Origin of the sequence: Pseudanabaena yagii GIHE-NHR1, from assembly GCF_012863495.1 — a bacterium.
Taxonomy (GTDB): domain Bacteria; phylum Cyanobacteriota; class Cyanobacteriia; order Pseudanabaenales; family Pseudanabaenaceae; genus Pseudanabaena; species Pseudanabaena yagii.
In genome coordinates this window covers 55977-110000 of record NZ_JAAVJL010000004.1, presented here as the reverse complement: position 1 = coordinate 110000, position 54024 = coordinate 55977, and the positions used below count along the sequence as shown (strand labels likewise).

At 42.8% G+C, this 54024-nt stretch carries 43 protein-coding genes, 2 tRNA genes, 2 rRNA genes and 1 pseudogene (1 of these 48 cut by a window edge); 25 read left to right on the top strand and 23 right to left on the bottom strand.

Annotation, left to right across the window (positions count from 1 at the left end; translation table 11 throughout):
• From HC246_RS22930 to HC246_RS22920, 3 genes are all read left to right on the top strand, one after another.
• A 23S ribosomal RNA gene (locus tag HC246_RS22930) occupies positions 1–142 on the top strand; it begins 2680 nt to the left of the window's first position.
• Positions 143–241: 99 nt separating this feature from the next.
• Positions 242–358: ribosomal RNA gene (gene rrf, locus HC246_RS22925) — 5S ribosomal RNA — on the top strand.
• A gap of 153 nt (positions 359–511) precedes the next feature.
• Entirely contained in the window at positions 512–952 is a 441-nt protein-coding gene (locus HC246_RS22920) for a BLUF domain-containing protein (RefSeq protein WP_169365740.1), read from the top strand.
• 13 nt (positions 953–965) lie between these two features.
• Here the strand turns inward: HC246_RS22920 and HC246_RS22915 are convergent, their stop codons facing one another.
• From HC246_RS22915 to purC, 12 genes are all read right to left on the bottom strand, one after another.
• Entirely contained in the window at positions 966–2174 is a 1209-nt protein-coding gene (locus tag HC246_RS22915) for a pentapeptide repeat-containing protein (RefSeq protein WP_169365739.1), read from the bottom strand.
• 42 nt (positions 2175–2216) lie between these two features.
• Positions 2217–2927 (bottom strand): helix-hairpin-helix domain-containing protein, encoded by a 711-nt coding sequence (locus HC246_RS22910; protein ID WP_169365738.1) that lies wholly within the window; start codon positions 2925–2927, stop codon positions 2217–2219.
• A gap of 48 nt (positions 2928–2975) precedes the next feature.
• A complete protein-coding gene (locus tag HC246_RS22905; RefSeq protein WP_169365737.1) occupies positions 2976–3311 on the bottom strand; it encodes an NINE protein in 336 nt (111 codons plus the stop codon).
• 81 nt (positions 3312–3392) lie between these two features.
• Positions 3393–3620 carry a hypothetical protein gene (locus HC246_RS22900; RefSeq protein WP_169365736.1) on the bottom strand — a complete coding sequence of 76 codons (228 nt, stop codon included), beginning with the start codon at positions 3618–3620 and terminating at the stop codon, positions 3393–3395.
• A gap of 273 nt (positions 3621–3893) precedes the next feature.
• Positions 3894–3965, bottom strand: a tRNA-Asn gene (locus HC246_RS22895).
• 304 nt (positions 3966–4269) lie between these two features.
• The gene (locus tag HC246_RS22890) at positions 4270–5538 is read right to left on the bottom strand and encodes a tetratricopeptide repeat protein (RefSeq protein ID WP_169365735.1); all 1269 of its coding nucleotides are present in this window, start codon (positions 5536–5538) and stop codon (positions 4270–4272) included.
• A gap of 142 nt (positions 5539–5680) precedes the next feature.
• Positions 5681–6010, bottom strand: coding sequence for a Mo-dependent nitrogenase C-terminal domain-containing protein (locus tag HC246_RS22885; protein ID WP_169365734.1), 330 nt, complete (start codon positions 6008–6010; stop codon positions 5681–5683).
• A 369-nt stretch (positions 6011–6379) separates the two neighbouring features.
• A complete protein-coding gene (gene lpxA / locus HC246_RS22880; protein WP_211167931.1) occupies positions 6380–7201 on the bottom strand; it encodes an acyl-ACP--UDP-N-acetylglucosamine O-acyltransferase in 822 nt (273 codons plus the stop codon).
• Positions 7202–7310: 109 nt separating this feature from the next.
• On the bottom strand, positions 7311–7817 hold the full coding sequence (fabZ, locus tag HC246_RS22875) for a 3-hydroxyacyl-ACP dehydratase FabZ (protein WP_169365733.1): 507 nt from the start codon (positions 7815–7817) through the stop codon (positions 7311–7313).
• Positions 7818–7870: 53 nt separating this feature from the next.
• On the bottom strand, positions 7871–8710 hold the full coding sequence (gene lpxC, locus HC246_RS22870; RefSeq protein WP_169365732.1) for a UDP-3-O-acyl-N-acetylglucosamine deacetylase: 840 nt from the start codon (positions 8708–8710) through the stop codon (positions 7871–7873).
• Positions 8711–8712: 2 nt separating this feature from the next.
• A complete protein-coding gene (locus HC246_RS22865) occupies positions 8713–10728 on the bottom strand; it encodes a BamA/TamA family outer membrane protein (RefSeq protein ID WP_169365731.1) in 2016 nt (671 codons plus the stop codon).
• Positions 10729–10900: 172 nt separating this feature from the next.
• Positions 10901–11620, bottom strand: a complete 720-nt coding sequence (purC, locus tag HC246_RS22860; RefSeq protein ID WP_169365730.1) for a phosphoribosylaminoimidazolesuccinocarboxamide synthase — start codon at positions 11618–11620, stop codon at positions 10901–10903.
• A gap of 321 nt (positions 11621–11941) precedes the next feature.
• On the opposite strand from purC, the gene HC246_RS22855 reads away from it, so the two are divergent.
• Both HC246_RS22855 and hisI read left to right on the top strand, forming a co-directional pair.
• On the top strand, positions 11942–13846 hold the full coding sequence (locus HC246_RS22855; RefSeq protein WP_169365729.1) for a WD40 repeat domain-containing protein: 1905 nt from the start codon (positions 11942–11944) through the stop codon (positions 13844–13846).
• Positions 13847–14058: 212 nt separating this feature from the next.
• Positions 14059–14397, top strand: coding sequence for a phosphoribosyl-AMP cyclohydrolase (hisI, locus tag HC246_RS22850; RefSeq protein ID WP_169365728.1), 339 nt, complete (start codon positions 14059–14061; stop codon positions 14395–14397).
• 48 nt (positions 14398–14445) lie between these two features.
• On the opposite strand, the gene HC246_RS22845 is transcribed toward hisI, so the two are convergent.
• The 6 genes from HC246_RS22845 to HC246_RS22820 form a co-directional block, all read right to left on the bottom strand.
• Entirely contained in the window at positions 14446–17088 is a 2643-nt protein-coding gene (locus tag HC246_RS22845) for a response regulator (RefSeq protein ID WP_169365727.1), read from the bottom strand.
• Positions 17088–18728, bottom strand: a complete 1641-nt coding sequence (locus HC246_RS22840; protein WP_169365726.1) for a methyl-accepting chemotaxis protein — start codon at positions 18726–18728, stop codon at positions 17088–17090. The genes HC246_RS22845 and HC246_RS22840 overlap by 1 nt, the downstream gene beginning before the upstream one ends.
• A gap of 393 nt (positions 18729–19121) precedes the next feature.
• Complete coding sequence (locus HC246_RS22835) at positions 19122–25208, bottom strand: methyl-accepting chemotaxis protein (RefSeq protein WP_169365725.1); 6087 nt, start codon at positions 25206–25208, stop codon at positions 19122–19124.
• Positions 25209–25247: 39 nt separating this feature from the next.
• The gene (locus HC246_RS22830; RefSeq protein WP_169365724.1) at positions 25248–25865 is read right to left on the bottom strand and encodes a chemotaxis protein CheW; all 618 of its coding nucleotides are present in this window, start codon (positions 25863–25865) and stop codon (positions 25248–25250) included.
• Between the two features lie 12 nt (positions 25866–25877).
• The gene (locus tag HC246_RS22825; RefSeq protein WP_169365723.1) at positions 25878–26252 is read right to left on the bottom strand and encodes a response regulator; all 375 of its coding nucleotides are present in this window, start codon (positions 26250–26252) and stop codon (positions 25878–25880) included.
• Between the two features lie 164 nt (positions 26253–26416).
• The gene (locus HC246_RS22820) at positions 26417–27634 is read right to left on the bottom strand and encodes a response regulator (RefSeq protein WP_225903098.1); all 1218 of its coding nucleotides are present in this window, start codon (positions 27632–27634) and stop codon (positions 26417–26419) included.
• A 171-nt stretch (positions 27635–27805) separates the two neighbouring features.
• Between HC246_RS22820 and HC246_RS22815 the strand changes: the two genes are divergently transcribed.
• Together HC246_RS22815 and HC246_RS22810 are read left to right on the top strand one after the other, a co-directional pair.
• Positions 27806–28672: an alpha/beta fold hydrolase gene (locus HC246_RS22815; RefSeq protein ID WP_169365721.1), complete on the top strand. Its 867-nt coding sequence runs from the start codon at positions 27806–27808 to the stop codon at positions 28670–28672.
• 108 nt (positions 28673–28780) lie between these two features.
• Positions 28781–31081 carry an NACHT domain-containing protein gene (locus tag HC246_RS22810; RefSeq protein ID WP_169365720.1) on the top strand — a complete coding sequence of 767 codons (2301 nt, stop codon included), beginning with the start codon at positions 28781–28783 and terminating at the stop codon, positions 31079–31081.
• A gap of 82 nt (positions 31082–31163) precedes the next feature.
• On the opposite strand, the gene HC246_RS22805 is transcribed toward HC246_RS22810, so the two are convergent.
• The 3 genes from HC246_RS22805 to HC246_RS22795 all read right to left on the bottom strand — a co-directional run bounded on the left by HC246_RS22805 (position 31164) and on the right by HC246_RS22795 (position 34771).
• On the bottom strand, positions 31164–31442 hold the full coding sequence (locus HC246_RS22805) for an HU family DNA-binding protein (RefSeq protein WP_169365719.1): 279 nt from the start codon (positions 31440–31442) through the stop codon (positions 31164–31166).
• A 312-nt stretch (positions 31443–31754) separates the two neighbouring features.
• Positions 31755–34016, bottom strand: coding sequence for a transglycosylase domain-containing protein (locus HC246_RS22800; protein ID WP_169365718.1), 2262 nt, complete (start codon positions 34014–34016; stop codon positions 31755–31757).
• Positions 34017–34312: 296 nt separating this feature from the next.
• Entirely contained in the window at positions 34313–34771 is a 459-nt protein-coding gene (locus HC246_RS22795; protein ID WP_169365717.1) for a hypothetical protein, read from the bottom strand.
• 332 nt (positions 34772–35103) lie between these two features.
• On the opposite strand from HC246_RS22795, the gene HC246_RS22790 reads away from it, so the two are divergent.
• The 5 genes from HC246_RS22790 to HC246_RS22770 all read left to right on the top strand — a co-directional run bounded on the left by HC246_RS22790 (position 35104) and on the right by HC246_RS22770 (position 39025).
• A complete protein-coding gene (locus HC246_RS22790; RefSeq protein ID WP_169365716.1) occupies positions 35104–36063 on the top strand; it encodes a type IV pilin-like G/H family protein in 960 nt (319 codons plus the stop codon).
• A gap of 66 nt (positions 36064–36129) precedes the next feature.
• On the top strand, positions 36130–37065 hold the full coding sequence (locus HC246_RS22785) for an NAD-dependent epimerase/dehydratase family protein (RefSeq protein ID WP_169365715.1): 936 nt from the start codon (positions 36130–36132) through the stop codon (positions 37063–37065).
• A 13-nt stretch (positions 37066–37078) separates the two neighbouring features.
• A complete protein-coding gene (locus HC246_RS22780; RefSeq protein WP_169365714.1) occupies positions 37079–37867 on the top strand; it encodes a peroxiredoxin-like family protein in 789 nt (262 codons plus the stop codon).
• Between the two features lie 102 nt (positions 37868–37969).
• Positions 37970–38689, top strand: coding sequence for a phytochelatin synthase family protein (locus HC246_RS22775; protein WP_169365713.1), 720 nt, complete (start codon positions 37970–37972; stop codon positions 38687–38689).
• Between the two features lie 36 nt (positions 38690–38725).
• Positions 38726–39025, top strand: coding sequence for a hypothetical protein (locus HC246_RS22770; protein WP_169365712.1), 300 nt, complete (start codon positions 38726–38728; stop codon positions 39023–39025).
• Between the two features lie 34 nt (positions 39026–39059).
• Here HC246_RS22770 and HC246_RS22765 read toward each other — a convergent pair whose 3' ends face one another.
• Complete coding sequence (locus HC246_RS22765) at positions 39060–40478, bottom strand: energy transducer TonB (protein WP_169365711.1); 1419 nt, start codon at positions 40476–40478, stop codon at positions 39060–39062.
• 346 nt (positions 40479–40824) lie between these two features.
• Here HC246_RS22765 and HC246_RS22760 point away from each other — a divergent pair, with 346 nt between their 5' ends.
• From HC246_RS22760 to HC246_RS22740, 5 genes are all read left to right on the top strand, one after another.
• Positions 40825–41499, top strand: coding sequence for a MotA/TolQ/ExbB proton channel family protein (locus HC246_RS22760; RefSeq protein ID WP_169365710.1), 675 nt, complete (start codon positions 40825–40827; stop codon positions 41497–41499).
• Complete coding sequence (locus HC246_RS22755; protein WP_169365709.1) at positions 41486–41884, top strand: ExbD/TolR family protein; 399 nt, start codon at positions 41486–41488, stop codon at positions 41882–41884. The genes HC246_RS22760 and HC246_RS22755 overlap by 14 nt, the downstream gene beginning before the upstream one ends.
• A 170-nt stretch (positions 41885–42054) precedes the next feature.
• The gene (locus tag HC246_RS22750) at positions 42055–44181 is read left to right on the top strand and encodes a TonB-dependent receptor plug domain-containing protein (protein WP_211167930.1); all 2127 of its coding nucleotides are present in this window, start codon (positions 42055–42057) and stop codon (positions 44179–44181) included.
• A gap of 313 nt (positions 44182–44494) precedes the next feature.
• The gene (locus tag HC246_RS22745; RefSeq protein WP_169365708.1) at positions 44495–46453 is read left to right on the top strand and encodes an ABC1 kinase family protein; all 1959 of its coding nucleotides are present in this window, start codon (positions 44495–44497) and stop codon (positions 46451–46453) included.
• A gap of 208 nt (positions 46454–46661) precedes the next feature.
• Positions 46662–46735: transfer RNA gene (locus HC246_RS22740), tRNA-Arg, on the top strand.
• 54 nt (positions 46736–46789) lie between these two features.
• Here the strand turns inward: HC246_RS22740 and HC246_RS22735 are convergent.
• Entirely contained in the window at positions 46790–47551 is a 762-nt protein-coding gene (locus HC246_RS22735) for an IS1 family transposase (RefSeq protein WP_169365707.1), read from the bottom strand.
• 63 nt (positions 47552–47614) lie between these two features.
• Here HC246_RS22735 and HC246_RS22730 point away from each other — a divergent pair.
• The 8 genes and pseudogenes from HC246_RS22730 to HC246_RS22695 form a co-directional block, all read left to right on the top strand.
• Positions 47615–48190, top strand: a pseudogene (locus HC246_RS22730) (transposase); the annotation flags it as partial.
• Between the two features lie 208 nt (positions 48191–48398).
• Entirely contained in the window at positions 48399–48713 is a 315-nt protein-coding gene (locus HC246_RS22725) for an urease subunit gamma (RefSeq protein ID WP_103668218.1), read from the top strand.
• 7 nt (positions 48714–48720) lie between these two features.
• Positions 48721–49143 (top strand): urease subunit beta, encoded by a 423-nt coding sequence (locus HC246_RS22720; RefSeq protein ID WP_169365706.1) that lies wholly within the window; start codon positions 48721–48723, stop codon positions 49141–49143.
• Positions 49133–50839, top strand: coding sequence for an urease subunit alpha (gene ureC, locus HC246_RS22715; protein ID WP_169365705.1), 1707 nt, complete (start codon positions 49133–49135; stop codon positions 50837–50839). The genes HC246_RS22720 and ureC overlap by 11 nt, the downstream gene beginning before the upstream one ends.
• A gap of 2 nt (positions 50840–50841) precedes the next feature.
• A complete protein-coding gene (ureG, locus tag HC246_RS22710) occupies positions 50842–51471 on the top strand; it encodes an urease accessory protein UreG (protein ID WP_103668215.1) in 630 nt (209 codons plus the stop codon).
• 58 nt (positions 51472–51529) lie between these two features.
• Positions 51530–52411 (top strand): urease accessory protein UreD, encoded by an 882-nt coding sequence (locus HC246_RS22705; protein ID WP_169365704.1) that lies wholly within the window; start codon positions 51530–51532, stop codon positions 52409–52411.
• Positions 52408–52920 carry an urease accessory protein UreE gene (locus tag HC246_RS22700; protein ID WP_169365703.1) on the top strand — a complete coding sequence of 171 codons (513 nt, stop codon included), beginning with the start codon at positions 52408–52410 and terminating at the stop codon, positions 52918–52920. Before HC246_RS22705 ends, HC246_RS22700 begins: the two co-directional genes overlap by 4 nt.
• 19 nt (positions 52921–52939) lie before the next feature.
• Complete coding sequence (locus tag HC246_RS22695) at positions 52940–53626, top strand: urease accessory protein UreF (protein WP_169365702.1); 687 nt, start codon at positions 52940–52942, stop codon at positions 53624–53626.
• Positions 53627–54024: the final 398 nt, after the last annotated feature.

Below are 54024 nucleotides of genomic sequence, written 5' to 3'. Positions count from 1 at the left end.
AGTGGGAAGCCCACCTCAAGATGAGTATTCTCATGGGAAAACCCAGTAAGGTCACAGGAAGATTACCTGTTTGATAGGTTTCAGGTGGAAGCGTAGTAATATGTGTAGCCGAGAAATACTAATAGACCGAGGGCTTGTCCTCACCATTTCCTCTACTTCTTGTATTTACTAACTAATTTTGTTACTTGATTACTGTGCAGCTTTCAAGGTTCTTACTTATCAGGTAGACCTTACAGGTTTGCTTGGTGTCTATGGTGCGGTGGAACCACTCTGACCCATCCCGAACTCAGGTGTGAAACGCTGTCACGGTGAAGATACTTTAGGGGTAGCCCTACGGGAAAATAGCTCGATGCCAAGCTCTTTATTTAAATACAACAGGAAGAGAGAGACATTAGCTTCGCTACAGTCTCTCTCTTCCTGTTGTATGAGCGCCATAATGATCGCTTCCTTTCTATAACTTGCTATCTTTTGTCTTATACTGAAGGCTTAATATAACTTTCGGTAGTTACCTATGGCTCTCTATCGCTTAATTTATGTCAGTCAGGCGATCTCAGGATTAGAGTATCCTGACTTAGTTGATATTTTGGAAAAGTCAGAGCGCAACAATAAAAGTGTGGGAATTACGGGGATGCTGAGTTTTGGGGATTCGATGTTTTTGCAAGTCTTAGAAGGTAGTCGGCGAGTGGTAAGCCAGACCTATAACCGTATTTTGCTAGATAAGCGCCATGTCAATGCTGAATTAATTGAATTCTCGGAAATTGAGCATCGTTATTTTGATGTATGGTCGATGAAGGTAGTGCAACTTGATAGTCAGCCTCAAATTCGCAGTATTATTTTGAAATATTCCAGTTCAGAGACTTTTTCGCCAGTTTCTATGACTGGAAAACAAAGCTTAAATTTTTTGCGTGAGCTTACAGAACTTTATCAAAGAGGCAAGATTCTTGCTCAATAAATTTTTCTTACTTTTACTCATGTACTCCAAGCCATTTTTGCAGCATTTCTGGAGATATAGCTACAAAATTGTTATTTGCTAAGAAGTTGGATAATTCACGATTTTGAACTGCGATTGCTTCTAATAGACGTTCTCTAAAGGCTGGGTTAATTTTCGTTTGATATGTTAGTTCTAACTTGAGAAGAGTTTGACGCTCGCTCTCTGAGGCATCCACATAGCGATCTGAATATTGCTCGGATAATTGCTCAAACATTTGATTAAGCTCTTCAACAAGAAGATATTGTTGGAGGATATCTGAGCCACGTTCTTCCAACTCTGTAATCGTTTTGTCTCTGCTGATTAATTTGACGAAATCACCTTTAGCAAACTTCGTTTGAGGATTAAAGGGGCGGCGATCGCTATATCTTCTGAGAATGTAATCGGGCAAACTTCGGAGAATATGCTTTAAATAGATAGAATCACAACTAACATCATCAAATCTTGTATCAAGATTAATTAGCCATTCTTCAATACAGGTATCAGTGAAATCTGCGCTGCTAAAGTTAGTATCTAGAGCTTTAACACGAAATAAATCTGCACCATTGAGATTTGCGCTAGATAAATTTGCTTGACTGAGATCAACGGCAAAGAGTTTAGCTTTGCTAAGATTTGCTCCAGTCAGATTTGCCTCAGTCAGGTTTGCAAAATCAAGATTCGCCTCACTAAGATTTGCCTCAGTCAGATTTGCTCTGTTGAGATTGGTTTGATTGGCAAATAGAGAAGGAATCGGGTTGCCCAATAAGAGAGATTGGATATTCTTAGCTTTGACAAATTCGGGGATGCCGAGACTAAGGTTGGCTTTGTGCAAATCAGCATGGCTGAGATCTACATCGATGAGATTAGCTTCACAAAGTAGTGCTTCTGTTAGAATTGCTCGTTGGAGAGTGGCACCTTGGAGATCGGCTCCACTGAGCAAGGCTGCACTCAGATTCGCATCGTTGAGATTTATGCCACTCAGATTTGCACCAAATAAGGTGGCTTCGCGAAGATTTGCTTCACTCAAATTCGCTTCACTGAGATTTGCACCACTTAGGTTTGCTTTGCTGAGATTCGCTTGACTCAGATCTGCTTTTTCAAAGTTAGCTCCAGCCGCACTAAGTCTCTGCCCATTCTCGCCATGACTATCTAGCCATAATTTATGCTTTGCTAAGCTTTCTTTCAGAGACATTTTGAAAATCGGCATATAAACCTCTCTGAGCAATTGGGTAGGTCTTAAAAGTAATGCTTAGGTGAGATGACGATAGGCGCTAAAGGGAATGCCAGTTCGTTTTTTGATATCCATGATTGATTTGAATTCGCCACGACGTTGACGTTCTTCAGCGATCGCTTTTGCTGCATTTGCTTCTATGCCTAAGCCAATCAGATCATCGGCGGACATGGAATTGATTCGCTTCCATGAATAGCCTGACTCTTGGCGATAGTCATAGCTAAATACGATCATTGGCTCGATTTTTTTGAGCGTAGCGTTGGGGATTTCTATAATGTCATGAAGTTCTTCAATGCTGGTGAAAATATGCCCCTCATTGCGTAGGGATTCAATATCATTGGCGTAGACAATTGGCAATCCTAAAGTATTTACCAATTCGTTCTTGGAGCAGGTATTAATGTCAACTTTGGGGCGATTTGCCGCGATCGCAGCAAAGAGTTTCGGATCTTCAGGTAATGCTAAATCCTTGGGGTAGATTTTAGCTAGATAATCTCGCTTTAGTGCAAACGCTGTGGCGATTTGGGCAATCCAGAGAATTGTTGTCAAGTTAGAGAGAATTGGTATTGAGGAGATCACAATTGCTCCAGCAACAAAGCCAGCACCAACACCAATCCAAATATTTGAGCCAGACTTTACGCCAGCATAGGCGATCGCACCACCACCTAATACTGGTACACAAGACCACCAAACCCATTGTGGTGTTTGATCAAACCATGCAGGTTGAGACATAATTTCTTCTCAAGATTCTTGCTAAATATTATTCTTGCACCATTCTGGTTAAATATTTTTGAGTAGCTTTTTCCGCTTTTCCTCATATTCTTCGGCTGTAATCACGCCATCATCATAGAGTCTTTTCAGATCGCTAAGTGCTGCGGTAGAGTCTCGAACTGATGCAGTAGCTTGAGGTGTACCACCATTAAATTTACGGTCAAATTCAGCGTCAGACATCACCAGTAACATGATGAACTCAATAAATGCGGCGAATGATGGAATCCCTGTCCAACAAAACAGAAGATAAGCGATTCCCCAGCCACTTTGACCAAGGTAAAACTTATGTGCTCCAGCCCATCCTAAAAAGAAACACCAAAGAATTGCACCAGTTCGAGTTTTCATAACCATTTCCCTTGTTGATTGTTTTAATTGTGACGATGCTCAATAAAATTACAGTTTGCTAGGCTACATGATTTCAAATCATTATGCAGAATGCTTCTCTTTGGGAATACTTGTGAGTTTCTTGCTCAATAAATATACCAAGAGTACCCCTAATTTGGCTTCAAGTAAGGTCACATAAATTTGCAAGTAAACATTGCTCTCAAGATTTCCATTAAGAGCAAATACAGCCCCCCCCACGATCGCGTAGGGCAGAAATTTGAGTTTTTTGGCGATCGGATTTGCTGCCAAAATTTGAAGCCCAGATATCATGGTTATTTTCTCCTGCAAGATATACCTCTAAAAAATAATGCCCTAAGTTTATCTCCCAAAATTAATGGTAGTGCTAAATAGGTAGAGATAAGTATCGCTTTGTACTGCCTAAAATTTATTAGGTCTTGTTTTGAATTTTTTGGAATCTAGGTTCACTTTATAGTGTTTACCAAGCTCTTTACATCATTTGCTTGAAAATCTCTACATCAGAGAATTGATATTGCATATGCAATAAAACGAGAGTAAGCAGTGCTTACTCTCGTTTTAGTTAAACTCCCCAGGCGGGATTCGAACCTGCGACCGATCGGTTAACAGCCGATTGCTCTACCGCTGAGCTACTGAGGAATGTAGCGTTTTTGCTGAGTCATTTGCTTCAGCGTTAATAACTATAGCGTATAAGGGTGGTAATTGTGCAACCCCTTTTTGAATTTTTTTGCAAAATCTTGAATTTTTTTATCCAAAAAGCTGCCAAACCTTTATTGTGTGAGCTTCTCAAGGATTAAAAAATTATTAGGTTTCTAATTAAATAGTTTATGGAAGTGCATCCCGAAGGTATACGCCTCCATAAACTATTTAGGATTGTCATAGATGACAGTAGTTAGAGCACAGCACGTTGTGCTGAATTACAACCCAGATAAATTGTTTAGTTTTAATTGAACCAAACCACAAAGTTAAAGAGATTGCTACCAAAGGCATTGAGCATCTCGTTCCATACGCGCATATCGGTTACTGTTCCCTTCTCAAGATAGGGAGTTGCCGCAGTACCTTGAACCCATGACACTAGATCAAAAGCGCGAGGCTCAGTAAAAATTCTTGCAAAATCAAGAGTTAGTTTGGAATCCCGCCAAAATGGGAGATTCTTTTTGCCTTCTACAACTAAGGCTGATTCATCAAGGGATTTAGACCAAGATTTGATCATGTCATCGGTAATGCGAACATCAGGAATAACAGATTTTTGTTTAGGATTAGGAAGCCATTCACGATCATTATCGGTTTCGGCAAGGATTGATTTCCATGACTCACGGCTGAGTCTAAGTAATGATTTCATATGATTGAGAATCGTCGTCATCCTCTGTGGTTCTACTAGTGGAAACTTAGCCAGATGAATTGCAGAAATCAAATCAAAAAATTCAAAGTCATTACTATAATCTTCAGGAGATTTGCGGCGACTAGTTAGCAAAAACTTGTGTGGAGTATCCACATTTTGGAAGAATAGGTGAGCGCAGGCAGCAAATAACTCACGGCTATCATAGGCACGCAAAAACTCAGCGATCGCACCTAAAACATGGGTGTAGCCCTGTAACCATAGCGCATCACCAAGGTCAAAGGCGATTAAAAATTGCTGTGCTTGTTGCTCAGTTACTCTTGCCCCTGTGACGGCATTAAAAACTTGCCACAGCATTTCATCTTCATCAGCCTTACCATCGCCATCAAAATCTAAACGAATTAACCCTAATCGCAGAGCTAACTTTAGGTTTTGATCCTGAATTGGCTCAAGGGTACTCCGAACCTTAGAGAGGTCATCAATCCATGTTTGAAATACCTGCTGTAATCCGTCATAGGTAATTGTTTGTGGTTTGGGATTTGGGGGGATGGGTAGACGCACAAATGGAATTGAACCCAAGGGAAATTGATTCATGCCATAGCCATAGAGCGATTGCATCAGCCTTTCTGTACCACGCATTAATTGGATTACGCCTAATCCAAAACGGATTTTGTCATCCTTAGGATTAGCTTGCAAATAGGCACTAAAAACTTTTTCTCCTTCTCCCAGTTTCCCCGTGGTCAGGTAAGGATCGGGCAATGGCGCGATCGCGATCGCGTTACTGGGTTGTAAGGCGATCGCGGTAATGATGATTAAACCAGTGACCATAACAGCGATTAGCGATCTCCATGCCCACTGTACTTTTCTGAACATATCCAACCTTTAAAAGAACAAAAAATACATGATTAAAGCTCAGCTTACATCATGTATTTTTTAGGAGTTGTAATATGTAAGATTTATTTTGTAAACCGATACAAATCAAAAGGGTAAAAGGGTTGCCAGCCCCACCTTTTGATTAACAATATGCGCTAATGTCTTCACCGCAGCGATCGGCTAAAAAGCAAAGAGCGCGGAATCGCAGATAGACCAACTCTTCATAAAGGGGATTGAGTTTACAGAGGGGAGGAATATGTATCAAAGTATGTCCAAAAAATTTAACGGTTCGCTCAAATGGACATTGTGCAGGGATAAGTTTGGCAATGAGATGGGCTGTCTTTGATTTCTGAATTTCAAAGCTATCCAGCTTTTTGCGTAAGGGTTTGAGTAGATCGAAGGTTGATTGAGATTGAGAACTTCCGAGATATGGGTTTTCCCCGCCAAATCCAGTGCTATTAATACTTGACATATTCACCAAATGCTCTCTCAGGTCAGAGTATGTAGACTTAAAGCATCTACGTTACTAATCTTAACATAACTGCTTTAAATAGAGTGTCAAAAAATACATTATTCATCCTTATGTATTAGTTTACAAATAACTTAAGAATGATAGTAATTTTTCTATATTCTTCATAGATTAAAAGATACCCACTTGTATGTATTGGCGATCACTGAATCAAAAAAAAGAGATGCTCTGCATCTCTTTTTTTTGATTCAGTGATGCAAGAGAGCTCTTTTGCATCGCTAAGTAGCTAGACGTAATTAGAAAAATGCAAGCAAAGACTGTGGCGCAAGCACAGCTTGCGCCACAGTCTTTGCACCCAGATACCTTATAAACTTAAACTCGACTAGGGATTGGACCACGCCGCGAAGATAGAGTTGTGGAATCTTGCAGGAATTGGCGCAAATGTTGCACATGGGAATTATCCTCGGCTAAGGTCGCTAGTTTTTCGAGAGCTTCAACGAGGGTGAGGTCTTGATGATAGAGCAATCGAAATGCACTCTTAAGCAACTGCTGAGTTTCTGCGTCTAGACCTGCGCGATCGATGCCTACACGATTGAGGGTGCGTACACGCGATGGATTGCCCTCCACCAAAGTATAGGGAGGAACATCACGCTCAATCCGACTCATACCACCTACCATGGCGAGACGACCAATGCGGACAAATTGATGCACGCCTAAAACACCACTAATTCGGGCATGGGATTCGATATGGACATGTCCTGCTAAAGCGACAGCATTAGCGATAATAACGCGATCCTCGATTTCGCAGTTATGCCCCACATGAACATATGCCATCAGCAAATTGCCATTACCAATAGCGGTAACTTCGTCAGCTTCATTAGCACGATTAATCGTTACATATTCACGAATACGGTTATCGTTACCGATTTTGACAAGACTATCGGCTCCCAAATATTTCAAATCTTGAGAGTCTAGTCCGATCGCTGCCCCAGGGTAAATTTGGTTGCGATCGCCAATTTCAGTACGTCCTTCGACAATGGCATGATGTCCAATGACAGTATGAGCGCCAATTTTCACCTGCTCACCGATGACGGCATAAGCTCCAACTTTGACGGTCGGATGGAGTTGGGCATCAGGATGCACTATGGCTGTCGGGTGAATAAATTCAGACACAGGCGCATGAGACACAGGCATAAAAAGTTTGGCTCGCTTGATACTAAGATAGATCGCTTGGTTTGCGATCGCTTGGATCGCCAGATAACAAAATGATGATTTTATCAGGGCGCTTAGCACCCTATAAAATTTAGAGTTCAACTAGGGAAAACATCAATTCACCTTCACAGGCGAGCTGACCATCGACTTCGGCACGTGCCTGCATCTTACCAAAGCGTTTGCGTGCAACGAGCAGTTCGGTGGTAATTGTTAGGCGATCGCCGGGGACAACGGGGCGACGAAAGCGGACTTTATCAATACCTGCAAATAGCGATAGTTGATTCTCCATCCCTGGTAAATGCCTCAAAACAATGCCGCCTACCTGTGCCATTGCTTCTACGATTAATACCCCAGGCATAATCGGACGATTAGGAAAATGTCCTTGAAAGAAGGGTTCGTTAAAGGTGACATTTTTAATACCTGTGGCGGATTTGTTAGGAACAAAATCAATAATGCGATCAACTAACAGAAATGGATAGCGGTGTGGTAGCAATTTCTGAATATCTTCGATCATCAAAATTTGACTAGGTGCGCTATCGTCACTATCAGCGTTAGGTTCAGAGGTTACTATCGTAGTTTCTTCGGTCACAGTTGACATATTTAAGTATGAAGTTGGCAGTATGTTGGGGCAGGGCAGTAGTAGCTATGGATCTATGTTGCAGAGACTTGCTGCTTAGCGATCGCTAGCGCAAATTCAGCATGAAGGTTATGACTCGCTTTGTAGGCAAGAATATGCGCCCTAGGTAAAAATCCTAGCAAGCTTATGTCACCAATGAGATCTAAAAGTTTATGCCGACAGGGTTCATTCTCAAAACGCAGGGGCGGATTGAGCCAGCGATCACTATCACAAACGATCGCATTGTCCAGACTACCACCCTTGATGAGTCCTGCGGCTCGCGCTTGGTCAATAAAGGCAGCTAGCGTAAAAGTTCGGGCAGGAGCAATTTCCGTCGCAAATTTTTCGCTAAATTCGGTGATCGTTGGGGCCCAGCTAAACCATTGCTCACCAATTGCCTTGCTCGGATACTCAACCCCATAGGTAAAGCGTAAGGTATCCGCAGGAATTGCTGTCACAAAGCTGTCACCCTTGGCAACTGTGACGGTTTCAGCTAGAGGGACTAGGCGATCGCCTTCGACCTGTGTTTCAATGCCAACTTGGGCGATCGCCTCTACCCAAGGTAAAGCGGAGCCGTCCAGAATAGGTAACTCTGCGCTAGACATTTCAATACAGGCATTGTGCACACCCATCCCAAATAATGCCGAAAGTAAATGCTCAACCGTGCGAACACCTGTACCATTGTGCCGTAACTCCGTCGATAGCTGCGAGGCTTTTACAACGGAGGTATCCGCAGGAATCTTGGCTCCACCATAGATAAAATAGCGACCTGCATCAATGGGGGCAGGCTTCACGGTGACAGAAACCTGCTCACCACTATGCAGACCAACCCCCGATAACGAAAATGGGGCAGCGATCGTCTGTTGATAAAGCATGGCTAGAATTTTTCTCCTAGACCAAAGCTAAATTGGGTTCCCCCATTAGAAGATAAGCCGTAGTCTACGCGAATTGCACCAAGAGGTGATTGTACCCGCACCCCAATACCATAACCAGCACCGCTACCAGGTTTATTTCTTGCACCTGCTGGGTTTCCTGGGACGGCGGAAGCAGAGCCTAAGTCAGTTCCATAGTCAAAGAACAGTACCCCACCGACGATATTAAAGACGGGGAAGCGATATTCTGCGGAAAAGATGCCGAAGCTGCGACCACTACCAATTTTGCCTTCATCCCAGCCGCGGACGGAGTTACTACCACCAAGCTGGAAGGCTTCATAGGGGGGCAATGTCCCAATTACAGTTCCTGCTTGAATGTTAAAGGCCAGAGCCTGTGTACCTTCAGAGAAATTCAACAGCTTGACTGGGAAAAAGTAACTGTAGCTAGCTCTAACCCGATTTAAGAAAATTGAGCCTAAGCCCACAGGAATTGACTGCTCTGTAGCAATCCGAAATACTGAGCCAGAGGAAGGCTTAATCGGATTATCCCGTTGATCGTTAGCATAAGCAAATTGCAGCAAGAGTAAGTCATCTTGTCCTGTACCACTAGTTGTTAGCGGATTGCCTAAGGAGTCGGTAGTAGCGATCGCATTATTGCTATCGGTAATGCTGACCCGTTCATAGCGTAAACCTAAGGAAGCTGTAGTTCCTGCACCTAGAGGACGGGAGAAGCTAAAACCAGTACCAAGGCGGTTGATCCGAGGCGTATCATTATTTGCGCCAATACCGACAGGACTATCGAAAACATAGCTAAATAGGCGGCGGTTAAAGATGTTTGCCGTAAATGAAGTCCGATTTGGATCGCCTGCTAGCCAAGGATCGGTGAAGTTCAGGTCAAATAACAATTCCCGTTCACCGACTTGCACGTCTAAACCAAGCTTTTGGTTATTACCGCCAAGGTTTTGCTGCTGGAAACTGACCGTACCAAATAGACCTGTCGATGAACTAATACCTGCACCTGCGGCGATCGAGCCTGTATTGCGTTCTTTGACATTGACAGTCACGATAACCTTGCGTGGATCAGTCCCTGGGGCAAGCCCAATATTGAGATCTTCAAACAGTCCGAGGGCAAATACCTTTTGGAGGTCACTCTGAACGGTGTTTTTATTAAAAATCTCACCTTCTTTAATCGTTAGCTCACGGGTAATGATGAAATCACGGGTATTGCCAGGTACAGGTTTACCGTCTTTATCTACGGTTTTACCATCCTCATTGATAAAGGCAACCTTGATATCTTCGATCACCCCTTCGGATACGACGAGATTAATATTGCCTTCAGGAGTTGCCTTGATATCAACGACCTGCGCTAGGACATAGCCTTTGTCTTGATAATACTTTTCGAGTTCCTTGACACCTGTTTGAACATCCTTGAGGTTTGTGACCTTACCAATCTGTGAACCAAAGATGCGATCAATTACGCCTGCTTCTAATACCTTTGTCCCTTCAGTATTAACGGATTTGAGCACAGGATTTGGCAATACAAAGAAGGTGACACGTACACCGATATCCGTATCTTCTGGCTCAGCTTGCACATTTGAGAAGAAACCTGTGGCAAATATGGCATTGATGTCTGACTGGAGTTGCGACTTAGTAACAGTACGACCAGGTTTTGTCGCGATCGCATCATAAACTCTTTGCTGAAGTTCAGGAGGCAAAGGAGCCTGACCTTCTGGGGTCTTAATTGCCACTTCTCCGACTAATACTTGTACCTCAGCCGCAGGTGCTGGGGCAGGAGTGTTAGATGGCAAGGTAAAGGTGGGAGAGCTTGGAGTCTCAGTCGGTTTAGGTGTAGCGGGAGTTGTAGGCTGCGGAGATGGGGTAGGTGTAGCGGGAGCAGTGGGCTGCGGGGTCGGTGCTTGAGCAATCTCTTGCTTTGCAGGGGCAGCCTTTGCCAGCAGGGGATTAGCGAGTAATGTGCTGGATGCGGCAATGGCTGTGAATACGAGCAAGTTTATACGCATAGAGTCTTCCAAACACCTACAGAATTTTTAACAGGAAACTATTGACAGACAAATACAAACAGAAAGTTTCTGGAGTTAGTAATAAATTACTATAACTTCCAATATCCCTATATTGCTAGAACTAGGAATAATTGATTATCTCGATGGGAGCATGGTTTTAAATCAGTGCCGTCTAAACGGCTAATACCCGCTTGAGCACTTCTTGATAAGCTTCTGCAACGTTACCGAGATCTTGACGAAAGCGATCTTTATCCAAAATGCGGGCGGTAGGATCAGCGATCGCCTTGTCCCAAAGCCGACAGGTATCGGGACTAATTTCATCGGCTAGGAGCATTTTGCCACTGGAGTTAACCCCAATTTCAACTTTGAAATCAACGAGGATCAGATTACATTGGTCAAAAAATGCTTGGAGGTGTTGATTGATACTGAGAGCAAGTTGCTTGAGTTCTTCTACTTGTTCAGGAGTGGCGAGATCTAGCATTGCAACGTGGGCATCTGTAATTAGGGGATCACCAAGTTCATCATTTTTATAGAAAAATTCGACTAGGGGTTGCTTTAGAGGCTGACCTTGCTCTAGACCAAGTCGTTTACAAATACTACCTGCGGCAATATTGCGTACCACCACTTCGATGGGCAAAATCTTAACGGCAGCAACCTGCATTTCGTTGGGTGAGATCTGTTGAATGAAATGAGTGGCAATGCCTTTAGTCTCCAAATACTGAAAAATATGAGAAGCGATCGCGCAGTTCATTTCTCCTTTATTCGCGATCGTCCCTTTTTTTAGAGCATTGAAGGCAGTTGCATCATCTTTATAACGTGACAGTAAAATATCAGGATCATCTGTCGTAAATAAAATTTTGGCTTTGCCTTCGTAGAGCTTAGTTCCACTCATGAATATATTGCGATAAGTAGTTGCTTAAGTATTCTATAGCAATGTCAGCTACCCAGAAAGTAGAGCGATTGCGCCAAAGCGTTTGATGTGGCTTTTGCTTGTAGTTTAAATGGAGTAGCAATATTGAAATTGAATGAGTTGGCAATAGGGGAGATGGCAATTACAGCCTGTTGAAGCTTGAAGTATTGCAGAGAAAATTTTGAAAGTGCGGCTTTGCTGTACTTTCAAAATTTTCTTTGGTTTTTAATAGAGTTTTCATTGTTTACTATTAAAGATAGCTATATTTCTTCCTTATAGTTTTAGCTCAGCACTGAGGTTTCTATGACGCTGCCATCGGAATTAGCGGAGATTTTGACAAAGATATTACATGATGCAGCAAAGATATTAGATAGAAGCCTCAAGGAGCTTGTTAATGCACAACAATCCTTAAGCCTAAATAATGAGATTTTTTTAATTCCCAAAGATATCGTAACTGATCCACGTTATTTAAAAGTAACTGAGAGGAGCAGTCCTAAGTTTAGCAAAATCATGCTGGAGTTATTGGGTGAATGGCAAGCCTCATATATAGCTGAGAGGAATGATGAGATAAAGTCAATTTTAGATAATAGGATGCCGTCTAATTTTAGCCGTAAGATTAGCGATCGCATCCTAATGGAGAACTATCAAAAACATCGCCTATTAGTTTTATTTTCACCTCTTAAAATTAGTTCGAGTTGTGTTGACTCTTTGAGGGAAAACCTTGAGATTGAACTAATTGAAGATTTAAAGATGTTCCTAGATGTTAACTATCATCTTGAAAGTGATGAATGTCCAATTGAATTTTATAGCGATTATTTCTATAACCCTATTAACAGTAATGACATCCAACAATTACAATCAATTCTAAATTGTTTGCCTACTCTGCTTTTACATACTAGTATTAGCGATTACAAAGCTTATTTTCATCTTGATTTTTGGCTTCCCTATAGTAGCTATATTCTTAACTTCACATTGCCTGTATGGTATTGGGAAGATGCTTTAGGAATTTTAGAGTCTGCCAACAAGAAGGGAAGAGAAGCTCTGCGGATTATTCGACAAATCGTTATCTTTATTCAAGAGCTTTTAACTACTTTTATTTCTGATTGGTATTATCTACACTTAAATTCTAATTATTCACCAAAATTATTACAATCAGAGAAAATATTTAATTTGCGTTATTTTGACCTCAGTTTAATTGCTCCATACCTTGATATTATTAAATCAACGCAACAACAGCAAAATCTCAAACAAGATAATCTTCTTAAAATATTTTCTAATCAACATAAAAATGATAATAAGAAATTATTGCAGAAGATTAAAGAATGGTCTTTAAGTACTGTTCTTACTAGCCATTCTGGTTGTGTATATGATCTTGCTTTTAATAGTGATCGCAGTATTTTAATGAGTGGTGGCAGTGATAGTGTCGTCCGCCTTTGGCATCCAAGTACGGGTAAACCTAGCCTCAATTTAAAAGGGCATATGGGTGATATTTTTGCTGTGGCGGTGAGTAATAATGATCGATATTTTGCTAGTAGTGGTAGTGACTGTAAAGTTCTAGTTTGGAGTCTGGATAAACTACAAGAACCTATTGCTTTTAATGAACATTCTGCATATGTTAGTTCTCTTGCTTTTTGCCCTGACAATCGGTTTTTAGCAAGTGGTAGCTACGATAAATCAATCCGTATTTGGGATTTATGGTCAAATAAAACATTTCGTGTTTTCAGTGAGCATTCATCCTATGTAACTGCTCTTGCCTTTGATCAAAAAGGTGATTTCCTCGCTAGTGGTAGTTATGATTGCACAATTCGGATATGGAAACTTTGGACAACTAAATCGCATATCACGCTTTCAGGTCATAGTGATTACGTCACCTGCGTTGCTTTCCATCCAAATAATAATTTGCTGGCTAGTGGAAGTCGCGACAGTACTATTAAGCTATGGCGACCCGATACAGGTGCAATGATTTCAACGCTCAAAGGACATACATCGGGGATTAACTCTCTTACCTTTAGCCCGAATGGAGAAATTTTAGTGAGTGGAAGTAGCGATCGCACAATTAGAATATGGAATGTAAAAACAGCCGAGGAAATAGGTATTCTGGCTGTGGGAGTGCACCCGATTCTCTGTGTGCATTTCTCTAAAGATGGTAAGCAGTTAGCCGCAGGAAGTTGCTGGACTGACAATATCAAGATTTGGAACTGTCACTAAGCAAGCGGTTTTCAAGCAAACAAACTACAAGAAATTTTTGGAAAGTGTTGCAAAGCAACACTTTCCAAAAATTTCTTGGTTTGGGTTTACGCGTAAAGAGTTGTAGTTTTTTCTGGGGCTGTAGTTCTATGCTAATGTGAAAATTGCCATGCTTGAAATTCTGTAAGAGCAGAATCGCATTGAAATAATTTTGTTGATAACTTTGCTAATATATGTCTGACAATTGGATTGATAGTCTTAAATATGATGAGAAGGGATTAATTCCCGCGATCGCTCAGGATTACCAAGATGGTGCGATTTTGATGATGGCATGGATGAATCGGCAAGCGTTGGAACTAACGATCAATACAGGTGAAGTGCATTATTGGAGCCGATCTCGTCAGGAATTATGGCATAAAGGCGCGACTTCAGGACATATCCAAAAGTTAAAAAAACTTTACTATGATTGCGATCGCGATGTAATTCTCGTCAAAATTGAGCAAGTTGGTGATATTGCCTGCCACACAGGTGCAAGAAGTTGTTTCTTTACTGAAGTTCCACTTTCTATTTAAGTGAGTAAAAGGAATGAAGTGGCGCACGCAGTGCGCCACTTCATTCCTTTAATTGACTAATAGTGCGCTGACCTTATTAACTAGTTCAGAAGTTGAGAAACCTTTAGTGAGATAGTCAGTTGCACCAAGGCGGCTAGTTTCCTTAGACCATTCCTCAGCGAGTCGAGAGGAAATCACTAGGATTGGCATCTCAAATCCTGACTGACGACAACGATCAATCAGGGTAAATCCATCCATATGTGGCATTTCAATATCCGTAATCAATAAAGCAGGCTGATTATGGCGTTGTAGCCATTGCCAAGCTTCCATCCCATCATCACAGGTGGCAATTTCATAACCCTGTGGTGAGAGACTACTTTCGATTCTGCGACGCATCAGTGCAGCATCATCAACCACTAAAATTTGGCGATCGCTAGATGGTTCGAGGAAAGATGAGTTATCTAGTGAACTTGTAGTAATGAGATTAGGACGTTCTGAGCAGAGGTTATCGACAAATGATATGGCATTAATTACAGGAATCAATTTACCATCAGGCATCAGACTCATCCCAATTAAGCCGATGGGAGCGAGGAGTGGTGAGGGTAGGGGATTAACCAATAAATCGCTCTGACCAATTAATGTGTCAGCAATTAGCCATACGCCGCGATCGCGTTGTCCTTCTAATAGCCTCGTGCGGACAGCGATCGCTGTAGGCAAAATTGGTCTGGCTTCAGATGCTCCTTGCCAATATTGATAGAGATCGATTGCGGGGACAATGCTCTGATCTTCTTGCACTTCGAGAATATAATCTGAGCGTTCAGTTTTACGCCATAGTAGTCCCTCGACTAAAGCCGTTGTATAAATCTCAGACGTGGGGACAGCAAAGGTGCGATCGACTGCTTGCAAAATCATGCAACGAACAAATAAATGAGGTACAGGCAACTGAATTGTAAAAGTTGTACCTTTGCCCAGATTGCTCTCTAGACTGAGCTTGCCATTCATTAGGGCGACTTGACTGGCGACCACATCCATTCCCACCCCGCGACCTGAAATATTACTTACTGTTTTTGTGGAAGTGAAACCCGACTGACATAGGACACTGAGTAGTCGCTCAGGGGTACTGGTATCGGTGAGGGGTAATCGCTTGGACTGAGCAATTTGACTAATGCGATCGCGATCTATGCCTCTACCATCATCCCGAATACTAAGCTCAAACATACTGCCCCGCCGTTCCAATACTAGCTCGATTTTTCCCTGTATCGATTTGCCAGATTTTTCACGTTGCTCTGTATCTTCAAGCCCGTGATCATAGGCATTCCGCAATAAATGGAGCAATACAGGTTCCAAATTCCGAAGTGTGCCTGCATCCAGTTCTATTTGTTCGCCAATGATAGTCATTTCCACTGGCTTACCTACACGGGTGATCAGATCTCGCAAAATCCCCCTTGCTCTTAGGGCTAGGGTTTCAAAGGGAACAAGACGGCTTTCTTCAATAGTTTGCTGGAGATTGCGTAAACTGCGATCGAGGTTTTGGATACTTTCCGATGTACGTCTTGCTGATTCACCTGTTTCGGAACCTAGTTCAATTAGACGTAAACTAATTTCCAGCAAACGGTTAATCGCTGTGTAGCCCTGACGATAGCGCTCTACCTTCAATCCATCCTGCTCACCTGAATTATCTAGCAAGGCATAGTCATCTTGGACTTCACGCAACTGCGTAATGTACTGCACACTATTCTGAGCAAGGGAAACTAGGGGTAGAAGATTTGCATAAACGGATTGATAAAACCCCTGTGTGGCGCGAGTTGCCATCAAAGTCTCAACGAGATATTGAGACGATCGCTCTAGACGATCTAAAGGCACAGGAATTTGAATGTCCGTAAAAATAGGCGCATTAATTAAAGGCTGGACTTCATTTTCTATAGTTACGGAATCTTCACTTCTAGAGGTAGTCTCTTCAATGAGAACAACTCCACCCTGACGAGCGCTATCTTTCAGCTTTTGCAGGAATGGCATCCACTCAGCGTGCCATATTTCACAGTCAGGGCGATCGCATAATGCTAAACCTTGTTTCAAAGATTCTTGCCAAGTTGCGGCTAAATTTATTTCTGCCCCAATTCCCTGTAGCTGATTAATAGTTTGGATGGCAATTTCACAAGTTTCTATGGGTACTGTCCCCGTTGCGGGTAAATCCTCGATCGCCATTTCCAGATCGAGCGTCACCAAATCAAAACCCTGATCGGCAAATTCCTGCTGCACTTGGCGCATCTCATTCCATTCAGGCAAATACTTAGACTGAATGAGATCGCGTAGGTTCTGAATATAGCGCACAGCAAAATCAGATTCACCGAGTTCTTCCACTTGTGAACCACTAATTTGGGCAGTACCAATTAGTAATTCACCAGCTTCATTTAAGCACTTAGCAAGTTCCCCATCCGCTAATGGTGGCGCGATATTCAAATAGCGGAGATCCGATAGTAAATCCTCTAATACTGTGGAAACTTGGAGGACAGATTGAAACCCCACTGTCACTGCCCCACCTTTAATCGTATGCACACAACGATATAGCTGCTGAATCTGTTCACGCCAATTAGGAGCATTTAACTGGCTCACCGTTTGTACATATAGCTGCAAGTATTTCTGTGTATCTAATTCAAATAGATGACGTAGTTCTTCTTGCAGTTGCAAATCATCAAATTCAGAATGTGCCATTATTTTGCGATAGAAATACTCTCAACTTCGGGGGAGTCTAGATCTGCGATTTCTGTATAGTCGAGTTGCATACTGGAGGGCAGACGGAAGAATTGGACTCTTTCTAACAATTGACGTGCTAACCTACCCATTTTGCCCGATTGATCGCGGGTAAATTGTGCCTGAGAAGCAGAACGCTCAGCGATCGCTTCAATATCTTGGATTGACCCTAAGCTAAACTTGACAGCTTCCGCGATCGAGCTAGATGACTCGGTTACAGACATTCCGATATCGGCTAGCTCCTCGGTAACATTAGCAATATTAGTAAATGATTGTTCAGAACTATCAACGCTCTTCGTAAAGTCGGATACCAGACTGCTCACATCACGAACGTCTTGATCAATACCTGAAACTACAACTTCCACAAAGCCTGTACGTTGTTGCAGTACCACTAGTCCCTGATTAGTTTGGGTTGCCAAGGCATTAACCTGTGAGGCGATCGCTTCAAATTCCCTTGCCACTGACACAAATTGCTGTGGATCTCTTTGCTCCAAGGCTCTGGTGGCCACCATTGAGGCATTAGTCGCTAGCACCTGAGTTAAAGAAGCGAGTCGTTTTTGATCCAATACAAATTGTTTGGCAAGAGCAACGAATTCCCCAAGATTTTTAATCCTTTGCACCATTTGCACAGTAGCAGCTTGCAGTGACTCAATCGAAGCCGTCAGATAAATAATTTGTTCTTCCCCCTGTCTGACTGCTGAACGTACCCTTTGTACTGCCCTATTTGCAGCGATCGCTTGTTGCGCCGCATCCTGTGCTAACTGGTTAACATCCTCAATACCCAGACGGGCTTGCACGACAAGTCCCTCCTGTTGGGCTGCATTTTGCGATACAGCGATCGCTAATTGTTCAAGGCGATCGGTACGAAAAGTTACCTGTTGCGTAGTTTTTAAAACGGCGGCAAGTACTTCAGCTAGCTGCTCTGATAAGCGATTTAACGTATCAGCGATTAAACCCGTTGCATGGGGACTAACCTCCGCCTTTGCTGTGAGATCCCCTAGCTCTAGATCTGATACCACATCCAGTAAATGTGAAATTTCATCTTCAAAAATATTGCTCTGGATATCAGCTTGCATTTGTGCCTCTGACTGCGCCTGTTTGTTTTGCGCTAGATTCACAGTCATTACATTGAGCACATCCGCCAATTTCCCGACTTCATCGGTTGCCCCAAGCTCCACCCGCGCTCGCAACATATCAGCATCAAAATTTCCTGTTGTATATGCTCTTGCGATCGCTTCTAGATTACGAATGCGTTTACTGAGAGTTCCCCCGATCACTAAGCTAAATGGCAATGCCATTACCACCACGATAAATCCTAAACCAAACCCAAAAAATCCGATATTGGTAAGTTGCCGTTGAGCCTCTTGGCTTAGGCTTGGGGCAAGACTGCTATATGAATACAAAGTTGTGATCGCTAAGCAGACCAGTGGCAAAATACTGGTTGACCCAATTGCCAATAGGATTTTGGTATTAATTGGTAAATTATTGAGCCAACTACTTTTATTAGAGGCATGTCTGGATATTGGGGCAGCAGCAACGGCAGCCTTCCTCTTTTTTTTTGCATTAAATCTTTTGCGTGAAAAGGGAGGTTGATTTGCCATATCTTCTCATATTTAAAAAATAGGGGATGTCACAGAGCGTAACAACTAAGTTGTAACTTACAGCAGTTTTCGCTCAAACGAACCACAAGATATTTTTTAAAATGCTTGTAAAGCAAGCATTTTAAAAAATATCTTGGTTTGGTTTTGAGCGAAAAGCGCTGTAATTGGTCTGTCATGTTAACAACATACAGCCTAGTGATACTTCTCTTGAGTGTGCTTCGCAACAATGTCAAAAATCTAGCCCTGTTTAAAACAAAAATAAAGGCGGCGCAATGCACCGCCTTGGTAAGGCTAAATATGTAAGGATGGGCGGCGCGAAGAGCCGCCCATCCTTACTAAAATAAATCCTTTCCTTTTTAGGACTATTCGCCGCCTTTATTTTATTGAGACATCCTAAGCTTTGTCATTTGTTACTGGTTTATTAGGATTAGGCTTCTTTTCATCAGGCTTTACTGAAATATTGTCTTGAAATGCTGAAACCTCATCATCTAGATCATCTAGCCCCAGCGCGCCTGAGAGAAAGTCTTCAATTTCTGCTCTAGCTGCTACAGAGTTACTAGAAGTATCTGAAGAATTAGGGTTACTATTGATGGAGTCTAGGCTTGCAGGGGTTGGGTTACTGATATCGTCGATTAGCTCATCAAAGGCGGAAAAGTCAAAATCAAATTGTGATTCGCGATCGTCAGATCCACCATCAGCCAGCATCTCCATTGGATTAGCCATATCCGTCGTATGCTCCGATGGTTCCGATGGTATAGCAGAATTATCCACAGATAGATCTGGGAAGCTTGTCGATAAATCATTGATGCCTGTATCAGACTCATCCATGAGACTATCTAATAAATCATCAGCAAATCCATAGTTAGGCTCATTGGAGTTATCCGATTCTAGGTCATTGAGAAGATTGGAAGGATATTCACCAATGGATAAATCCGCAAGCCCATCAATATTCTGATCGTTGTCAGGTATCGCCTCATCTAACCAATTCTCAGAAAAATCGAAAGGATCATTGTCACCCGAATCTAATGACGCTGAAGATTCCTCATCCAACATGAAGTTGTCAACTTCAGATGTCATTTCATCTAGAGAATTTGCTAGAAATGCTGAAGCTTCGTCATGAGCATCAGATGTGACCATATCTAGAGGATTTTCTGGCGATGCTGAAATCAGATCATGATCTCCTATAGAATCCGATGATAGGGAATCAAAAAATGTTTCTTCTTCCCATTCTGATGTCTCTTCTAAGGAGCCTATATTTTCTGCTGATATTTCGTTTTGGACATCTGCTTGTACAACAGTGAATGCATCACCAGCACTCAGATCTGGCAAATCGTCCCAGTTATCAATGGAAATAGCGTCATCCGTAAGAGAGCTGGAATCCTCTGCACTGCTTTCTTCTAGTAGCATTTCTACAGAGTTAATCGGTACTTCGTCATCCAAGGTTAAGGAATCAAAGTCATCTGAGGTATCTAGATCCATCTCTTCTTCTAATAAAGCATCACCTGAGAAGTCAGGCATTTCAAACTGAGAGCTAGAACTACTAAAAGGATCGGACAGATCGGCAAATTGATCGTGAGATCCTGTATCTGCTGTATCTGCAAAATTAGTATCTGCGATCGCTGCTGGCATATCTGTCTCTGCATTCATATCAGAGAAGTCTGGAAACGCAAATTCAGAAATATCCTCATTAAAATTAGATAGATCTGCAATTTCAACTTGAGGTAATTCTTCCTGTTGTGAGGTGTCAAACTCGATCGCATCCTCAGGTGTAAACTCCTCATCGCTCAGGGATAAGCTAGATTCGTCAAAAATATTGGATGTGTCTGTGATGCCATCACCTAAATTTTCTAAATTGCCTAAATTGCCAATATTAGTCAAATCTTCGGATAGGTCAAAATTAAACTCTGTGGAAGCCTCATCTAAGGATGCTTCTGCTGTTGGCGCGTTTTGTTGATCAGATTCTGAGGCAATCGAAATTTCTGGTACGAAAGCATCTGCTTGGCTAGCTAAATTATCTAGCTCAAAATTATCAGCAAATTCTTCACTTTCTTGATAGAAATTAGATGTATCAAAATCATTAGTAGATGCTTCTAACTGATTAAGCTGATCAGCCATATCCGCATAATCTGCAGATGGATTGGCAAATTCGCCAATATCTTCATAGGCATTTGCTTCAGCAAAGGAATCTTCAAAGATATTATGAGGTGTTTCTAACTCGTCAGAATTCGTTGCATGATCGTCTAGATCAAAAGTAAATTCCTCATTAAATTCCTCTGATGCTGAATCTAAGAAACTATTTGCTTGAATGCTAGTTTCTGGAGCGATCGCAGTTTCTGTAAATAAATAGTTTTGTTGCTCAATGAACTCATCTTCTTCGGATAACTCAGGGAGATCAGCCACATAAAAAGGATCGCCAAAATCTGCATTGGTAGCACTAGACTCTTCACTGGTGGGTTCAAGTTCAAAACTAGGCTCATCGAAGATATTGTGAGCATCATCTAAATTGCTATTGCTAGATTCGGCTGACAAGTTCTCTTGGAAGTCAAATTCAAATTCATCTGGTAATGCCTCCTCTGTAACATCTTCAAGATAAACATCAGGAATAACATTTGGTAAACCAGCGAAGTTTCCAGAATCTTCAGAGTGAGATTCTGGAATATATTCGGATGCGAGATCGGTGATTTGTTCGTTTAGGGCATCTGCCTCTAGGTTGGCAGGTGCTTCAAACTGATCGTAGAAACTATAGTCTTCTTCGCTAGATGGAGTCTCGAATTGAGCATCGGCATGATCTGCGAAACTATCATAGGCTGGCTCTAACGATGGCTCGACAGCATTATAACTAGTTAAGGCTTCTCCAAAGGCTGGATCAAATGGAGTTTCATCAAAAGCAGTATCGAATGTGTCGTTGAAAGCCTCATTAGGAGTGCCTTCTAATGATCCTTCTAGGGATTGAGCAAACTCGTCATGGGATGTGTACTCATCATAACTTTCAGATGGATTAACACTAAAATCATCAACGTTGTAATCTTCAAATTGACCCGATCCGATATCTTCTACTAGGTTATAGGATAGATCTTCTGAAATATTTTCATTGATATTGTCATTCAGATCTTCACCTTGATCATCTAACGTAAATACGTCATCTGTGGCGTAATCACTGGTATCTGTGGTTGATTGCTCCATCGCAAATGGATCAAAGCTTGATTCAACCTCATTAGTTTGCACTGAACTCGCATCAAAGAATGAATTTGAGTTGTCGAGGGTAGATTCGATATCGATTTTGGGAATTTCAAAATCATGATCATCTAAATCAGGAATCGAAAAATCAACAGATGTTGGTAGGTTTGCTAATGACTCTTCAGACAATGGTGATGGATTACCGAAAGCAGTATCTTCCATAAAGGAGGAAGTTGCCGAAATAATGAGGGGATCACTAGAGGCTTCAGAGATCGAGAATTCATCAACACCTTCCATCGGGTTTTTGAGGGCTGAATGCGTTTCTGTGCTTACATCTTCCTGATCTGTAATGCCTTCATCTTCTGATAATTCGTCATAAATTTCATGTCTGAGATCCGCAAGCAGCGATTCTTCGATGACAGAGATATCAGTTAGCTCAGAATAGACATTTTCTGGGGCTTGGGACTCATCATGGGGAGGAGTATCCAAGAAATTATTAGCAGCATCATCCTCTGCCATGACATTTGCTAGAGCATAGTCAAAAGCATTTTCGGAGGCAAAGTTTTCTGAAGTGGAGGCAAAACTTTGCTCTTGGGGCAATGCTACATTTTCTATAGAGTTAACAACTTCAGGGCTGTCTGATAGTGCGTAATCAGTACTATCTTCGTTAATGCGGTCATCCAAAAGGGATTGGAGATATTGATTGTCAGTTGCAGTATTATCTAAATTATCGAAATCCTCAGGCGCAGTATAGGCTTCGGCATTTTGTCCTGATTGAGAAATTGCCACAGCAGTTGCTGCTGCCGCTACCGCGATCGCAGGTACAACTAAGTTACCATTAGCTCCAGTATTGCTCGATTCTGATGGCGCATCGAACAAACTATTGACCTCAGTTTCAGGGCGATCGCTTAAAGCATCAGCATCTACATGTTGAGCATTATTGGTATAAGCAACCCCTTCAGGTAAACGGAAGAATTGAATACCCTGTAGCAATTGTTGGGCTTGATTGCCCATGGCTTCGGCTTGTTGCCTTGCTGCTCTGGTGAGATCCGCCGTGCGATCTGCTAACTGAGCGATTTCACTAATGTAACTAGCTGTAGAACCTGCTGCTTCTGTAATTTCCAGACTAGAGTCAGTGATGGTTTGCCCAATTTGGACAACCTCTTCCGTAGCAATTTGAATGCTGTGAAACGCAAACTGGGAAGACTCTACGCCTGTAGTGAAACCTGAAACTAGTCCGCTTAAATTTTGAACTTCGGCATCAATCGCGGTTACAACGGTTTGGATTTGAGATGTGCGTTGTTGGAGAACGGTTAATCCTTCATTGGTTTGAGTTGCTAAATCATTGACTTGACCTGCGATCGCTTCAAATTCACGCGCAACGCCTGCAAACTGGTTGGGATCTTTTTGTTCTGCCGCCCGCGATGCGACGAGAGTAGCATTGAGTGCGAGAACTTGGGTTAACTGAGCAATTTGCCCTTGATCCTGTACGAACTGCTCCGCTAAGCCTACAAATTCGCCAAGAGTTTTCATCCGCTGCACGATCTGCGCTGAACCCGTCTGCAACACACTGATGCTTTCGGTGAGGTTATCAATGGCAGTCTGTCCTGAGGTAACGGTATCGCGCACTCCTTGGAGGGACTGGTTCGCCACACTTACCTGCTCTGATGATCGCTGAGCGATCGCCGCAACCTGTGCGGTGAGAGCCTGCCCTTGGGCTACAGACTGCGCTTGCTCCGCCGTGTTAAGCACGACTGTTTGGGCAAGTGCTTCGAGATCTGATGCGCCCTGTGCGACCTGTTGAGCTGTCCCCAATACGCTCGAAATAACTTCGATCAGTTTTTCTCGTAAACGATTGAGGGTATCCGCGACTAGTCCTGTGGCGCGATCATTGACTTGCGCTTCAACGGTGAGATCCCCCTCTTCCATTGAGGAGACGACATCTAGTAAATTGCCGACTTCTTCTTCCATCAACTCCGCTTCCGCAAAGCTTTGCTGGATTTGGGCAGAGGTAGTGTCATCTAAGGTTGCCGCTTGGCTTGCTTCACTACGCAGTCGCAATTCACTGGTTTTGGCTTTTTGCAAAGTATTTTTCAGTGATAGCCCTAGCTGATCAATTTCATCCTTGCCCGCAATGTTTATCTTTGTAGCTCCCTGTTGAGCCAAAAAGCGATCGCATTCTTCGGTAAGGGGCTGAAGGCGTTTTTTGAGGGAATTAACAAAACTGAGGATCGCGATCGCTAAAATCGTACTGATACCGATGGCGGCTCCACCAACTAAAATCAGCAACTTGTTCGTAATTTCAGATTCTGGTAGGGATGCAGCTACAATCCAGTCACTGCCTTCAATTTTGCGATATGCCCAGAGATTGCCGCCTGTTTGAGCAATGCCTGTGGGTTGAGCCTTGGCTTGTTGTGCCAAATTTTTGATTGCTTCGGTTGTGGCAGGATTCTGTAACTGTGTTGCCAATTGATCTGAGGATGTGATCACTTTGCCACTGGCACTGACAACGACAAAGCCAACTTTACTCTCACTATTAGCGCTTGCATTAGTACTAGCCACCAAATTATTAGCGATCGCATCGGCATTGACCACACCTAAAACCTTTTGTCCATCAAGGATGGGGCTACTATAGGTGACGATCGTTTTGCCTAAAGCGCTATATGGCTCTGACCAAGCTTCTTTGGACTTGGTAATGGGGGATTTATAAAGGGGACTATTTTGAAAATCGGTACGATTACCCGCTAATAGTTTGTCATTGGGGGCAGGTAACTTCTGGGTAGCGCCTTCGAGCTTGAGTCCTGACTGTTCCTTTAATACATAGGGGACTGTGGGCTTGGGAACTGTAAATAGTAGGTTTTCATTTTGGGCAATGCCTATACCTGCGACTGCCTCTGATTTTGGGAATCCATCAATCACCAGCTTTTGATACTGATCTACCGTTTTCGGTTTGGGTGCTTGTTGGGACAGGGCTTTGGCATTGAGCGCGACTCCATCGGCAGCTTGACGGACGCTGTTGAGCTTGGACTCGATCTGTGTCGATTGCAATTCGGCGGATTGACTAACTTCTCGCTTAGAACTGCTTAGCAATTCTTGATAAAACAAGTATCCTAAACCACCTAACCCTATAAGCGATGTACCAATTGCAATTAGCAATAAACCCAACCCAATAGAGCCTTTTGGTTTGCCCTGTTGGCTGCCCTGTTTGGCTGCTTTGGGGGATTTAGGCGATCGCTGCTTTGAATTTTCCTGTGCGCTCTTGCCTACAGAAGTTGCTGTTTTTGTTTTAGGTGTGCTTGCCATATGCATTCGCTATAGGGAAAGGGTCAGATTTTTGTGGGATTATCCTACACTATACTCACCCCAACGTTGCGGTTGCCAAATATGAGTAGGAATACTTGATAGGATAATTTCAATGGGAGTATACTCGTTCTCCTTAATATTCGCTACTATTTGGTTTATTTTTTTTGTAACAGTAATTGTAGAAATCTCTGATTGCAGTAGATCCAAGGATTTTAAATCTGAAAAATCAAAATTTTGATCGTCACTATTTAGGTATTGATTGCTTTGGTATTCATCAGGAGTGAGGCTCCCAATTACCCGATCTACAACTATTCCCACCCCACTCATTGGTTGTTGATTCAACTCATTGGCAGCTTTACTTAATCTCACTACTGTCAATGATTCTGTGATTAAAGCCCGTTGTTCGCCTATTAATAGTCTTAATAATAGCAAGGGCATAATGGTTGCTTGATGATGGATGACACCAACGATCTCGGCTTCATAAAAAGGCAAAGCTAATATCGCATTACGATCTACCATGATAATTTCTGATACCAAAACATCAGGAAAGGTAACGGTGCGATCACCTGCTTTTGCCAAGATATACCGATTACTGGGAGCAATCAATTGATGCGGCTGTGCGGTGCTAGCTAATGTTTCGGAATCCAGATTGCTCATTATGCAAGGGGGTTAAACAGGTTGGGGCAGTTTCCGTAAGACATCAGATAATGACTCACGGCTCACAGGTTTGGGCAAATAGTCATTTGCCTTAGCGCGTTTGAGTCCATATTCGATTTCTAGCTTGGTGGTTTTCGTGGAGTACAAAATTACATACTGATCAGCAGTCTGACGGTGCGATCGCATTTCACGGAGAAATCGATAACCATCCTGCTCTGGCAACACAATGTCTAAAAAAACAGCCGTGTAATGATTATTGATAATCTTGTCTAAAGCCCCAACTGTTGATTCACATAAATCTACGGTATGACCTAAGTCCTGCAATAAAGAGGCTAATAAATGTCTTTGGGTTGCAGAATCATCAATTACTAAAAAACGTTCGGTCATAGTTTTTTGCCTGTCTGTGTGAATACGATAATTTGGAAGACTTTAATTAAAACAACTAAAATTAATTTAGATCTGGCTTATAACTATTTATGCAGCCTTGGTCAATAATCCGATAAAAATACAAATAGGAAATCAGCAAAATATCTATACTTTAAACCTAGATTTTAAACTAAGGTATCAGTCGATAAAGGGGCTGTTTCTCTTAATAGGTTACGCAATTCATCACGGAACTTTGGTGTATCTGATGACGATCTCGGTTTAGCGAGAAATCGGCAATTTGCCCATCTTGCGCGAAAGTTATTGGTCATGCTGTTTTCCGCAGTGACTAGTACCAGTGCAAGCGAGGCTAGTTCTCGTTGGCGGCGAATTTGTTTGATCAAATCAAAGCCATTTAAACTAGGCATATTGATATCAATAAAGACAATGCTTGGCTTATATTCCAAAATTCTTTCAGTAGCAGCTTCAGCATCGTCCGTAGAACTAACTTGATATCCCCAATTTGTTAGTAAACGCTGCATTTGTTGTAATAACACAGGTGAATCATCAACGATGAAAACCTTTGGTTCATTTTTGTTAACTGTGGGTGTTGTTAATAAATAACGATCAGCTAAGGCATTGTCTGCTCGGCGATCTGGTAATTCCACAATCGAGACAATATCTTTTTGAGCTAATTTATCTAGTAAAAGCGCAGTCCGATAGATTGGTTGCTTAAAAGTATCGGCGATCGCACTGATGCGGTCTTGTCCCGTCGTGACTTTGGCAAACAATGGAAAATTATCATTCCCGACTCTAGCTAATAAATTTGCGGCATCGACAAGTTGGACTACTTGATAGGGATGTTTCACACATTCAAATTTTTGCCATTGCTTAACCTCGTTAGCGATCGCATTTTCCAGCATGGACAAAGGCAAAACTGGTAGGTTAGTTTGTAAATCGCTGGCGGGATACCATACAAAAGAAAACTTATCCTCTAAATGCAGAGCCAGCAAGTTTTCTAAGATAACTTCTTTTAAAACTTCCTTCGTAATATCAGGATATTTTTTGTAAACGTTACTTACAAAGGGATAGCAATAAGGGCGATTGGATTGACGCTGCTCCCAAGCAGGAATGCGTGAGAAATTAATACCTTTATTATTATATTTACGAACTAATGTCGGGATGACTTGACCTTCTTCTTCCGCTAAAACTAATCCCCCTCCTCTGAGTAATAGTTTCCATCGATGGTGTTTGGTCTCTACTTGGATCACTCCAGTAAAGCGACTCATCACACGCATAGCTGCAAGTAGGATGTGTAATGTGGCATTCCTCACTACCTGTCCGTCTGCTAAAGTGTTAGGCACGTTGGTAGACACGAAGTCTGAGTTAGGTAAGGAACCTGTCATAGCAATCATGGTTTTGTCTGGGTGCGCTTGGACAGAACTGGGCAGAAAGAAATATTATAAAAATATTAAAAGTCGGATTAATTCAATCTAGATCGTAGCAACCCCGTACAAATTAGATTGGTGATTTTCGATACATTTTACAAATAAAGCTCTATCAGTATTTAAGCGTAGATGAGTAGCGATCGCCGATTAAAAGTCCTCTGTTTACATGGGCATCCAGGCAATAGTGAAGCAATGCAGACATTTGTCAGCTATTTTCGGGAACGTGGTCTTGAGATGATCGCCCCAGATTTGCGGGGGTATGGTAGTAATCAAGTTCAGGCTGGCTTTACGATGTCGGCTCATATTGAGGATCTCTGGAATTTGCTGATGCGAGATCAAGCGGATCTTGAAGATGGCAAGAGCACGGAGTATTTGATTTTGGGCTGGTCTTTGGGTGGAATTTTAGCGATCGAACTAGCACTACAAAATTTGGCAAATAATCTAGATCCCCGCACAAAACCTAAAATTGTCGGGTTGATTCTTATTGCCACTGCGGCAAAGCCACGGAGTAGTTTGCCAAAAATTGCTTGGTGGGAATATACAAATTTAGTCACTGCCGTGATTTTACATTTGGCTCTATCACAGGTTTTTTCTAAAAGATCAGTTAAACCGCGTTGGCATATTGAGTTATTTGGTAAGCGATCGCTAATCGGCTATTTAATCCAGCAGCATACCGAAACTGCCTATGACCTTATTGCTACTACGGGTGCAAAGGCTTATCTCCAAACTTCGCGCTATGCCCATAGGGCTTTAATGCAAGCGCTGCGACAGGGTTATGATCGCACGCAGGACTTAGCCAAAATTCAAATTCCTTGTTTAGCGATCGCCGCAGAACAGGATCGTCATATCACTGCTGCATCAACTGCTGAGACTGCAAAATTATTGCCAAATTGTGAATTTATTTGTTATCCCCAAACTGCCCATTTATTACCTTGGGAAATAGGCGATCGCCTGTTAGCAGATATTGATGCTTGGATTGAGAAGACCCAGAAATAAAAGCTAAGTTTGGTTTCCCTGCCTTCGGCAGGGAAACCAAACCTTACTCACGAGAGCACGATATTTCTGATAAATTAAATCTACTGGCTTGCTAAATGTCTCTAGCTTATGTTTCCCCAAAAATTTCTGACGCGAATGGCGCAAATCCATCAGCTTTCGGCTGATCAGGAAAGTGTATTCCTCCTAAGATTTGGGGAAAATCGTGAAGATCGTGAAGTTGCTAGCTTTTTAGGAATCTCAGAAGAAGCTTACCGTAAACGCATGGGGGAGATTTACCGCAAGTTTGACATTAGTGGTAAAGGTCCTGGCAAAAACAACCGTTTGTTGCATATTTTGCAAAACTATCTAGATGCAGAAACCACTGCTCAAAGCGATCAAAGCTTTTTGGGAGCAAAGCAGGCGGCTCCTAGCATGACAAATTTTGTCCTAGATATTGACATCGAAGAATTGGTGCAGCAATTGCGATATCGCAGTCGCCAAATTATCCAAGAACGCTGTGCCACGATGCGGGTGCTGGATATGTCCCACCCAATTAGTTTAGAAGAAATCTATACGGGAACCGATGTCTTAGAAAAAATTACGAGTCGTCGGCGCTTGGGGATTGCGGAATTATTAGCTACCTATCATGGACGCGATCGCCTTGGGGCATCAGCGATCGATGAAAGTCGAGTGGCAAGTCTGGATGCCCTGCAACGCTATCGCAAACTAATGCTCTTGGGTAAACCGGGGGCAGGGAAAACCACGCTCTTAAAATATACTGCTCTCAAATGCTCACAGGGGGACATTTTTAGCGATCTAGTGCCGATCTTTGTAACCCTGCGCCAATATGCAGGCTCGGAGTTGCAGCCACATATTTTAGACTACATTGCCCAAGATTTTCGCGCCCATAACATTGGTGATGAGCTAACTCTCAAGCATCTGTTGCAGCATGGCAGAGCGATTTTATTTTTAGATGGTCTCGATGAAGTTCGCGAAGATGATCTGCATCGGGTGCTCGAAGATTTGCGGAGTTTTTCGGAACAGTACTATACCAATCGCTTTGTAATTACGAGTCGATTGGGAGCGCAGGAATATGTCTTTGAGAAGTTTACAGAAGTTGAGGTGGCTAACTTTCAGCCATTGCAGATTTCTCAATTTGCCCAACGCTGGTTTAGTGGCAATGCTCGCCATATTGACCTATTTTTGCGGAAAGTAGAAGAGAATCGTCCAATTCAAGAACTAGCGACAAATCCCTTATTACTAACCTTACTCTGTCTAGTTTTTGATGAGTATGGTGATTTCCCCACCAATCGCTCAGAACTCTATCGCGAAGGACTAGATGTCCTGCTCAAAAAATGGGATGCAAAGCGCAATATTGAGCGGCATCAAATTTATAAAAATCTCTCAATGCAGCGCAAGGAGGACTTATTAGCCCAAGTTGCCTGTACAACTTTCAATCAAGGGGATTATTTTTTTCGGCAGGTTGATCTCGAACGTTATATTACCGATTACATTCGTAACTTGCCCAAAGCGCATACCGACGAGGAGGCACTCCAGCTAGATAGTGAGGCGATTATCAAGGCGATCGAGTCACAGCATGGTTTATTTGTGGAACGCGCCAAGGGTATTTATTCCTTTTCCCATTTAACTTTTCAGGAATATTTAGCCGCAAGGGAACTAGTTTACAATGGCAATCCTGAAACGCTTGCCTTGCTAGCTAGTAAAATTAGCGATCACCGTTGGCATGATGTCCTGCGCCTCGCCGTAGGAATGATGCGCTCCGCCGATGAATTGCTCCAATTGATGAAGGATCAGTGCGATCGCCTCATCGCTGATGATCTCCAACTGCAATACCTCTTGCAATGGGTCAAGCAAAAGGCTGAAGCCATACAGGTCAGCGATCGCATTCAGTCCGTCCGTGCGTTTTATCTTACCCTCGGTCGAGCGATCGCCCAAAGTGATGTCTTAAACTTAGCCAATGTGCTAGCGCGTATTCTTGTCTTAGACCTTGATCTTTGCCAAAACCGCAATCTCAATCTTGATCTTGCCTTTGATCTTGCCCGTGCGCTGGAAACCAAAGATGGTGAAGATTTAGGACTTGATCTGGAATTAGATTTGAGCCTCGCCTTGGAATATGCCCAAGAAATGTCCGATTCGCGCTTAGCCAAAGCTCTCGCTGAGTTAATCAATACTTGCCCCGAAGATGCCGACAGTGATGCTAAATGGCAAGACTGGGCCGCTAATCTGCGACAACAGGCTATTAGCTATCGCAATATTGGTCAAATCTGGAATCTCACCCCCCCGCAACTCGAAAATTTACGTCAATATTGTGAAGCTAACCGTTTGCTGGTCGAATGTTTAGAAAGTGACTGCTATATTCGCCAACCCGTTAGACAGGCGATCGAGCAAAGTTTATTACTTCCAGTTTAAATAGGCGGCGCGATGCGCCGCCCTTTTAAACTGAAGTGGCGGCGCATCGCGCCACCACTCACATTATTTGTATTTTTATAAATTATTCTTCAACTACTTTTTCTTTAAATTGCTTACCAGCTGAAAAAGCAGGAACGCGGGTTGCGGCGATGACCATTTTTTCGCCAGTGCGGGGGTTGCGACCTTCACGTTCTTGGCGTTCGCGTGGCTCGAAGGAACCGAAGCCAACTAAAGTAACGCGATCGCCATCAGCCACAGCATCAACAATTGATTCGAGGGCAGCAGTAACGATCACTTCAATATTCTTTTTAGATACATTTACCTTTTCGGCGATCGCATCTACTAGTTCACCTTTATTCATCGCAATAGCTCCTATGTAGCTTTAATTAATAAGTATTACAAGCATTACCGCAATTTTCGCTTTGGCATAGACAAAGTGAAAATCAAAGACTAAGAAAAGTATGGATTTTGCAGTTTTCAATTTGTCTATAACAATCTGAAAACCGTGATATTAGGAATTTGTGCTTAGTGATTTCCACTGAGTTAATTCCAATTAATTGATGAGACGGAATCAATACTACAGCACCTATGGTAGTCGTCAAGCGCTTTTGACAAAAGTTTCGCAAAAGTTTTTATATCCACAGAAAGAATACGAAGTATTCTTTCTGTGGAATCAACGGACTGCCTGACGCATATAATCGCCCCAAACCCCTGCGGCAACTGCACTTGAGCCTCTTGTTACCCCTTCATCATTGCCTAGCCATACTGCTGCCAATAGATTACGTCGTGGCACTGCACCAATAAACCAAAGATCCCGTCCTTCATCTGTAGTTCCTGTCTTACCAACGACCGTACCTTGGGGAATGGCCGCCGATCGTCCTGTCCCATATTGCACTACCCCACGCATCATATCCACCATCGTGCTAGCAACACCTGCATCAATTACCTGACGGGGCTTAATGAAGGTATTAGCATCAAAAATGACGCGACAGGTTTGGCGATCCTTGGGATTTTTGCAATCAGCACTATCGAGAATGCGTTGGATGGCATGGGGCTTGATATATTTGCCCTCATTGACCACTGTGGCATAGGCTCCGGCCATTTCTAAGATTTTGACCTCATTGCCACCTAAAACCATGTTGCTTGAGGCATCAAGCTTGGCAGTGATTCCCAAAGTCTTTGCCATTTTGACTACATTCTCTAGCCCTGCCCTTTCGGCTACGCGGACTGCGACCACATTCTCGGAGAGGGCAAAGCCGCGATACATATCGATCGCTCCACTACCACCATTGTGACAACCCACAAGCCCCGATAATGCACTACATGAAAAAGCGGTACTAGGGGAAATGCCTTGATCGACAGCCGCAGCATAGCTGAATAACTTAAATGTTGAACCAGGTTGGCGCAGGGCTTGGGCAGCACGGTTAAATTGACTCGACTTATAATCGACACCACCTGTCATCGCTAATATTGAGCCATCGCTAGTATTGATCGTAACGATCGCACCTTGACTAAAGCCATAGGTTCCGCCATCGCGAGCCACGGCATCACGTAAAGCTTCGTCAGAGGCTTTCTGCATAGCGATATCAAGATTAGTCTCAACGATCAGATTCCCTTCCCTTGCAAAATTTTTCCCAAGGATCTCCTCCAATTCATCAAAAACATAGCCATAGTAGTAGGGAGCTACTGAGCCTTGGAGTTTAGTTTTTGCGGCTTCATTGAGAATTAATACCGTGCGCCTTGCCCGATCCGCATCCTTATCGGTAATCATGCCTAGCTCTGCCATACGATTGAGAATGCGATCGCGATATTCGATGGCAAGATCTTTATTCTTAAAAGGATTGATAGTTTCAGGCGAAGGTAAAAGTCCTACTAGGGTTGCGGCTTCTGAGAGATTGAGCTCTGAGGCTTCTTTCCCGAAATAGAGCCTAGCCGCATCCTTGAATCCGTAGACTCCATTACCTGTATAGGCGCGATTTAGATAGAGACGCAGGATTTCCTCTTTGTTATAGGTAAAGGTAAGCTTGATCGCCGCTGCTGCCTCCCGCCATTTCCGACCTGCGGAATCATCGGTTCCCACATAGGTCTTACCGAGTAGGTTGCGGGCTAACTGCTGTGTAATGGTGCTCGCACCCTCTAAACGCTCACCCCGACTACGCACATTTGTGACGATTGCCCTTCCTACACCTACGGGGTCAACGCCAATATTCCAATAAAAAGAAGTATCTTCAGAGGCAATTACCGCATTGGGAATGAATTTCCCAAACTCAGCTAAAGTATTGTATTCCGTATGATTAGCAATATCCGTAGGATCAAGACGTTTCACGCCATCGCCTGCCAAGACTTCTACAGGTCCCTGTTGGGTAACGGGCAAGGGTTTCAGGTCGGGAACGCGCCCCACTTCATAGCCGATCGCTAATACGATTATTCCTGCGATCGCGCCTATGCCAATACCCGTATATTGCACCGTGCGGATATACCAAGGTGGCGGATCAATATATCGAATTGTCGCCGCCTCAGCTAATTCAGGAGGACCTAGTGTGATTTTCATTTTGTGACGTAATGGCACAGACTTGAGCCTTTGCTTATCGCGATAAATGCCATTCGTCGAGTCTTGATCTTGGAGAATAAATTGTGCTTTCTTTTGGGTGCGATCGCGCACTAACTGGGCATGAACTTGGCTCACCAGTGGCGTTTGCACGACAATATCGCATTTACTAGTGCTACGTCCTAATATGTAGCGATCACCTACTAAGTCATAAATTTCGGGCTTATCCTTTTGCGATCGGCGCACTTCTAGCTTGGGGACACGCTCTTTCGGATTAATTTTTAATACCCCATTAACTACCTGCGTCAGTTGATTGATCTGAGTCATCAACTTGGACTTAGGTGGTTTCGGGGACTTAGGCTGGGATGGCGGTTGTGGCGATTTCATAAATTGCTAGGACGTAATTTTTGAGAGCGTGGTTTCCAGTCATGACCTCAAATTTAATTATGCACTGACAATGCTGCAGCAATCCTTTGCCCTGAAGAAAAATCAATAATACGCAGCAATACGCAGGAAAGATTTTTGTGGCGTGGTAAAGTCACGCCACAAAAATCTTTCCTGCGTATTCCTAAGGGACTTGACAAGAAAAAAAGTACCACCGAGTTTGTATGGCTTCGACTTCGCTCAGCCAAAGTTGGCTGAGCGAAGTCGAAGCCGTAGGTACTTTAATTAATCGCAAGTCCCTAAGCTGTGAAATCAAGGATATCAATCTCAATGGGATTTATGGATACTTGGAGTAAATCGCCATATTTAATCTTGGGAATAGGTATGGCAATCACCTCAACTATCGAAGGATTGTGGAAATGCCGAATTTTAGTTTCTGGATGTGGATAATACACCCAGCCATCGTAACTATCGTCGTTATATATAATTAGACATTGTGAAAATGAAAAATCTTCGGGAGGGTGTGATATCGTCCAATTCACCTTACGGAAAGTGAACTGTGGGGTTTTCATGTGGTAGGTATAGGGGGATATGTCCACATTTAAAGTGCCTCTAAAATAAGGCGACAAGTCCAGCCCTAACTCTTGAAATAAAGGTATTTGTGTGGAGATCGTGCCTTGAGCATAGGGGCTATTTGCGCCTTTGCCAGATGCGACCTGATGCCCTTGAATTAGCTTTCCATTAATTTTCTGTGTCATAAAATTTGTCACAAGAATCAAATTCTCACGTACTCCGCAAAACTGATGTAAGTAGCTCAGCATAGTTATAAACCAAACCCAAATTGCTGTTTCGCACGCATAGCGTGCGAAACAGCAATTTGGGTTTTACAGCAATTTTCGATCAAACGAACCACAAGATGTTTTTTGAAAGGCTTGCGACGCAAGCCTTTCAAAAAACATCTTGTGGTTTGGTTTTGAGGGCAAAGCGCTGTAGGTTTACTTATGCTTAACTACTTACCTAGAGATCAACCCTTAACCAGAAAGCGTAAAATTATTTGGCAAGCATTGGTCTTTAGATATACTTAGTACTTATGCAATATTCTCTACATAAAACTCGATTACAGCGATGGTTCACTAAGTTAACCCTTGCTCTAACCCTAACAATTGGGGTAAATACTTCAGCATTGATAATGCTACATCACAATTTGGCAGATCTCGAGCATCAGGCGATCGCGGCGGAACCGACAGAATTACCGAATGAAGCCCGACAATTAATCGGCAAATGGCAACTAACAACTTTAGGTAGTGATACAGATTCTCTCACTGTCTTATTTACACCCGACGGCAACCTTTATCTAATTAATCCCAGCAAAAAGACCGCAGTCAAAGCAGAATATCAAGTTAATTCTGAAAATGGACAAGTCTATCTGGACGTTTTTCAGGGTAGTTTTGGTTCGAGAGCGACTTTCTCAATTAACTCAAGGGGACAACTGATCCTTCAGCAGATATTTATGCCTGCAATCATGCAGCAAATGTACTACGGCTCCAGTACAACCAACATTGTCGGCAACCTATTGATGCCTAATATCCTTTTATTAAAGCGGATATCCAATGATACGAAACTGGATGCTGAACTTACTTTCCCTGAGTCTGTCCCTCTTTCATATCTGGCATGGCAAAGTGAAGCAAGAGCCTATATATCAGTTATGAATCGAGGTCATCAGGCTTTCTTTACAGAAAAGGGATATTTTACTAACAAACTGGGGGATCTAGAGCTAGGTATCAAAGATGAGTCAGAAAACTATAAATATCAAGTTGTGGTTTTAGATGCTAAAAAGGCAGTACAGCATATAGCCTTAGCTAAAAAAGATTCTTTGAAATCATATATCGGTTTGGTTTATACAACTAGACTGGTTCCTTATTCTCAGGAGGTACTAACTGTTGAGCTACTCTGTGAGAGTCAGAAGCCAACTCGCCAACCACCACCAAGATTCAAGCTCGCTGCTAAACCAATATGTCCTGATGGATATGTTGCTTTTTCCCGTAAGTAATCAAGGAATTACTAAACCCTACGGTGATAAATCCTATTGTTAAAATCCCCTAAATTATTCAAGAGAATGCCGAAAAAAGTCTTTATTACAGGTGCGAGTGGTTGTGTTGGTCATTATTTGATCGAGGAGCTTTTAGCAAAAACTGATTACGAACTATATCTATTGGTGCGCGATCGCCGTAAGTTACAGATCGATCTTCGCGATCGCCCTAATGTGCATGTCATCGAGGACTCGATGCAGAATATTGGTAATCATAAAGAGTTACTCCGCACGATGGAATTTGTGGTCAGTACTGCCGCAGGCTGGGGGGGAGAAGAAGCATTTATCGTTAATCGTGATAAAACCATCGAGTTGTTTTCCTCTCTTGACCCACTGGTATGTGAACGGGCGATCTATTTCTCAACAGCAAGCATTCTTGATTCCCATAATCAAATTATTCCCGAAGCAGGAGAATTTGGCACAGATTACATTGCATCTAAACATGCTTGTTTAGAGACCTTAGAGAATTCGATAATTCGCGATCGCCTGATTACTGTATTTCCCACCCTCGTGTTTGGTGGAGCCAAGGATAAGCCCTATTCCCACCTTTCTAAGGGATTAAAAGATATTCTCAAATATGTTCCCTATGCCAGATTCCTGAAAACCGATGGTAGCTTCCATTTTGTCCATGCCAGCGATATTGCTCAAGTTGTGACCCATTTGCTAACAGTGCCATCAGTTCCCCCATCACCCGCCCGCTTAGTTTTGGGAATGCAGCGTTTAACTGCTCAAGATTTAGTGGCTCAGTTCTGTGAATTTTTAAATTTAAAAGTTGGTTGGCAATTTGAACTCACTCCTTTTCTGGTTGATACGATTATCAAATTATTCAGAATCGAAGTTGCTGCTTGGGATCGCTTCTGCATTGCCCAGCGCCATTTTACCTATGATGTGGTTTCACCTGAAACCTTTGGCTTAGTTTCCAAATATCCGCGCCTAGCCAATTTACTAGCAGAGGTTCAGTGATCTGATCAACACTATGCAGAATACTTACGAAATTCTTAGTCAAACTCAACGGCAACGGGTTAGTGATGGTGCGATCGCCTCAATATTTGATAGTTGTCAATCAGCATCACGCAAACTCATTTTAGTATTACCTCAGCTAGGCGATTTTGATAGTCTTGAATATATTTGGTGGATTCAAAGAGAATGCGATCGCATTGAATCAGAAGGAATCGCTATTAGAGCGATCGGCATAGGGGATCGCCAGTCAGGCGAATATTTCTGTAAGTTTACAGGTTTTGATCCTAATTGGATGTTTGTCGATAATACGGGAGAACTCCATCGGCAGTTAAATCTCTATGCGGGACTGACGACGAAGTTTCCCTTACTTACATCAGGGCAAAGTGCATGGGTTAATCTCATGTTGATGTGTGCAGGAATTGCGAGCCAAGGCACATTAAAGGAAGTCTTTCGTGGCTATAAAGGCGATCGCCATGCGCCACAGTTAATCGCTGATGATGAGGTTATCAAGGCTGCACCATTACCGCCATTAAAGGGTTCTTTCTTTAAATGGGCGGGTGGCTCTGGGTTTCAGCGTCCCTTTGAGCTTGCCACATTGCGATTGCGAAATATGGCAGAAGTTTTAGGTAATTGGAATGCCTATGTTCCTGATGCTTCATATATGACGCAGCGTGGCGCGACATTCCTATTTGATGCCAATAATCAATTGATTTACGAACATCGCGATCGCGGCATTCTCGGATTTGCCGCTAATCCTAGTTACCCCCTGTCATTTCTATTTCCGAAAGAAACAGTAGTTAAGTAGCTCATCAAACAGTAGATTAAACATTTTTGTAATAAAAACTTTTGATAGTGATGATTTAATTTACTGTCAAATTTTCTCTATTTTCAATGCTAGTTGAATATCATGAAAATTGTTATAAGTATTGTAATTAAAGCATTTATTCTGAGTTGGATATTCGCAGATGGTGTATTTGCCCAAACCCTAAAACTACCGTCAAACTTGATTCCTTTTAACTCTAGCGAAGGTGAAAAACTATTAATTAATAGTCAGTTTAGAAATGACTATTTCCCCCTAAGCATTCATTTTATCACCCAAAAAAATCAAGCATATTGCGGTGTAGCTAGCATGGTAATGGTTCTCAATGCTCTAAATATTGCTGCGCCTGAAACTCCTGAATATCCAAGTTTTCATATGTTTACTCAAGAAAACTTTTTTAATAGCGATCGCACCCGTAAGGTTTCATCTGCTAGCGCTATTTCTAGACGAGGAATGAATTTAGAGAGGTTAGCTCAATTACTAGAAAGCTATGATGTCAAAGTCAAGATCTATCATGCTGGTGATATTGATATATCGCAATTTCGGCAGTTAGTTGCTGATAATTTAAAACAGCCCAATAATTTTGTGATTGTCAACTATTTGCGAAAATCGATTGGGCAAGAGACAGGAGGGCATATCTCGCCGATCGCTGCTTATGATCAATCAACGGATCGCTTTTTAATCCTTGATGTTTCGCGTTACAAGTATCCGCCTGTATGGGTCAAGGCTCAAGAGTTATGGCAGGCGATCGCTACTGTTGATCTTGATGGAGGTAAGACGCGCGGTTTTGTCTTAATCAGTCGATAATTTTACAGTGCCAACTCTCCAATAAGTCTTTAACAAATGCGTGCCAAGATCGATAATGAAGTTCTATTTATTCACCGTGACGATGTGCCGAAATATAACAAACAAGGCTCAATTGTCCGCAATAGTTACTTTTGGGCATTGCGATCGATCGCAGGTAGGTCAAACTCTCGCTACGATTGGGAATTTGAATCGGAAATATGGATTGCCTTACAACGTATGTTGCTCTCGTTTGGGGAATCAGGATATTTACCGACCCGTGAAACCCTATTGGAATTTGATGCAGAAACTGAGGAGATCCCTCAAACTTTACGACTAATCTCCACAAGAATAGATTAATCAAGCACTGCAAAGCATCTCATTATTCGGTTAGTTATTTGCTTGTCTCGACTTTGGTGGAAGATGGAGATGGCTTTTCTTGATTGCTAGGTGACTCAGGCAGTATTACTGGCGCAGGAGCTATTGGTGGCTCTGTTACAAGCGATGGAGTTGTTTGAGGAGTTATTGGTGGCTGAGATATGGTCTCAATGGGTGCGGATGTTGATGGCGTTGGCTTTGTTGGCAGAATATTATCCCTAGGGATATCAACATTTGTTGGTTGCACAGGAGCAGTTTTAGGGGCTACTGGCTCTTTCTGAATCGGATTCTGCGATGTTTGACTAGGTTGGATTGGTGCAGCAATTGGAGCAATGTTTTCCTCACGTTTTGGTTCTAGTTGTCTTTGTTCTTGCCTACGCTTTGCATAATCTGAGTTCTCGATTTGAAAATTGATGCTGGCAGGGATTGCCTGTTTACCATTTTGCGAAGGATCAAACTTCCAATTCCATGCAGCTTGCTTCGCTGCTTCGTCTAATTCAGAATGACCGCTAGAGTTGAGCAATCGCACATTAATCACATTGCCATTGCTATCAACATCAACAGCTACTTTTGCCTGTCCTTCTAAACCGCGATCTCTAGCATTGACTGGGTAATCAGGCTTTGCACAACTTTGACAACGGATTTTAGTATTTGGGGAATTGTTGGAGGGATTAGCAGGAACGGTAGAATTTGAAGGATTGTTAGAGTTATTGGTAGATGTAGAGTTGATATTGCCAGTTGGAAGCCCCAAAGGTGCACCAATTTTTCCTAAAGCACTACTAGACGATCGCCCGTTACCAAAATTACTTTGGCGATCGCCATTTTTACCCCATCCAAGTCCTGTAGCATTTTTGTTAGTACCATTGGGAACTAGAGAGCCTAAAGAGCCTTTGCCTTGAAAAAGATTGGGCGTATTGGGAGCAACTTTTAAGGCATTCGGTAGAGTATTAGACAAAATTGAACTAGTGGTTTTAACAATATCCTTAGCAGCCTCCGCAGGATTTTGGCTATCTATGGGTTTCTCACTATCCGTCGGTGAAAGATTCCCAGCACCTTTAGCTGAGTCGGTAGAAGTATTGTTAGAGTCAGGGTTGCCAATTGTGGATGAATCTTTGAGATTAGCGATTGGGGCAAAGGCGATCGCTTCTTCTATATTTTCGGCTTGACGGGTATCTAATATTTGATTGATATCTTCTAGCTTTGTCTCTTGGGACTCTTCCACAATTTTAAATTCTAGCAATTCCTCTTGGGAGTCGCGATTGGAATTACCAACCTGTCCACCGAGTTGGGGCAGTGCCGAGAGGGTAACGAAATGTAAAGCAACCGAACAAGGAATGCTGATGGACATAAAAATCTTAAGTGCTTTCCATTCGCGATCGCGGTGTGAGTTTGCAAGCTGTTGATGTAGTTCTTGTTCTTGCTGAGTATCATTCATAGTTGCTTTGCAACAATTTCAAAAAGTTTCTTGTTCGGGTTTGAGCGCAAAACGCTGTAAGTAGCTAGGCATAATTAATTAAAAACCAAAACCCATAAAGTTGCGCCCCATAGGGGCGCAACTTTATGGGTTTTGGTAATTTATTTTGCACAAGCACATGATAAGCGATGTAGTAAAAAAGCAGAGCAAATTTTGTTGGGAATTTGATTTGACAGTTTTACCATAATTTATAGTTCTCAAAGTTTGACAGGCTGTCAAACTTTCTTTAGTTATAAAAAAGCGATATGGTAAAGAGTCAAGCAAAAATTCAATCTTTTACGCTTTTTACCTGCTGCTTTAACTTTTTATGGACATTGGACGAATTTTTGTTGCTGGTGGAATTGTCATGTATCCACTGACGGCTTTCTCAGTTTTGGCTGTTGCTCTTGCTGCTGAACGTGTGAAATTTTGGTTAACGATTAAACGTAAGCAAAAACGTTTGGTACGCGATGTTTTAAAAATTTATGCTAGCGATCGCGAAACTGCCTTAGCAAAGTTACAGAACAATTTACAATTTCCGATCGCCCGAATTTTTTTAGCTGCTCTGGAATTAGAATATCCGAATCCCGAAGAATTTAGGCTAGCCCTTGAGAGCGAAGCTCAGGCTGAGGTTCCTATTCTCAAGCGCTTTAATACTGCTTTTGAAACAATTATCAGTCTTGCCCCATTATTGGGACTATTGGGGACAGTACTGGGATTGATTACTTCATTTGCCTCGCTTACCCTTGGTGATGTGGGGGGCAGCCGTACCGCTAATGTGACCGCAGGTATTAGCGAAGCTCTTGTTTCGACAGCTTCAGGGCTAGTGGTTGCCATCTTTACCTTAGTTTTTGCAAATACATTTCGCGGATTTTATCAGCAGGAAATTGCTTTAATCCAAGAATATGGCGGTCAACTAGAGCTTCTCTATCGTCGCTACTACTATGAGCCAGAGATAACTCTACGCAAAGATTTAAGAAGGGATAACTATGCGACTTCCTGAAGAACCTGAATCTCCTTTTCAAATCAATATCATTCCGATGATTGATGTTGTGTTTGCGATTTTGACATTTTTTATTACCGCGACACTTGTACTCAATCGCACGGAAGGCTTGCCAGTGAGCCTTCCTCAAGCTTCGACCGCCAAATCACAAACTCAGAATAAAATTGTCGTTTCCCTAGATGCCCAAGGCAATCTCTTTCTCAATCGTCAGCCAATTGCTCTAGAGCATCTGGAGCCACAGGTGCGATCGCTAATACTTCAAGAGAAGCAAAATATTGTAGTGATTAACGCTGATGAAAATGTTGCTCATGGAAAAGCGATCGCCGTCATGGATCGTATTCGTAAAATTGAGGGTGCAAAAATGGCGATCGCTACGAAAAAATAGTTTGGTTCTAATAAATGCCTAAATAAGTCTAAAAATACTCAAAAACAATTAAGTTTGACGTTCTGTCTTTTGACTTTAACTATTAAGAAAGCAGATAATTCATTACTTTAGATTTAATTCTAATCAAATCTAAAGTAATGAGATTGAACTTGTGAGGAGTTGAGACAAATATGAATTGTGTGAAGTTGCTACTCTTAGCTCCTAGCTTTGCCGTAGCTATTTTTAGTGCTGCCGATTTGACTAAAGCAGAACCCATAGTTGCCCCTAAAAATATTCATAAGGATATTAATCAGGTCAATCAAAATACAAATATTTTGACAGTTGGGGAATTGCAAGCCCAAGCATCTCAAGTAAGCTCAGATTTACTACCTGCGCGATCTAATTTAGGAACTGCGTCTAAACCTGAATCCGTTGCTCAAACCCCTGATAGTGATGAAATTCAGCTTGATGTCACAGGTAAAAAATCTCCATTTGCTCCTACTTCTGCACCTGCCTATATTGTTCCGAAAGAAGAAATTGAGAAACGGAATCCTAGTACCGCAGCCGAACTTTTACGCAGCTTACCAGGATTTGCAATTAACGACTATGGTTTTGGCGCAGATATCCATACTGGAACTTTTTTGCGGGGCTTTTCGATTACCCAAACAATTTTCCAGATTAACGGTCGCTCTATAGGCAGTAATATCAGTACCTATCATGGCGCAACTGATTTAAATAGCATTCCCGTTGATGCAATTGAAAGAGTAGAGTTAACAGGCGGCACAAGTGCTACTCTCTATGGCTCAGAGGCTTTTGGTGGCGTTGTCAACCTAATTACTAAGAAAGAGCCTCAACCGCTTAAGGCAACTGCTGGCATCGAATTAGGCTCTTACGGCTATCAACGTTATCGTGTTGGCTATGGAGGTACAAGTGGCAATGTCAATTTCCGTTTAGGCTATGAGCGTTTCTCAACGGATAATAATTATCCCGTACCTGTGGGAGCAGCTAATCGCAATCCTGCTGATGGTCGTCTGTTTAATGGCGATACAAGGCTCGACAACTTTTATGGTAGCGTTGATTTCCCCTTTGATTCTCGCAATTCTTTGAGCATTGATGCTTATAAGACCGCTAGTCGGCGTGGACTGCTTTATTTTGGCTTCCCACTGCAACGCGATCGCCTCGACCATGATTTGTTTAATATTGGTGCAACGCTTACTAGCAAATTAGGTCATGGTGATGATTCGATCTTAAAGACGACAATTGCGTTTAATCAAGATTTCTTTAATACCTATAATCCTAGTGGTGGTGCTTTCCGCAATGGCGCTTTGGACTCTAGAGCTTTGAGTGGTCGCATTGAGCATCAATGGCAACTTACAGCAAACAATAAACTCACTTGGGGTTTTGATATCAATAGTAACTCTCTGCGAGGTGACGTTTTTAGTACGGTTCCTGCATTAGTTCCCTTTAATGGCACTATCAATCGCGATCGCTCCCTGATAGCTCTCTTTGCTCTGAATACATGGAAAATCGATAATAATTTCCAATTAGAAGCAGGACTACGCCAGAATTTCACCAATGATTTTGGCAGCTATCTCAATCCCACTATTGGCACAAGATGGAATATCACACCTGATATTGCCTTTCGCAATAGCTTTGCTGTGCTTCAGCGCAACCCTGGACTCGACCAGCTTTATGTATTTGATACAGTGCATAACTGGCAGCCTAATCCTAATCTCATTCCTGAGCGGGGAATCGCATGGACGGCTGGGCTAGACATCAATGTGACTGAATCTTTGCTGGCGCAGCTTACTTACTTTGGCAGTAGCTTTAGCGATCGCTTAGGAATTATCGCAGGACAGTGGCAAAACATTGGACAGGTTAACACCAACGGTATTGAGGCAGCTCTGAAATGGAAAATTTCCCCTGAGTTTTCATCATTCCTCAACTATACCTATACAGATGCCAAAATTACTAGTAGTAAAACAGCTTCAGAAGTTGGTTTGCAGTTAGCGACGGTTCCCTATTCTGTCGGTAAGTTAGGCGTGAGCTATGAATCCAATGGTTGGCAAGCGAATCTATTTTTTAATTATTCCAGTGGCTCACGCCGTGCGGTATTTAATAATGCTGCCGCAGGGCAAGCGGCTACTGATTTTTCGCCTTCCTATCTAAGTCTCGACTTTAATGCTAAAGCGCCATTATCTAAAAATCTTGCTCTAACCCTAAATCTTGAAAATCTGACTGACAATAGTTACGAAAAAACGAATCGGATCTATCAACCAGGGCTGACTTATAGAGTAGGGCTGCAAGCAAGCTTTTAATCCAATCAATAGAGGTTAGTTGCAAAGCCACTAACCTCTATTTTGTGAAACATCCAGCAATTGGTACTTAAAAATAACGTCAGTTGGGGTTAAGCTAGCAAACTTTAAAAGCCCAAAAGTAAAAGCCTTGCTACGCAAACCCTCTCTCAAAGCCCGTTTCAAATTATCCCGAACTCGCGTTAAAAATATTAAAAAGCGGCGTAATGCACTGTCTTGTACTTTGAGCTTAATTCTAAAGAGCGATCCCGAATTGTGTAACAAATTGTTAAACTAATCTATACGCTAAGTCTAAAAGTGAGCCTACAAAAGTCCTATGTCCGCAACTAAATCAGACTTTGAGTTAGATCGTTATGATATTCAGGCGATCGCCAATTACTACCGTAACCAACCTCTGCGGGTCTGGTGGCGCTGTGTAGTGATTTTTGTGCCACTAATTTGGTTGTTTCTCAGATTGCGCTTCAATACTAAAGCATCAGCAGAAAAATTAAAAAAACTGGCGATCGAATCGCGTCAACTTGTAACTCGACTGGGACCTGCCTTCATCAAGATTGGTCAAGCCCTGTCAACCCGTCCAGATATCGTACCGCCGATATTCATGGACGAGCTTTCCGAGCTACAAGACCAATTGCCAGCATTTGACAATGATATTGCTTTCCAATTTATCCGTGATGCTCTAGGGGCTGATCCATCAGAAGTCTATGCAGAAATATCCGAAAACCCGATCGCAGCCGCATCTCTAGGACAAGTCTACAAGGGGAGATTGAAAACGGGGGAACTCGTCGCCATCAAGGTTCAGCGTCCTGATATTGCCGCAGGTATTGCCCTTGATATGTATATCCTCAGAGGCATTGCCACATGGATGAAGAAGACCTTCAAATTTGTGCGGAGTAACTTAGCTGGAATTCTTGATGAGTTTGCAAGCCGCATCTTTGAGGAAATGGACTACACCTTTGAGGGACATAATGCCGAAAAATTCGCCAAATATTACGGCGAATTAGAAGGAATCTATGTACCGAAAATCTATTGGCAGTACACCGCTAAGCGAGTGCTGACTATGGAATGGATTGAAGGCATTAAGTTAACTAATGTCCAAAAAGTCAAAGAGGCTGGCTTTGATAGTCGGCACATTATCGAAGTTGGTGTGCAATGTTCTTTAAGACAGTTACTCGATTATGGCTATTTTCATGCTGATCCACATCCAGGAAATCTGTTGGTAATGGAAGATGGTAGACTAGCCTATCTAGACTTTGGAATGATGAGCGAAGTTTCGGCAGAACAGAGATTTGGTCTCATTGAAGCGATCGTGCATTTGGTAAATCGTGACTTTGCAGCCCTCTCTAAAGACTATGTGCGCTTAGGTTTTCTCACAGAGGATATTGATTTTAGTGCGATCGTGCCTGCTTTATCGGAAGTGTTTAATCCGCCTGAAGGTCAGAGCTTGACACAAATGGATTTTAAAGACATGACCGATCAACTTTCACAGATCATGTATGACTATCCCTTCCAAGTTCCTGCCTACTATGCTCTAATTATCCGATCGCTAGTTACGCTCGAAGGTATTGCTTTTAGCGTTGATCGCAACTTTAAGGTGTTAGCTGTCGCCTATCCCTATGTTGCGAACCGATTGCTGAACGACCCAGCCCCAGAGTTACGGATGGCTCTTAAAGATTTGCTATTCCGCGATGGTGAATTCCGTTGGAATCGCCTCGAAAATCTCTTAAGTAATGCTCAAACTAATCCTGACTATAATTTGAATGGAACTCTCGATAAAGGCATAGATTTTCTTCTATCTGATCGTAGTGAGTTCATGCACGATCGCATTATCGATGAAATTGTCAAAGGTATTGAAGTAGAAGCCAGTAAGCGCTTACCTGAGAGGCTTCGCACTTCTCTAATTGGCGACATTGTGGTTGATCCTCAAGTTAAGGAAAATATTACTAAGACAGAAACGCCATCAAGTTTAGGATATATCGCAAGACTATGGTCAATCCTCCAAAAAGATAAGCCAATCACTCCCAATGATATTTTGCCCTTAGCAACTCGCATCCTCAGTAAACCTCAAACTCTCAGCCTTGGTCGTGATGTGGTATCTAAGTTAGCCCAGCGATCGCTAGTAAGGACAATTCGTGGAGTCTTACTTCGTGACGAGAAAAAGTATCAGACTGATAAACAGGAAACTCTGTTTAAGGATGCTTCCAATAGTTCTCAAAATGAAGAAAGGGAATTAGTTGGATCTGGTTTAAGGCGATCGGTTAATGGACGCAGTTGGTAAATTGCGAATTAATTCAGATCAAATCTCTGTAATGCAATGATATATAGATATTTGATCTGAATTAACCTTTGAAAGCAACGCTTTCAAAGGTTTCTCGAAGCTCTATAAGTCAGTAACTGAAAATCATTAATTCTTTGGTGCTATCAAATTTGGGTGACGATGGTTATAATATTTGTATAATTGCTGTAAATTACTAAACACAGTTTTTGGGGCTGTGGCTCAGTTGGATAGAGCAAGCGCCTCCTAAGCGCTAGGTCATCGGTTCGATCCCGATCAGTCCCGTTAGTTGAAATATATACATTACAAGCCAAGACTACAATGATATTGTGGTCTTTTTTATGGTAGTCCTAAAAAGGATAAGGATGAACGAGCAGGCAAAGAAGCGTTGTAGTAATGAATAAAATTCCAAATCGCGCCAATGTGGTTTTCCAACTTTTTAGAAAAGGATAGGTTTTTTCTAACTAGTCTTGATACTCGTTGTCGTAACGTACAGTTGAATCTCTCAATATAATTGGTCTTTCCAGAGTCTTTACCGACTGCCCTATGACGTTTGCTGGGTAGGACAACTGGATAAGGTGTGTAGAAATCAGTGTAAATCACCGCACATTGTCGATAGACACTAAGCAACGATTCCCATAACTTCTGAGCTGAGTCCCCAGAACGATCGCCGATATAACAACCCACTATTTCAAGAGTCTTGGCATCAATGGCAAGCCATACCCACTGTTTATTGCCTTTTTCATCCACAAAAGACCATAATTCATCCATCTGTATGGTCAAACGGTGTGTTGTTTTTGGTTCTACCTTAACCTGTTGAGGAACGTTCTCATATTTATGATTGACGTAGCTCTGCAACCATCGTTCTGACACCTTGAGGACGCTGGCAATTCCAGCTAGAGGGATTTTTTCTAGTAGTAGTGTCTCTAAAAGGTCATAAGTGTCTTGGATACGCTCTGAAACTCTCTGCCACTGTGGATTTTCTACAAATTGACGACCACAATCCCGACATTTATAATTTTGTTTCCCATGCCTTGTACTACCGTTTTTAACCACTGATAACGACTGGCTGGATGGGCACGATGGCATTGACTCTGACATTCGCTTTACTTTGTAACAACCATCTGGATATTTTCCTCCATCCTTTCCTTTTTATCACTACCAGGGGAAGAGTGGTTTGACTATTTGCAGTATGAGCCATGTACCCCACTTAGAATCCGCATTCGTAAAAACACTTTGCTTGACGATGGACAAAAACAACTGCGGGCTGAAGTTTGTTTTCAAGACCTCCAGATTGGTGAATTTAGGGTGTTGTGCAAACGTAGGCAAATTTGGGGACATTGGCTTTATATTGCAGCAATGCGTCTAGAGGATGGCGATTTGTTGCTCTTGGCTACTGACCATGCTCCTTATACTGCTGTTACTGACTATGCTAAGCGTTGGGGCATTGAGACTTTGTTTGGTTGTTTTAAATCCCGTGGCTTTTGTCTAGAATCCACTCATCTTCAGGACGCAGAAAGGCTTTCTAAACTTATTGCTTTACTCACTCTGGCTTTGTGTTGGTGTTTTTCTTCTGGGCTTTGGCAATTCTTACTCAATCCTCTCAAACCTAAAAAGCATGGTCGCTTACCTAAGAGTATTTTTCGTCTTGGATTTGATTTCCTTCGTCATATCGTCTTTGACTTACACCTCAATTCTGTTGCCTTTTTCAACTCCATTAAATTTTTGTCCTGTACTTAGCTCAAGACAGTATCTACGATGGAATAAGGCTCTCAGGGCATTTTCGCGTAAGTCCTATTTATATTAGGACTTACGCGAAATCCTAATATAAATAGAATTCTAAAAATAATCCTTAAATAATTCAAGAAATTATTGTAACTTTTACTACTCACTAACTAGAAAAGAAACAACATAATGCAACAGCCATTAGACCGTTTAAAGAGTTGATATGTACTTAACTCCCAGAGAGGTTGAACGGCTGACTGTTTTTACAGCAGCCGAAATCGCCCGTCGTCGCAAAGAAAAAGGTCTCAAACTGAATGTACCTGAAGCGATCGCCTACATTATTGATGCCATGATCGAAGGCGCACGCGAAGATAAATCCGTGGCGCAGCTGATGTCCGAAGGTGCGACTTTATTGACGACCGAGGATGTTTTGCCGGGCGTGACAGAGCTAATTCCGTTGATTCAGGTCGAAGCTCATTTTGCCGACGGTACTAAGCTGATCAGTATTCACAATCCAATTCGTAGCCCTGGAACCTGAAACTGATATGACAAACATTCCAACTTCAAACTCTCAAAATTCTTTTCCTGGTGAAGTGCTCTGCGAATCTGGCTCATTGCAACTAAATGCTGGTCGAGAGACTAAAACTCTGACAGTAGCGAACTTAGGCGATCGCCCGATCCAAATTGGTTCCCATTACCACTTTCTAGAAGTGAATCGGGCTTTGCAATTCGATCGCGCCCAAGCTTATGGATTTCGGTTGGACATTCCTGCTGGGACAGCGATTAGATTTGAGCCGGGAGATACCAAAACTGTTTCGTTAGTAGCGATCGCTGGCACAAGACATATCCAAGGACTGAATAGCTTGGTAAATCAGGCGTTAGATGCTCCCAACGCCAAAGAAATGGCGATGGAGCGCGTGCAAAGATTGGGTTACAGCACGATAGTAGAGGAAAGTCATGGAAATTAGTCGGGAGCGTTATGCTGAGCTGTTTGGTCCCACCACAGGCGATCGGATTCGGTTAGGGGATACATCATTAATTGCGGAAGTTCAGAGAGATACTACTGTCTATGGTGATGAGTGTGTTTTTGGCGGTGGTAAAACTCTCCGTGATGGTTTGGGCTTAGCTTCTGGGGTGACAGCGGCGGAAGGAGCCTTGGATCTTGTCATCACCAATGTGGTGCTGATCGACCCCGTGCAGGGGATTGTTAAGACAGACATTGGCATCAAAGATGGCAGAATTGTCGGTATTGGTAAAGCAGGCAACCCTGGCGTAATGGATGGAGTCCAGCCCAACCTAATTATTAGTGCCAATACAGATGTTCGATCTGCTGAAGGCTTAATCGCTACACCAGGTGGAATTGATTGTCATGTTCATTTTGATAGTGCAGGTCTCTGTGCCGAGGCGCTTTCTAGCGGATTAACGACTATGATTGGGGGTGGATTGGGACCAGTCACCGTGGGCATCTGTTCGGGCGGAGCCTATAATATGGGCTTAATGCTGCAAGCTTCTGAGGGGTTTGCGATTAATTTTGGCTTTTTGGGTAAAGGGAGTTCGAGTCTCCCAGCAAGTCTCGTCGAACAAATAGAAGGCGGTGCGATCGGGCTAAAAATTCATGAGGATTGGGGCGCAATGCCTGCTCTGATTGACACCTGTCTTTCTGTTGCCGATCTGCATGACTTTCAAGTCCAAATTCACACTGATACGCTCAATGAGTCAGGCTATGTGGAAGATACGCTAGCAGCGATTCGCGGTCGGACGATCCACATGTACCATACTGAAGGTGCTGGCGGTGGACATGCCCCAGACATCATTAAGGTGGCTTCCTATTCTCACTGTCTACCGTCTTCTACTAATCCCACCAATCCCTATACGGTTAACACCTTTGATGAACATCTAGACATGGTAATGGTCTGCCATCACCTCAATCCAAAAGTTCCTGAAGATGTCGCCTTTGCGGAATCTCGTATTCGTGCTGAAACTATTGCTGCCGAAGATATTCTGCATGATATGGGAGCAATCAGCATGATGGGTTCCGATAGTCAAGGTATGGGCAGGATTGGCGAAGTCATCTGTCGTACTTGGCAATTGGCTTCCAAGATGAAAGACCAACGTGGCGCACTTCCTGAAGATAGCGATCGCCATGATAATCAACGGATTTTGCGTTACATCGCAAAGTACACAATTAATCCTGCCAAAACCTGCGGAATTGATTCCCATGTAGGTTCAATTGAGGCAGGTAAAATCGCGGACATTGTGCTTTGGCATCCTGGTTATTTTGGAGTTAAACCAGAGCTAGTAATTAAGGGAGGCTTTATCGCTTGGTCGCCTATGGGAGAATCAAATGCTTCGCTCATGACTTGCGAACCCATCCTTTATCGTCCTCAATGGGGCAGCTATGGTAGTGCCAAGCAGTCTACTTCTTTTTGCTTTGTTACTCAGACTGCTTTAGATTGCGGCTTAGCCGACAAGCTAAAACTTCGCAAACAACTTTTGCCAGTCAAAAATACGAGATCCCTCAGCAAAGCAGATATGTTACATAACAATGCTTGTCCTGAAATCGAAGTCGATCCCGACACTTTTCAGGTACGGGTGAATGGTGAAATTGCCACCTGCGAACCTGTTTCGCGTGTTCCTCTTGGTCGGCTGTATATCTTTAGGTAAAAATGAAAAAATCAGTGGCGCGTTTGGGTGTCGGTGGGCCGGTCGGCAGTGGCAAAACGGCTCTACTGGAAAGGTTATTACCTTTACTAATGCAGCAAGGGATTGAAGTCGCTGTGGTCACAAATGATTTGTTGACGCAAGAAGATGCCGATCGCCTCAAGCGTCAAGGAGTCTTACCTGCCAATCGAATTGTGGGTGTGGAAACAGGTAGTTGTCCTCATACCGCGATTCGTGAAGATCCGACAATGAATTTGTTGGCAATCCGCAATCTAGAGCGAGCTTTTCCAGAACTCGATCTGGTATTTGTCGAAAGCGGTGGCGACAATTTGGCATCGACATTTAGCTATGACTTAATTGATGCTTATATTTTTGTGCTGGATGTGGGCGCAGGCGATGATATTCCCCGCAAAAATGGGCCGGGATTTATGCAAGCCGATCTGGTGGTAATTAACAAAATTGATATTGCGCCCTATGTGGGAGCTGACCTGAACATCATCGATCGCGATGCTACCGAACGAAGAAAAGGTAAACCGATCGCCTATACCAACTGTAAAACGGGTGAAGGATTAGATCGGGTGATGCAGTTCATCTTTGACAAATTACTATTTCAGTCCGTTCGAGAACTAGCTTGATCAACTCGATTGCGAACTCGTTGAGAACACAATTTAAGAATATGAATAAACGATAGATATGTTAGCTGAACTCATCGCTCCACCAATCACCAAGCTAAACCCTCCAGTTTCCCCACAACAACTCACCTTAGAGATGGGACTCGATCAATTTGGGCGATCATTTGTGTATCGTCAGTATGCAACCTATCCTTTTCGGCTGTCCCGTCCGTTAAGGCTCGACCCTACCGATGCCCATCGCGCTTATCTATACATTATGAATTCTTCCCCTGGGCTGTTGGCGGGCGATCGCTTTCAGATCGGAGCCAAATTACGCGATCGTACAAGTCTGTATCTCACTGATCAGTCAGCCTCAAAAGTCCATCTAATGCCATTTGGTCAGTTTGCCCGTATTCGTTATGACTTTGAGATTGGCGCAGGGTCAAGTTTGGAGTTTGTCCCTGAACCACTGATTCTCTATCGCGATGCCAATCTGGAGCAGACTATCCAAATAGCGATCGCCCCAACTGGGAACCTGTTTCTAAGCGAAATCATGATTCCTGGGCGGTTAGCAAGGGGAGAATGCTTCCATTTTAGGCAGTATTTCAGTCGCTTAAAAGTCTGTAACACTGACGGAGACTTGGTCTTTACCGATGCGATGCGTTTGCTGGGCAAAGCTGAGCCGCTGACTAACAATCCAATTTTTACATCTCAACCAATTCTTGCCAGCATAATTTTAGTTGCGCCAGAGGGCGATTTACAATCTTTGGAACGGGATTTAGAAGGGTTTGTCCAAATCTATCCAGAGTTAACTGCCGCCTGTTCGACCTTGCCTAACTGTAATGGTTTGCTTATGCGTGCGATGTCGTCAAATGTACCGAGCCTTAAAGCCTATATCAACTATGCATTGACCAGAATGCGGCATCTAAATGCTCAACCACCTTTACCTGAGATATACAAATGACAGTCCTAACCGAAACCTATTTAGGTAATCAAGAAATCGATAAATCTCTACAGCAGCAAGTATTGCAAGCTCAACAAGCGGGAACCTTGCTAGAGGTCTATTTGCAACCAGAAGATAGTGGCAAAGGTCGTATTCATGCTTTTTCGACAACGGGCATTGAGCTAGGCATCATCAAAAGCCGAGAGCAGTCGCTCGGAACAGGCGATTTGTTCGCGATGCAATCTGGACAATTACTGTTAGTCAATCTCACTGGGCAAACTGTGATGACTCTGAGCGTTAGTGGTGATGTCTCAAAACATGCGATTGACTTAATCTATTTGGGACATGTACTTGGTAACCATCACTGGCCGATTCTAGTAAATGGCGATCGCATTTATGTAGAAATGGTAGCCGATCGCGCTGTAATGGAAGCCACTGTAAAAAACGTCAATATTCCGAACTTATGTATTGACTATGAAGTGCGCTCTTCCACTAATCAGATTCAATTTTCCTCCCATTCTCATCACTAATTATCGCCAATTGATTGCTATGATTGATTCTCGTCTTGCTCTGATGCAATTGTCTGATTCTTTTTTTCCATCGGGTTCCTTCACGCTTTCCCACGGTTTGGAAGCAATGGTGCAAACTAATCAGATTCATAATCCAGAGGATATAGAAACATTTCTCTATTTGTTGCTACATAACAAAGTGGGTTGTTCAGATTTGATTGCCCTCATCCATGCGCATCGTGCCAGCACCAACAACGATCTACAGGAAGTGCGGCGAGCGGATGCATATTTGTATGCTCAGATGTTAATTCAGACGACCCGTGAAGCGCAGCAGCGAAGCGGACAGGCTTTATTACTGGTAGCGCGATCGACTTGGAATGATCCTCAACTGGAAGCATTGCAGGAAGATGTTGATATCAACAAAACGCCAGGTTTACACCCAATCGTGTTTGCGATCGTTGGTCGTGCAGTGCATCTAAGTGAACGCGATACAAGTTTTGCATTCTTGCATAATTTTGTGACGGGGATAGTCGGTGCGGCGATTCGTTTGGGCGTTTTGGGACATTTGAGCGCACAGAGTATTCTTTGCAAGATGGCAACAGAGATCGACGCGATTGTCTCTCAATCAATGTCACGCTCCTTGGATGACATGTGGTCTTGTACACCTGCGATCGATATTGCTCAAATGTCCCACCATCGACTGACTAGCAAACAGTTCTCAACATAATATTAGGACTGATGTTACGTGGAACGCAGATGATAGACCTCTTGCTGCTAGCGTGACAGGGCAAGCACGTGGGCATTGCCCCTTGTATCTTAAAAGAAGGTCAAAGAGTAAAATCATTGACTAAGCGAAAGAAAGCAAAAGGCAAGGAAAAACTCGTATTGCCCCTAGGGACACCAAGCCCGTTACAGATGTTTTCTTTCAAACCCACCACAAGAAAATGGTCGCAGGGTGAAGCCCCGTCTTGGTTTTAACATTTTAGCTGTGGCACAACTGATCGGAATTTGCTGTAAGTATAGCGGTTTTCAAATGAGCGTAGTACGAGCGTCACATTCATAAAACTAACCAAAGAAGTCAGATTCGGAAACAGAATTGAAAGCGAGAGTGATAGCCGCATGAAG

Bases quoted from the DNA above. Each gene is read 5' to 3' on its own strand.
- HC246_RS22920 (WP_169365740.1), top strand. From the start codon at position 512: ATGGCTCTCTATCGCTTAATTTATGTCAGTCAGGCGATCTCAGGATTA.
- HC246_RS22915 (WP_169365739.1), bottom strand. From the start codon at position 2,174: ATGCCGATTTTCAAAATGTCTCTGAAAGAAAGCTTAGCAAAGCATAAA.
- HC246_RS22910 (WP_169365738.1), bottom strand. From the start codon at position 2,927: ATGTCTCAACCTGCATGGTTTGATCAAACACCACAATGGGTTTGGTGG.
- HC246_RS22905 (WP_169365737.1), bottom strand. From the start codon at position 3,311: ATGAAAACTCGAACTGGTGCAATTCTTTGGTGTTTCTTTTTAGGATGG.
- HC246_RS22900 (WP_169365736.1), bottom strand. From the start codon at position 3,620: ATGATATCTGGGCTTCAAATTTTGGCAGCAAATCCGATCGCCAAAAAA.
- HC246_RS22890 (WP_169365735.1), bottom strand. From the start codon at position 5,538: ATGTTCAGAAAAGTACAGTGGGCATGGAGATCGCTAATCGCTGTTATG.
- HC246_RS22885 (WP_169365734.1), bottom strand. From the start codon at position 6,010: ATGTCAAGTATTAATAGCACTGGATTTGGCGGGGAAAACCCATATCTC.
- lpxA (WP_211167931.1), bottom strand. From the start codon at position 7,201: ATGCCTGTGTCTCATGCGCCTGTGTCTGAATTTATTCACCCGACAGCC.
- fabZ (WP_169365733.1), bottom strand. From the start codon at position 7,817: ATGTCAACTGTGACCGAAGAAACTACGATAGTAACCTCTGAACCTAAC.
- lpxC (WP_169365732.1), bottom strand. From the start codon at position 8,710: ATGCTTTATCAACAGACGATCGCTGCCCCATTTTCGTTATCGGGGGTT.
- HC246_RS22865 (WP_169365731.1), bottom strand. From the start codon at position 10,728: ATGCGTATAAACTTGCTCGTATTCACAGCCATTGCCGCATCCAGCACA.
- purC (WP_169365730.1), bottom strand. From the start codon at position 11,620: ATGAGTGGAACTAAGCTCTACGAAGGCAAAGCCAAAATTTTATTTACG.
- HC246_RS22855 (WP_169365729.1), top strand. From the start codon at position 11,942: ATGACGCTGCCATCGGAATTAGCGGAGATTTTGACAAAGATATTACAT.
- hisI (WP_169365728.1), top strand. From the start codon at position 14,059: ATGTCTGACAATTGGATTGATAGTCTTAAATATGATGAGAAGGGATTA.
- HC246_RS22845 (WP_169365727.1), bottom strand. From the start codon at position 17,088: ATGGCACATTCTGAATTTGATGATTTGCAACTGCAAGAAGAACTACGT.
- HC246_RS22840 (WP_169365726.1), bottom strand. From the start codon at position 18,728: ATGGCAAATCAACCTCCCTTTTCACGCAAAAGATTTAATGCAAAAAAA.
- HC246_RS22835 (WP_169365725.1), bottom strand. From the start codon at position 25,208: ATGGCAAGCACACCTAAAACAAAAACAGCAACTTCTGTAGGCAAGAGC.
- HC246_RS22830 (WP_169365724.1), bottom strand. From the start codon at position 25,865: ATGAGCAATCTGGATTCCGAAACATTAGCTAGCACCGCACAGCCGCAT.
- HC246_RS22825 (WP_169365723.1), bottom strand. From the start codon at position 26,252: ATGACCGAACGTTTTTTAGTAATTGATGATTCTGCAACCCAAAGACAT.
- HC246_RS22820 (WP_225903098.1), bottom strand. From the start codon at position 27,634: ATGACAGGTTCCTTACCTAACTCAGACTTCGTGTCTACCAACGTGCCT.
- HC246_RS22815 (WP_169365721.1), top strand. From the start codon at position 27,806: ATGAGTAGCGATCGCCGATTAAAAGTCCTCTGTTTACATGGGCATCCA.
- HC246_RS22810 (WP_169365720.1), top strand. From the start codon at position 28,781: ATGTTTCCCCAAAAATTTCTGACGCGAATGGCGCAAATCCATCAGCTT.
- HC246_RS22805 (WP_169365719.1), bottom strand. From the start codon at position 31,442: ATGAATAAAGGTGAACTAGTAGATGCGATCGCCGAAAAGGTAAATGTA.
- HC246_RS22800 (WP_169365718.1), bottom strand. From the start codon at position 34,016: ATGAAATCGCCACAACCGCCATCCCAGCCTAAGTCCCCGAAACCACCT.
- HC246_RS22795 (WP_169365717.1), bottom strand. From the start codon at position 34,771: ATGACACAGAAAATTAATGGAAAGCTAATTCAAGGGCATCAGGTCGCA.
- HC246_RS22790 (WP_169365716.1), top strand. From the start codon at position 35,104: ATGCAATATTCTCTACATAAAACTCGATTACAGCGATGGTTCACTAAG.
- HC246_RS22785 (WP_169365715.1), top strand. From the start codon at position 36,130: ATGCCGAAAAAAGTCTTTATTACAGGTGCGAGTGGTTGTGTTGGTCAT.
- HC246_RS22780 (WP_169365714.1), top strand. From the start codon at position 37,079: ATGCAGAATACTTACGAAATTCTTAGTCAAACTCAACGGCAACGGGTT.
- HC246_RS22775 (WP_169365713.1), top strand. From the start codon at position 37,970: ATGAAAATTGTTATAAGTATTGTAATTAAAGCATTTATTCTGAGTTGG.
- HC246_RS22770 (WP_169365712.1), top strand. From the start codon at position 38,726: ATGCGTGCCAAGATCGATAATGAAGTTCTATTTATTCACCGTGACGAT.
- HC246_RS22765 (WP_169365711.1), bottom strand. From the start codon at position 40,478: ATGAATGATACTCAGCAAGAACAAGAACTACATCAACAGCTTGCAAAC.
- HC246_RS22760 (WP_169365710.1), top strand. From the start codon at position 40,825: ATGGACATTGGACGAATTTTTGTTGCTGGTGGAATTGTCATGTATCCA.
- HC246_RS22755 (WP_169365709.1), top strand. From the start codon at position 41,486: ATGCGACTTCCTGAAGAACCTGAATCTCCTTTTCAAATCAATATCATT.
- HC246_RS22750 (WP_211167930.1), top strand. From the start codon at position 42,055: ATGAATTGTGTGAAGTTGCTACTCTTAGCTCCTAGCTTTGCCGTAGCT.
- HC246_RS22745 (WP_169365708.1), top strand. From the start codon at position 44,495: ATGTCCGCAACTAAATCAGACTTTGAGTTAGATCGTTATGATATTCAG.
- HC246_RS22735 (WP_169365707.1), bottom strand. From the start codon at position 47,551: ATGTCAGAGTCAATGCCATCGTGCCCATCCAGCCAGTCGTTATCAGTG.
- HC246_RS22725 (WP_103668218.1), top strand. From the start codon at position 48,399: ATGTACTTAACTCCCAGAGAGGTTGAACGGCTGACTGTTTTTACAGCA.
- HC246_RS22720 (WP_169365706.1), top strand. From the start codon at position 48,721: ATGACAAACATTCCAACTTCAAACTCTCAAAATTCTTTTCCTGGTGAA.
- ureC (WP_169365705.1), top strand. From the start codon at position 49,133: ATGGAAATTAGTCGGGAGCGTTATGCTGAGCTGTTTGGTCCCACCACA.
- ureG (WP_103668215.1), top strand. From the start codon at position 50,842: ATGAAAAAATCAGTGGCGCGTTTGGGTGTCGGTGGGCCGGTCGGCAGT.
- HC246_RS22705 (WP_169365704.1), top strand. From the start codon at position 51,530: ATGTTAGCTGAACTCATCGCTCCACCAATCACCAAGCTAAACCCTCCA.
- HC246_RS22700 (WP_169365703.1), top strand. From the start codon at position 52,408: ATGACAGTCCTAACCGAAACCTATTTAGGTAATCAAGAAATCGATAAA.
- HC246_RS22695 (WP_169365702.1), top strand. From the start codon at position 52,940: ATGATTGATTCTCGTCTTGCTCTGATGCAATTGTCTGATTCTTTTTTT.